The sequence below is a fragment of the Myxococcota bacterium genome (assembly GCA_039030075.1).
Lineage (GTDB): Bacteria > Myxococcota_A > UBA9160 > UBA9160 > SMWR01 > JAHEJV01.
In genome coordinates this window covers 1-51,030 of the sequence record JBCCEW010000011.1, presented here as the reverse complement: position 1 = coordinate 51,030, position 51,030 = coordinate 1, and the positions used below count along the sequence as shown (strand labels likewise).

77 protein-coding genes (1 of these 77 only partly in view) are annotated in these 51,030 nt (G+C 69.1%); 20 read left to right on the top strand and 57 right to left on the bottom strand.

Features of this window, described 5'->3' with window-relative positions; translation table 11 throughout:
• On the top strand, positions 1-588 hold the 3' portion of the coding sequence (locus tag AAF430_13435; GenBank protein MEM7411233.1) for a 3-oxoacyl-ACP reductase family protein. The gene continues 141 nt to the left of window position 1, outside the view; the window shows 588 of its 729 coding nt (coding positions 142-729); the start codon falls outside the window, past its left edge; the stop codon is at positions 586-588.
• Between the two features lie 15 nt (positions 589-603).
• On the opposite strand, the gene AAF430_13430 is transcribed toward AAF430_13435, so the two are convergent.
• Both AAF430_13430 and AAF430_13425 read right to left on the bottom strand, forming a co-directional pair.
• On the bottom strand, positions 604-1,272 hold the full coding sequence (locus AAF430_13430) for a glutathione S-transferase family protein (GenBank protein MEM7411232.1): 669 nt from the start codon (positions 1,270-1,272) through the stop codon (positions 604-606).
• Positions 1,269-2,450, bottom strand: coding sequence for a CoA transferase (locus tag AAF430_13425; protein MEM7411231.1), 1,182 nt, complete (start codon positions 2,448-2,450; stop codon positions 1,269-1,271). The genes AAF430_13430 and AAF430_13425 overlap by 4 nt, the downstream gene beginning before the upstream one ends.
• Positions 2,451-2,581: 131 nt before the next feature.
• On the opposite strand from AAF430_13425, the gene AAF430_13420 reads away from it, so the two are divergent.
• On the top strand, positions 2,582-3,007 hold the full coding sequence (locus AAF430_13420; protein ID MEM7411230.1) for a DUF6572 domain-containing protein: 426 nt from the start codon (positions 2,582-2,584) through the stop codon (positions 3,005-3,007).
• 18 nt (positions 3,008-3,025) lie between these two features.
• Here AAF430_13420 and AAF430_13415 read toward each other — a convergent pair whose 3' ends face one another.
• Positions 3,026-3,307 (bottom strand): DUF427 domain-containing protein, encoded by a 282-nt coding sequence (locus AAF430_13415; protein MEM7411229.1) that lies wholly within the window; start codon positions 3,305-3,307, stop codon positions 3,026-3,028.
• Positions 3,308-3,396: 89 nt separating this feature from the next.
• Positions 3,397-4,581 carry an aspartate aminotransferase family protein gene (locus AAF430_13410; GenBank protein ID MEM7411228.1) on the bottom strand — a complete coding sequence of 395 codons (1,185 nt, stop codon included), beginning with the start codon at positions 4,579-4,581 and terminating at the stop codon, positions 3,397-3,399.
• 122 nt (positions 4,582-4,703) lie between these two features.
• Here AAF430_13410 and folB point away from each other — a divergent pair, with 122 nt between their 5' ends.
• The 4 genes from folB (at position 4,704) to AAF430_13390 (ending at position 8,325) form a co-directional block, all read left to right on the top strand.
• Positions 4,704-5,069: a dihydroneopterin aldolase gene (gene folB, locus AAF430_13405; protein ID MEM7411227.1), complete on the top strand. Its 366-nt coding sequence runs from the start codon at positions 4,704-4,706 to the stop codon at positions 5,067-5,069.
• Between the two features lie 125 nt (positions 5,070-5,194).
• Positions 5,195-6,421, top strand: a complete 1,227-nt coding sequence (gene cofG, locus AAF430_13400; GenBank protein ID MEM7411226.1) for a 7,8-didemethyl-8-hydroxy-5-deazariboflavin synthase CofG — start codon at positions 5,195-5,197, stop codon at positions 6,419-6,421.
• Positions 6,418-7,659 (top strand): 5-amino-6-(D-ribitylamino)uracil--L-tyrosine 4-hydroxyphenyl transferase CofH, encoded by a 1,242-nt coding sequence (gene cofH / locus AAF430_13395; GenBank protein MEM7411225.1) that lies wholly within the window; start codon positions 6,418-6,420, stop codon positions 7,657-7,659. Before cofG ends, cofH begins: the two co-directional genes overlap by 4 nt.
• 3 nt (positions 7,660-7,662) lie before the next feature.
• Positions 7,663-8,325: a glutathione S-transferase family protein gene (locus AAF430_13390; GenBank protein ID MEM7411224.1), complete on the top strand. Its 663-nt coding sequence runs from the start codon at positions 7,663-7,665 to the stop codon at positions 8,323-8,325.
• An 8-nt stretch (positions 8,326-8,333) separates the two neighbouring features.
• Here AAF430_13390 and AAF430_13385 read toward each other — a convergent pair whose 3' ends face one another.
• Positions 8,334-9,248, bottom strand: a complete 915-nt coding sequence (locus AAF430_13385) for an alpha/beta fold hydrolase (protein MEM7411223.1) — start codon at positions 9,246-9,248, stop codon at positions 8,334-8,336.
• Positions 9,249-9,298: 50 nt separating this feature from the next.
• On the opposite strand from AAF430_13385, the gene AAF430_13380 reads away from it, so the two are divergent.
• Both AAF430_13380 and AAF430_13375 read left to right on the top strand, forming a co-directional pair.
• Positions 9,299-9,976 (top strand): crotonase/enoyl-CoA hydratase family protein, encoded by a 678-nt coding sequence (locus AAF430_13380; protein ID MEM7411222.1) that lies wholly within the window; start codon positions 9,299-9,301, stop codon positions 9,974-9,976.
• 107 nt (positions 9,977-10,083) lie between these two features.
• Positions 10,084-10,311, top strand: a complete 228-nt coding sequence (locus AAF430_13375) for a hypothetical protein (GenBank protein MEM7411221.1) — start codon at positions 10,084-10,086, stop codon at positions 10,309-10,311.
• A 139-nt stretch (positions 10,312-10,450) separates the two neighbouring features.
• Here the strand turns inward: AAF430_13375 and AAF430_13370 are convergent, their stop codons facing one another.
• The 16 genes from AAF430_13370 to AAF430_13295 form a co-directional block, all read right to left on the bottom strand.
• On the bottom strand, positions 10,451-10,744 hold the full coding sequence (locus AAF430_13370; protein ID MEM7411220.1) for an RNA-binding protein: 294 nt from the start codon (positions 10,742-10,744) through the stop codon (positions 10,451-10,453).
• A gap of 468 nt (positions 10,745-11,212) precedes the next feature.
• The gene (locus tag AAF430_13365) at positions 11,213-11,596 is read right to left on the bottom strand and encodes a DoxX family protein (protein MEM7411219.1); all 384 of its coding nucleotides are present in this window, start codon (positions 11,594-11,596) and stop codon (positions 11,213-11,215) included.
• 108 nt (positions 11,597-11,704) lie between these two features.
• Positions 11,705-12,082 (bottom strand): DUF5658 family protein, encoded by a 378-nt coding sequence (locus AAF430_13360; GenBank protein MEM7411218.1) that lies wholly within the window; start codon positions 12,080-12,082, stop codon positions 11,705-11,707.
• Positions 12,083-12,135: 53 nt separating this feature from the next.
• Positions 12,136-12,324, bottom strand: coding sequence for a hypothetical protein (locus AAF430_13355; GenBank protein ID MEM7411217.1), 189 nt, complete (start codon positions 12,322-12,324; stop codon positions 12,136-12,138).
• 2 nt (positions 12,325-12,326) lie between these two features.
• Complete coding sequence (locus AAF430_13350) at positions 12,327-13,109, bottom strand: alpha/beta hydrolase (protein ID MEM7411216.1); 783 nt, start codon at positions 13,107-13,109, stop codon at positions 12,327-12,329.
• A gap of 39 nt (positions 13,110-13,148) precedes the next feature.
• Entirely contained in the window at positions 13,149-13,868 is a 720-nt protein-coding gene (locus tag AAF430_13345) for a TSUP family transporter (GenBank protein MEM7411215.1), read from the bottom strand.
• A gap of 6 nt (positions 13,869-13,874) precedes the next feature.
• Positions 13,875-14,870, bottom strand: coding sequence for a glycerophosphodiester phosphodiesterase family protein (locus AAF430_13340; protein ID MEM7411214.1), 996 nt, complete (start codon positions 14,868-14,870; stop codon positions 13,875-13,877).
• Positions 14,867-15,421, bottom strand: a complete 555-nt coding sequence (locus AAF430_13335) for a GNAT family protein (protein ID MEM7411213.1) — start codon at positions 15,419-15,421, stop codon at positions 14,867-14,869. Before AAF430_13335 ends, AAF430_13340 begins: the two co-directional genes overlap by 4 nt.
• A 104-nt stretch (positions 15,422-15,525) precedes the next feature.
• Positions 15,526-15,921, bottom strand: coding sequence for a DUF5329 domain-containing protein (locus tag AAF430_13330; protein MEM7411212.1), 396 nt, complete (start codon positions 15,919-15,921; stop codon positions 15,526-15,528).
• On the bottom strand, positions 15,912-16,355 hold the full coding sequence (locus AAF430_13325) for a hypothetical protein (protein MEM7411211.1): 444 nt from the start codon (positions 16,353-16,355) through the stop codon (positions 15,912-15,914). The genes AAF430_13330 and AAF430_13325 overlap by 10 nt, the downstream gene beginning before the upstream one ends.
• Entirely contained in the window at positions 16,352-16,750 is a 399-nt protein-coding gene (locus AAF430_13320; GenBank protein MEM7411210.1) for a DUF1761 domain-containing protein, read from the bottom strand. The genes AAF430_13325 and AAF430_13320 overlap by 4 nt, the downstream gene beginning before the upstream one ends.
• 104 nt (positions 16,751-16,854) lie before the next feature.
• On the bottom strand, positions 16,855-17,043 hold the full coding sequence (locus AAF430_13315; protein MEM7411209.1) for a hypothetical protein: 189 nt from the start codon (positions 17,041-17,043) through the stop codon (positions 16,855-16,857).
• 122 nt (positions 17,044-17,165) lie between these two features.
• A complete protein-coding gene (locus AAF430_13310; protein MEM7411208.1) occupies positions 17,166-17,639 on the bottom strand; it encodes an SAM-dependent methyltransferase in 474 nt (157 codons plus the stop codon).
• Positions 17,636-18,175 (bottom strand): MOSC domain-containing protein, encoded by a 540-nt coding sequence (locus tag AAF430_13305; protein MEM7411207.1) that lies wholly within the window; start codon positions 18,173-18,175, stop codon positions 17,636-17,638. Before AAF430_13305 ends, AAF430_13310 begins: the two co-directional genes overlap by 4 nt.
• Positions 18,176-18,217: 42 nt before the next feature.
• Positions 18,218-19,099: a Dyp-type peroxidase gene (locus tag AAF430_13300; protein ID MEM7411206.1), complete on the bottom strand. Its 882-nt coding sequence runs from the start codon at positions 19,097-19,099 to the stop codon at positions 18,218-18,220.
• Between the two features lie 25 nt (positions 19,100-19,124).
• Positions 19,125-20,246: a PEP-CTERM sorting domain-containing protein gene (locus AAF430_13295; protein MEM7411205.1), complete on the bottom strand. Its 1,122-nt coding sequence runs from the start codon at positions 20,244-20,246 to the stop codon at positions 19,125-19,127.
• A 243-nt stretch (positions 20,247-20,489) separates the two neighbouring features.
• Here AAF430_13295 and AAF430_13290 point away from each other — a divergent pair, with 243 nt between their 5' ends.
• Both AAF430_13290 and AAF430_13285 read left to right on the top strand, forming a co-directional pair.
• On the top strand, positions 20,490-20,660 hold the full coding sequence (locus AAF430_13290; protein ID MEM7411204.1) for a hypothetical protein: 171 nt from the start codon (positions 20,490-20,492) through the stop codon (positions 20,658-20,660).
• A gap of 114 nt (positions 20,661-20,774) precedes the next feature.
• Positions 20,775-20,996: a hypothetical protein gene (locus AAF430_13285; GenBank protein MEM7411203.1), complete on the top strand. Its 222-nt coding sequence runs from the start codon at positions 20,775-20,777 to the stop codon at positions 20,994-20,996.
• A 17-nt stretch (positions 20,997-21,013) separates the two neighbouring features.
• Here the strand turns inward: AAF430_13285 and AAF430_13280 are convergent, their stop codons facing one another.
• From AAF430_13280 to AAF430_13220, 13 genes are all read right to left on the bottom strand, one after another.
• Positions 21,014-21,412: a hypothetical protein gene (locus AAF430_13280; GenBank protein ID MEM7411202.1), complete on the bottom strand. Its 399-nt coding sequence runs from the start codon at positions 21,410-21,412 to the stop codon at positions 21,014-21,016.
• Between the two features lie 48 nt (positions 21,413-21,460).
• Positions 21,461-21,721, bottom strand: a complete 261-nt coding sequence (locus AAF430_13275; protein ID MEM7411201.1) for a hypothetical protein — start codon at positions 21,719-21,721, stop codon at positions 21,461-21,463.
• A gap of 50 nt (positions 21,722-21,771) precedes the next feature.
• Positions 21,772-22,362 (bottom strand): monofunctional biosynthetic peptidoglycan transglycosylase, encoded by a 591-nt coding sequence (gene mtgA / locus AAF430_13270; protein MEM7411200.1) that lies wholly within the window; start codon positions 22,360-22,362, stop codon positions 21,772-21,774.
• A 155-nt stretch (positions 22,363-22,517) separates the two neighbouring features.
• Positions 22,518-22,937 carry a DUF4431 domain-containing protein gene (locus tag AAF430_13265; protein ID MEM7411199.1) on the bottom strand — a complete coding sequence of 140 codons (420 nt, stop codon included), beginning with the start codon at positions 22,935-22,937 and terminating at the stop codon, positions 22,518-22,520.
• 133 nt (positions 22,938-23,070) lie between these two features.
• Positions 23,071-23,424 carry a DUF488 family protein gene (locus tag AAF430_13260; GenBank protein MEM7411198.1) on the bottom strand — a complete coding sequence of 118 codons (354 nt, stop codon included), beginning with the start codon at positions 23,422-23,424 and terminating at the stop codon, positions 23,071-23,073.
• Positions 23,425-23,732: 308 nt separating this feature from the next.
• Complete coding sequence (locus AAF430_13255; GenBank protein ID MEM7411197.1) at positions 23,733-24,182, bottom strand: hypothetical protein; 450 nt, start codon at positions 24,180-24,182, stop codon at positions 23,733-23,735.
• 28 nt (positions 24,183-24,210) lie between these two features.
• Positions 24,211-25,080 (bottom strand): prolyl oligopeptidase family serine peptidase, encoded by an 870-nt coding sequence (locus tag AAF430_13250; protein ID MEM7411196.1) that lies wholly within the window; start codon positions 25,078-25,080, stop codon positions 24,211-24,213.
• A 26-nt stretch (positions 25,081-25,106) separates the two neighbouring features.
• Positions 25,107-25,475, bottom strand: coding sequence for a VOC family protein (locus AAF430_13245; protein ID MEM7411195.1), 369 nt, complete (start codon positions 25,473-25,475; stop codon positions 25,107-25,109).
• 31 nt (positions 25,476-25,506) lie between these two features.
• Complete coding sequence (locus AAF430_13240) at positions 25,507-25,953, bottom strand: hypothetical protein (protein MEM7411194.1); 447 nt, start codon at positions 25,951-25,953, stop codon at positions 25,507-25,509.
• Positions 25,950-26,345 (bottom strand): GFA family protein, encoded by a 396-nt coding sequence (locus AAF430_13235; GenBank protein ID MEM7411193.1) that lies wholly within the window; start codon positions 26,343-26,345, stop codon positions 25,950-25,952. The genes AAF430_13240 and AAF430_13235 overlap by 4 nt, the downstream gene beginning before the upstream one ends.
• A gap of 11 nt (positions 26,346-26,356) precedes the next feature.
• Positions 26,357-26,917, bottom strand: coding sequence for a CAP domain-containing protein (locus AAF430_13230; protein MEM7411192.1), 561 nt, complete (start codon positions 26,915-26,917; stop codon positions 26,357-26,359).
• A gap of 43 nt (positions 26,918-26,960) precedes the next feature.
• A complete protein-coding gene (locus AAF430_13225; GenBank protein MEM7411191.1) occupies positions 26,961-27,377 on the bottom strand; it encodes a group II truncated hemoglobin in 417 nt (138 codons plus the stop codon).
• Positions 27,378-27,421: 44 nt separating this feature from the next.
• Positions 27,422-27,814, bottom strand: a complete 393-nt coding sequence (locus AAF430_13220) for a hypothetical protein (protein MEM7411190.1) — start codon at positions 27,812-27,814, stop codon at positions 27,422-27,424.
• A gap of 60 nt (positions 27,815-27,874) precedes the next feature.
• Here AAF430_13220 and AAF430_13215 point away from each other — a divergent pair, with 60 nt between their 5' ends.
• Both AAF430_13215 and AAF430_13210 read left to right on the top strand, forming a co-directional pair.
• Entirely contained in the window at positions 27,875-28,258 is a 384-nt protein-coding gene (locus AAF430_13215; protein ID MEM7411189.1) for an MmcQ/YjbR family DNA-binding protein, read from the top strand.
• Entirely contained in the window at positions 28,255-28,791 is a 537-nt protein-coding gene (locus AAF430_13210; protein ID MEM7411188.1) for a carboxymuconolactone decarboxylase family protein, read from the top strand. Before AAF430_13215 ends, AAF430_13210 begins: the two co-directional genes overlap by 4 nt.
• On the opposite strand, the gene AAF430_13205 is transcribed toward AAF430_13210, so the two are convergent.
• Positions 28,788-29,336, bottom strand: coding sequence for a SelL-related redox protein (locus AAF430_13205; protein MEM7411187.1), 549 nt, complete (start codon positions 29,334-29,336; stop codon positions 28,788-28,790). The genes AAF430_13210 and AAF430_13205 overlap by 4 nt on opposite strands.
• 177 nt (positions 29,337-29,513) lie before the next feature.
• On the opposite strand from AAF430_13205, the gene AAF430_13200 reads away from it, so the two are divergent.
• Positions 29,514-29,696, top strand: coding sequence for a hypothetical protein (locus AAF430_13200; GenBank protein MEM7411186.1), 183 nt, complete (start codon positions 29,514-29,516; stop codon positions 29,694-29,696).
• A gap of 9 nt (positions 29,697-29,705) precedes the next feature.
• Here AAF430_13200 and AAF430_13195 read toward each other — a convergent pair whose 3' ends face one another.
• Positions 29,706-29,999 carry a hypothetical protein gene (locus AAF430_13195; GenBank protein ID MEM7411185.1) on the bottom strand — a complete coding sequence of 98 codons (294 nt, stop codon included), beginning with the start codon at positions 29,997-29,999 and terminating at the stop codon, positions 29,706-29,708.
• Positions 30,000-30,240: 241 nt separating this feature from the next.
• On the opposite strand from AAF430_13195, the gene AAF430_13190 reads away from it, so the two are divergent.
• Together AAF430_13190 and AAF430_13185 are read left to right on the top strand one after the other, a co-directional pair.
• Positions 30,241-30,606, top strand: coding sequence for a DUF1801 domain-containing protein (locus tag AAF430_13190; protein ID MEM7411184.1), 366 nt, complete (start codon positions 30,241-30,243; stop codon positions 30,604-30,606).
• Positions 30,607-30,618: 12 nt separating this feature from the next.
• A complete protein-coding gene (locus tag AAF430_13185) occupies positions 30,619-30,993 on the top strand; it encodes an acyl-CoA thioesterase (protein ID MEM7411183.1) in 375 nt (124 codons plus the stop codon).
• Between the two features lie 23 nt (positions 30,994-31,016).
• Here AAF430_13185 and AAF430_13180 read toward each other — a convergent pair whose 3' ends face one another.
• Entirely contained in the window at positions 31,017-31,313 is a 297-nt protein-coding gene (locus AAF430_13180) for a DUF1330 domain-containing protein (GenBank protein MEM7411182.1), read from the bottom strand.
• A gap of 82 nt (positions 31,314-31,395) precedes the next feature.
• A complete protein-coding gene (locus tag AAF430_13175) occupies positions 31,396-31,728 on the bottom strand; it encodes a DUF3307 domain-containing protein (protein MEM7411181.1) in 333 nt (110 codons plus the stop codon).
• 117 nt (positions 31,729-31,845) lie between these two features.
• On the opposite strand from AAF430_13175, the gene AAF430_13170 reads away from it, so the two are divergent.
• Positions 31,846-32,247, top strand: a complete 402-nt coding sequence (locus tag AAF430_13170; GenBank protein ID MEM7411180.1) for a DUF2087 domain-containing protein — start codon at positions 31,846-31,848, stop codon at positions 32,245-32,247.
• On the opposite strand, the gene AAF430_13165 is transcribed toward AAF430_13170, so the two are convergent.
• Positions 32,244-32,654 (bottom strand): hypothetical protein, encoded by a 411-nt coding sequence (locus AAF430_13165; GenBank protein ID MEM7411179.1) that lies wholly within the window; start codon positions 32,652-32,654, stop codon positions 32,244-32,246. The two genes, AAF430_13170 and AAF430_13165, sit on opposite strands and share 4 nt — an antisense overlap.
• Before the next feature lie 20 nt (positions 32,655-32,674).
• Complete coding sequence (locus AAF430_13160) at positions 32,675-33,268, bottom strand: hypothetical protein (protein ID MEM7411178.1); 594 nt, start codon at positions 33,266-33,268, stop codon at positions 32,675-32,677.
• 173 nt (positions 33,269-33,441) lie between these two features.
• Between AAF430_13160 and AAF430_13155 the strand changes: the two genes are divergently transcribed.
• Positions 33,442-33,885, top strand: a complete 444-nt coding sequence (locus tag AAF430_13155) for a hypothetical protein (protein MEM7411177.1) — start codon at positions 33,442-33,444, stop codon at positions 33,883-33,885.
• A 69-nt stretch (positions 33,886-33,954) separates the two neighbouring features.
• On the opposite strand, the gene AAF430_13150 is transcribed toward AAF430_13155, so the two are convergent.
• From AAF430_13150 to AAF430_13140, 3 genes are all read right to left on the bottom strand, one after another.
• On the bottom strand, positions 33,955-34,254 hold the full coding sequence (locus AAF430_13150) for a flagellar basal body rod protein (GenBank protein MEM7411176.1): 300 nt from the start codon (positions 34,252-34,254) through the stop codon (positions 33,955-33,957).
• Between the two features lie 181 nt (positions 34,255-34,435).
• A complete protein-coding gene (locus AAF430_13145) occupies positions 34,436-35,143 on the bottom strand; it encodes a hypothetical protein (protein ID MEM7411175.1) in 708 nt (235 codons plus the stop codon).
• Complete coding sequence (locus tag AAF430_13140) at positions 35,140-35,544, bottom strand: hypothetical protein (protein MEM7411174.1); 405 nt, start codon at positions 35,542-35,544, stop codon at positions 35,140-35,142. Before AAF430_13140 ends, AAF430_13145 begins: the two co-directional genes overlap by 4 nt.
• Positions 35,545-35,672: 128 nt before the next feature.
• Here AAF430_13140 and AAF430_13135 point away from each other — a divergent pair, with 128 nt between their 5' ends.
• Positions 35,673-36,098, top strand: a complete 426-nt coding sequence (locus tag AAF430_13135) for a GFA family protein (protein MEM7411173.1) — start codon at positions 35,673-35,675, stop codon at positions 36,096-36,098.
• Here AAF430_13135 and AAF430_13130 read toward each other — a convergent pair.
• The 13 genes from AAF430_13130 to AAF430_13070 form a co-directional block, all read right to left on the bottom strand.
• Positions 36,095-36,529, bottom strand: a complete 435-nt coding sequence (locus AAF430_13130; GenBank protein MEM7411172.1) for a hypothetical protein — start codon at positions 36,527-36,529, stop codon at positions 36,095-36,097. The two genes, AAF430_13135 and AAF430_13130, sit on opposite strands and share 4 nt — an antisense overlap.
• Positions 36,530-36,531: 2 nt before the next feature.
• Positions 36,532-37,176, bottom strand: a complete 645-nt coding sequence (locus AAF430_13125) for a DsbA family protein (GenBank protein ID MEM7411171.1) — start codon at positions 37,174-37,176, stop codon at positions 36,532-36,534.
• Positions 37,173-37,865, bottom strand: a complete 693-nt coding sequence (locus tag AAF430_13120; GenBank protein MEM7411170.1) for a DsbA family protein — start codon at positions 37,863-37,865, stop codon at positions 37,173-37,175. Before AAF430_13120 ends, AAF430_13125 begins: the two co-directional genes overlap by 4 nt.
• Before the next feature lie 34 nt (positions 37,866-37,899).
• A complete protein-coding gene (locus AAF430_13115) occupies positions 37,900-38,283 on the bottom strand; it encodes a hypothetical protein (protein ID MEM7411169.1) in 384 nt (127 codons plus the stop codon).
• Between the two features lie 52 nt (positions 38,284-38,335).
• Positions 38,336-38,818: a metallophosphoesterase family protein gene (locus AAF430_13110; protein ID MEM7411168.1), complete on the bottom strand. Its 483-nt coding sequence runs from the start codon at positions 38,816-38,818 to the stop codon at positions 38,336-38,338.
• Complete coding sequence (locus tag AAF430_13105; GenBank protein MEM7411167.1) at positions 38,815-39,120, bottom strand: antibiotic biosynthesis monooxygenase; 306 nt, start codon at positions 39,118-39,120, stop codon at positions 38,815-38,817. Before AAF430_13105 ends, AAF430_13110 begins: the two co-directional genes overlap by 4 nt.
• A 62-nt stretch (positions 39,121-39,182) precedes the next feature.
• Entirely contained in the window at positions 39,183-39,515 is a 333-nt protein-coding gene (locus tag AAF430_13100; protein ID MEM7411166.1) for a hypothetical protein, read from the bottom strand.
• 32 nt (positions 39,516-39,547) lie between these two features.
• A complete protein-coding gene (gene ychF / locus AAF430_13095; GenBank protein ID MEM7411165.1) occupies positions 39,548-40,579 on the bottom strand; it encodes a redox-regulated ATPase YchF in 1,032 nt (343 codons plus the stop codon).
• A 46-nt stretch (positions 40,580-40,625) separates the two neighbouring features.
• Positions 40,626-41,387 carry a histidine phosphatase family protein gene (locus AAF430_13090; GenBank protein MEM7411164.1) on the bottom strand — a complete coding sequence of 254 codons (762 nt, stop codon included), beginning with the start codon at positions 41,385-41,387 and terminating at the stop codon, positions 40,626-40,628.
• 27 nt (positions 41,388-41,414) lie between these two features.
• Entirely contained in the window at positions 41,415-42,782 is a 1,368-nt protein-coding gene (locus AAF430_13085) for an MATE family efflux transporter (protein MEM7411163.1), read from the bottom strand.
• A 5-nt stretch (positions 42,783-42,787) separates the two neighbouring features.
• Positions 42,788-45,412: an AAA family ATPase gene (locus AAF430_13080; protein MEM7411162.1), complete on the bottom strand. Its 2,625-nt coding sequence runs from the start codon at positions 45,410-45,412 to the stop codon at positions 42,788-42,790.
• Entirely contained in the window at positions 45,409-46,542 is a 1,134-nt protein-coding gene (locus tag AAF430_13075; GenBank protein MEM7411161.1) for a DNA repair exonuclease, read from the bottom strand. Before AAF430_13075 ends, AAF430_13080 begins: the two co-directional genes overlap by 4 nt.
• Positions 46,543-46,659: 117 nt before the next feature.
• Positions 46,660-46,902, bottom strand: coding sequence for a hypothetical protein (locus tag AAF430_13070; protein ID MEM7411160.1), 243 nt, complete (start codon positions 46,900-46,902; stop codon positions 46,660-46,662).
• Between the two features lie 323 nt (positions 46,903-47,225).
• Here AAF430_13070 and rpmB point away from each other — a divergent pair, with 323 nt between their 5' ends.
• Positions 47,226-47,531, top strand: a complete 306-nt coding sequence (rpmB, locus tag AAF430_13065; protein ID MEM7411159.1) for a 50S ribosomal protein L28 — start codon at positions 47,226-47,228, stop codon at positions 47,529-47,531.
• Positions 47,532-47,542: 11 nt separating this feature from the next.
• Here rpmB and AAF430_13060 read toward each other — a convergent pair whose 3' ends face one another.
• Entirely contained in the window at positions 47,543-48,970 is a 1,428-nt protein-coding gene (locus tag AAF430_13060; GenBank protein ID MEM7411158.1) for a sigma-54 dependent transcriptional regulator, read from the bottom strand.
• 472 nt (positions 48,971-49,442) lie between these two features.
• Between AAF430_13060 and AAF430_13055 the strand changes: the two genes are divergently transcribed.
• Positions 49,443-50,888, top strand: a complete 1,446-nt coding sequence (locus AAF430_13055; GenBank protein MEM7411157.1) for a hypothetical protein — start codon at positions 49,443-49,445, stop codon at positions 50,886-50,888.
• Positions 50,889-51,030: the final 142 nt, after the last annotated feature.

Here is a 51,030-nt window from a genome sequence, read left to right as displayed (position 1 = left end):
GAGCTCGACGGCGCCTTCACGATCCGCGCGGATCTCGCCGTTCCCGAGGAGACCGATGCCCTCGTCGCGGAGCTGAAGGACGTCGCGGGCCGTGTCGACGTGTTGGTGAACAACGCGGGCTTCAACGTCAACGCGCCGATGCTGTCGATGAAGCTCGACGACTACGACACGGTCGCGGGCATGAGCCGCGGGGCGTGGTACCTGACGAAGCTGGTGCTGCGGCGTTTCATGCTGCGTAAGAAGCAGGGGCGCATCGTCAACATCTCGAGCGTCGTCGGCCACACCGGCAACCCGGGCCAGATCCCGTACACGATGGTGAAGGCCGGCCTCGACGCGTTCACGAAGAGCCTGGCCCAGGAGCTGGCCGGGCGGGACATCCTCGTCAACTCGGTCGCGCCGGGCTTCATCGACACCGAGATGACCGACGAGCTCCCCGACGAGGTGAAGACGGCGATCCTGACGCGCATTCCCCAGCAGCGGATGGGAACGCCCGAGGAGGTGGCCGACGTCGTGGCCTTCCTCGCGACCCGCGGCCACTACGTGAACGGCAGCGTGATCCACGTGAACGGCGGCATGTTCGGCGGCTGAGCCGACCGACGCGCGTCAGCGGCTCGTCGACGCGGGCTGGACCGCTTCGAGGGCCCCGGGCGGGAAGTTGATCGCAAAGGCCTCCGCGAAGGCCGGTCGTGCGCGCAGGCCGGCGGCGTAGCGCTCCAGGGTCTCGCTCGACCCGATCCCCACGTGGTTCGCCCAGGCCAGACAGCTCGCCAGCAGGATGTCGGCGGCCGAGAAGGGTTCGCCCAGCAGGTGGGGACGGCCGTCGGCGAGGGTTTGCTCGAGGAAGCCGACCTGACGCTGGAAGTAGCCCCGCGCCGCTTCGCACGCCGTCGGGGCCGCCCCGTACTCGTCGGGAAGTCCTTCGTGTCGCCGCAGCACGTAGAGCGCGGTGGCGTCGAGCTCCATCAGGATGAAGCAGCAGAGATCGTCGAAGCGCGCGCGCGCCGCGGTTCCGCGTTCCGGAGCGAAGTCGCCGCGATCCCGGTAGGCGTCCGCGAGGTAGAAGAGGATCGCGCCGCTCTCGCCGAGCGTGATGTCGCCGTCCTGCAGGAAGGGGATCTTGCCGCGCTGGCTGAGGGCCAGGAGATCCGGGTCCTGCATCCCTTCGGTGCGCGGCAGGATGGCGCGCGTCTCGTAGGGCAGGCCGAGCTCGTGGAGCAGCCAGTGGGGTCGAATCGTGCGCGACGTGCCGATCCCGAACAGCCGTCGCGTCATGCGGTTCCCAGCGTGCCCGCGTCGCGCAGGGTCGCGATCTCGTTCGCTGCGAACCCCGCTTCGCCGAGGACTTCGTCGCTGTGCTGTCCGAGCATCGGTGCCGGGCGGGTGATGGCCGAGGGGGTGCCCTCGAGGCGCTCGGCGGGACGCGGTTGCCGGATCCGGCCGGCGACCGGGTGCTCTTCTTCGATCAGGATTCCGTTCTCGCGCACCTGCGCGTTCTCGTGCAGCTGATCGCGGGTCAGCACCGGAGCGCAGGGCACGTCCTCGGCGTCGAGGGCGGCGAGCCACGCGTCGGTGGTCCGGGTCTCGAGCACGGCGGCCATCATCTCCAGGCGCTCCTTCGCGTTCGCGACGAGACCCGCCGTGTCCTGGAAGCGCGGGTCTTCGAGCCATTCGGTCTTCCCCGCGGCACGGCAGAAGCCCTGGAACTCCCGGTGGGCCACGGTCGACGCGATGATGTGTCCATCCCGGGTGGCAAAAACCAGATCGCGCCGTGCAACGGGTTTCGGCGCCGGACCGTCGTGGGCGAGGAAAGTGTGGTAGGCCATCCCCTCGGGCCAGACGAAGGCGATCACGGCGTCGAGCATCGAGAGTTGGACGTGCTGTCCCTCCCCCGTGCGCTCCCGTGCGAGTAGCGCTGCCGTGATGTTCTGCGCCGCGGTCAGCGCGGTGACCTTGTCGGGCACGATCACCCGCACCAGGCCCGGCGGACCCGTGACGCCGCCCTGGATCTCGCAGAGTCCGGACATGCCCTGGATGAGCGGGTCGTAGACGCGCTTGTGGGCGAAGGGGCCCTTCTCGCCGAAGCCGCTGATCGAGACGTAGACGAGGCGCGGGTTGCGTTCTCGCAAGACCTTCGGGCCGATGCCCATGCGTTCGGCGATGCCGGGTCGGCTGTTCTGGATGAAGACGTCCGCGTCGTCGACGAGACGCAACAGCGCTTCGAGCCCGCCTTCCTTCTTGAGATCGAGGACGACCGAGCGCTTGCTGCGATTGATGGTCGCGAAGGTGGGAGACAGGCCGGCCCGCCCGCCCATGTGGCGCAGGATGTCGCCGCTCGGCGGCTCGACCTTCACCACATCGGCGCCCTGGTCCGCCAGGATCCGGGTCGCCATCGGCCCGGAGATGACCTGGGTGAAGTCGATGATCCGGAATCCCTCGAGTGCGCCCGCCATGTCCCCTCCTGTCCGACACCCGTCGCCGATCGCGCGGAGCGCGATTGTCGCCCAGATCCGACGGCCGGGACCAGCCCGTCGGCAGGCGGCGCCTCCGGGGCGGTTCGTCGCTACTCTGCCGCGACCGTCCCATGGAACAGAAATTCAAAGAGCTCGAAGTCATCCAGCCCGGTTCGGAGCCGTCCCAGGCCCCCGAAGCGAAGCCCGAAGCCCGGGGTGTCCAGAACCCGCGGGTGGTCGACCTGATCACCGAGGACGCGCAGAGCGGCGAAGTCCTGCTGGTCATGCTCGAGGCGCGGCCCTGGGGCAGCCTGCCCGAGCAGCTCCGTCAGCTCGAGGCGAAGTTCAACTCCTACCTCGAATACGTCCTCGGCGGACACATGGAGAAGCAGTACCCCCAGTACGCCGGGCGCTCGATCTGCTTCCGCCTCGAGTGCGTCGAGAACCCGCGTCCCGCGGACAGCGCGTTCTTCACCGCGGTCGCGAACTTCGCCGCGGGTGAGGAGATCCGCTGGGTGGTCGCGGTGAAGCCCGACCTGGAGATCGAGAGCCTCTAGAGGACCCTCTAGGCTCGGCTACTCGACGACGTCCACGCCGCGCCAGAAGGCGACGCGTCCGCGGATCTCCGAAGCCGCGTCCTTGGGGTCCGGGTAGTACCAGGCCGCGTTCGCGTTGGTCTCGCCTTCGACCGAGATGTCGTAGTACGACGCGGTGCCCTTCCAGGAGCAGATCGACGTGTGGTCGCTCGGCGCGAAGTGCTCGCGGGCCAGAGCGCTCTCGGGAAAGTAGTGGTTCCCCTCGACGACGACCGTGTCGTCGCTCTCCGCGACGGTTCGACCGTTCCAGATGGCTTTCATATCGTTCCCTCTCGGCTCGCTCGGGCGCTGGAGTCTTCGGCTCGTCCGTCTCTAACCCCGGTACCACAAGGTTGCAAGTGTCGTACGCCTCAGTCCGCGAGGCAGTCGAACACCTGCTCCACGGCGGTCCAGAGTTCGTCCTCGGGGATGTTCAAGGCCGGGAAGAAGCGGACGACGTTGCCGCCGGTGACATTGAGCAGGACGCCCGCGTCCAGCGCCTGACGCGGGAGCGCCGCCGCGCGGTCCGCGTCCTGAAGGACGAGGGCCTGCAAGAGGCCCCGCCCGCGCACGCCCGAGGCGATCGCCGGATGCTGCTCGGCGAAGGCGCGCAGCTTCTCCTGCAGGCGCGCTCCCAGCTCGGCCGCGCGGGCGACGAGTCCCTCTTCCTCGACCACGGTCAGCACCGCGTTGGCCGCCGCGCAGGCGAGGGGGTTGCCGCCGTAGGTGGTGCCGTGGTCTCCGAGCTGGACCGTCTTGGCGACGTCTTCCGTCGTCAGGAACGCCGCGACCGGGAAGCCGCCTCCGAGGCCCTTGCCTAGGGTGACGATGTCGGGCGTGACGCCCTCGTGTTCGCACGCGAGGAAGGTGCCGGTGCGTCCAATGCCGGTCTGCACTTCGTCGCAGATCAGGAGTGTCCCCGTGTCGTCGCAGAGCTGGCGCAGGCCGCGCAGGTAGCCGTCGCTGGGCACGTTCACGCCGCCCTCGCCCTGCACGGGCTCGACGATGAAGGCGGCGATGCTGTCATCGAGTGCCTGCTTCGCGGCATCCAGGTCGTCGAAGGGCACGCAGACCTGTTCGGGCATCAGCGCGGCATAGGGCAGCCGGTGCTTCTCGGTGCCGATCACCTGCAGCGCACCGAGGGTGCGTCCGTGGAACGCGCCTTCCGTCGACACGAACGCGCGCCGTCCCGTGGCCCGGTGCGCCAGCTTCAGCGCGCCCTCGACGGCCTCGGTGCCCGAACTGGTGAGGAAGCTGCGCGTGATGTCCGCCGGGGTCTCCTTGGCCAGACGATCGATCAGGTCGAGCTGGGGCAGCGTGTAGAAGATGTTCGTCGTCTGCATCAGCTGGCCGGCCTGATGCGAAATCGCCGCGACCAGCGCCGGGTGGCAGTGACCGATGCAGGTCACGCCCCACCCCGACATGAGGTCCGTGTACGTCTTCCCGTTGACGTCCTCGACGCGGGAGCCACGACCCGAAACCAGCGCCACCGGGTGGCGGTTCACGACCGGCAGGAAATGGGCCGCTTCGCGTGCCCGCAGCGCATCGAGATCCATGGCTGACCTCCAGAGGGGCCTCGAAGTCTATCGGTCGCGCCGCGCGGAGCCACGCGGGCCTCGCCGCTGGGCCGACGAAGCGGAATACTCCGCGCTCCCCCAGGCCGAAGGAGACCGGGCCCGTGCAAGACAAGATCCTCCTCGAGGGTATTCAGGTGCCCGCTGCGCTCGGCGTGACCGCCGTGGAGCGCCGCATGCGGCGCCCGGTCCTGCTCGACGTGGAGATCGAGCGCGACCTCCGCGAGGCCGGCCGCAGCGATTCGATCCGCCACACGATCCACTACAAGCGGGTCTTCGAGATCGTCGAGGATGTCGCCGGCAACCAGGAGCACAAGCTGGTCGAGGCGCTCGGCGACCGGATCGCCCGCGCTGTGCTGACCCAGTTCGATGCCCAGGCGATCACGGTGAAGGTGCGGAAGCCCACGCCGATCGCCGGGGTCCTGCGCTACGCCGGGGTCGTGGTCCGGCGCAGCCGTGAGGACCTCTAGGGCGCGCCAGGCGCCGCCGGGGGCCGAGAACGGCTTCCGTGGAAGCAAAGCGTCAACCAAATGGAAGCAAATATCCCCTCTCAGGGGATGATATGCTTCCTCGCGCGCCCCGCGGTTGACATTGCATGAATTCGCCCCACACGACGCCCCCGTCTGCTCCTGACGCTGCCCGCTGGCTGGCGGAAGCCGTAGACGACGGCCGCCTCGAGCGGGGCCGCGCCGAAGCCCTCGCGGCGGGCTTTACGGACCCGGTGCTGCACGGCGCGATCCTCGACGCCGCCCACGAGTCGAAGCGGCGCGGCAAGGGCGATGTCGTCAGCGTCTCGCGCAACATCTTCGTCCCGCTGACGAACCTGTGCCGCGATCGCTGTTCGTACTGCACCTTCGCGAAGCAGCCCGACGATCCCGACGCCAAGACCTACAGCCTCGACGAAGTCGCCGACGCCGTGGCGGGCGCCGTGCGGGCCGGCTGCACCGAGGCACTCTTCTGCCTCGGGGACAAGCCCGAGGTGGCGTACAAGAGCCACCGCGAGTGGCTGGCGGCACGGGGCCTCTCGACGACGACCGAGTACCTGATCCAGGCCTGCGAGGTCGGCTTCGCCGGCGGCATCCTGCCCCACACGAACTCGGGCATCCTCTCGGCCGAGGAGATGACCGAGCTCCGCAAGACGAACGCCTCGCTCGGTCTGATGCTCGAGAACACCAGTCCGCGCCTCCGTGAGAAGGGAGCGGCCCACTACTACTGCCCGGACAAGGATCCGGAGGTGCGGCTGCGCATGCACGCCGAGGCCGGCGAGCTGAAGATTCCGTTCACGAGCGGCCTGCTGCTCGGGATCGGCGAGAACGACGCCGAGCGCGTCGACACGCTGCTCGCGATTCGGGATCTCGCCGATCGCTACGGCCACATCCAGGAAGTGATCGTGCAGCCCTTCCACCCGAAGGACGACACGCCGATGCGCGGCGTCGAGCCCCTGTCCGACGATCTCGTCGCAGGCTGGGTGGCGATGGCGCGATTGATCCTGGGCCCCGACATGAACGTGCAGGCGCCGCCGAATCTCGCTCCCGAGGTGCTCGAGCAGTTGCTGCGTTCGGGACTCAACGACTGGGGGGGCGTCTCGCCCCTGACGGTCGATTTCATCAACCCCGAGGCCCCCTGGCCGGCCCTGCGTGAGCTCGAGAAGCGCACCGTGGCCGCCGGGCAGCGCCTGGTAGAACGGCTCCCTGTCTATCCCGAGCACCTGCTCACGCGGCCCGACTACTTCGAGCCGCGCGTTCGCGAGGCCGCCATGGCGCTCGTCGACGAGCAGGGTTGGGTACGACGAGACCCGCGCCCGGTCGGAGAAGCGGCATGACCGAACACGCCTTCCTTTCCCTCGCGACGCCGGGGACGGCGCGCATCCTCGATCGCGCGCTCAGTGGCGACGAACTTCGGCGCGACGACGTCGAGGCGCTGCTCGGCTTGCAGGGGCGCGACCTCTTCGCGCTGATGCAGACGGCCGATCTCGCCCGCGAGCTCGACAAGGGAGACGACGTCTCCTTCGTCATCTGCCGGAACATCAACTTCACGAACGTCTGCTACGTGGGCTGCACGTTCTGCGGCTTCTCGCGGCACCGCGAGGAAGACGACGCCTACGACCACCCGATGGAGAAGCTCGTCGCCAAGGCCCGCGACGCGGTCGAGCGCGGCGCCACGGAGGTCTGCATCCAGGGCGGCATCCACCCGTCGAAGGACCATCACCACTACCGTGAGATCCTCGTCTCGCTGAAGCGCGAGTTCCCGAAGCTGCACATCCACGCCTTCTCGCCCGAGGAGATGGACTTCGCCCACAAGAAGTCGGGAATGCCGCTGCCCGAGTTCTTGCAATGGCTGGTCGATGCCGGGCTCGGGACGATGCCGGGCACCGCGGCCGAGATCCTCGACGACGAGATCCGCCAGGTGATCAGTCCGAACAAGCTGGGACGCGATCGCTGGGTCGAGATCGTGACGGCCGCCCACGAGATCGGACTGCGCTCGACCGCCACGATCATGTACGGCCACATCGAGAAGCCCCACCACATCGCTGGGCATCTCGAGCTGATCCGCGACATCCAGAAGCAGACCGGCGGCTTCACCGAGTTCGTGCCCCTCGGCTTCATCCACGAGAAGAACGTGCTCTTCAACCATCTCGATGCCCGGCCCGGGGCGTCGATGCCCGAAGATCTGAAGCTGATCGCGATCGCCCGGCTCTTCCTGCGGCCCTGGATCAGCAACATCCAGATGTCGTGGGTGAAGATGGGGCCGAAGGTCGCGCAGATGGCGCTGATGTCGGGCGCGAACGACATGGGCGGCACGCTGATGGAAGAGTCGATCAGCCGCGAGTCCGGTGCCGACTTCGGCGAGAACCTGCCCGCCGAGGACATGCGTCGTCTGATTCGAGAGGTCGGCCGAGTACCCGTCCAGCGCTCGACCACCTACGACATCCTGGCCCGCTACGAGGATCCCGAGAAGGACCCGCCGTCCCTGGAGCCGCCCGTCGAGCGGGAGCTGTCGGGGCCGACCCGCTGGCGCCTCGACAAGGAACGCTTCGCCGCCAAGACCGCGAACGGCTGAGCCATGGCGTACACCGTCGTCGGCAGCGCCGTGTCGCCCTTCGTGCGCAAGACCCTCGTGTTCCTGCACGAGAAGGGCATCGATCACGAGGTCGAGAACCTCAATCCCTACGCGCCGCCCGAGGGGTTCCGGGAGATCAGCCCGCTCGGGAAGATCCCCGTGCTCAGGCACGACGACCGGGTGATCCACGACTCGTCGATCATCTGCCGCTACCTGGAACGGCTCCACCCGGACCCGGCCTTCTACCCCGAGGCTCCCGAGTCGGCGGCGCATGCGGAATGGCTCGAGGAGTACGTCGACGGCGGCCTCCAACCCGTCGCGTCACGGGTGTTCCAGCCGCTGGTGCTGTTGCCCTTGCTGAGTGGCGAGCCGGCCGACGAGGCAGAGCCGCTTCGGGTCGCCGACGAGGAGCTCCCGCCCTTCTGCGACTACCTCGATGCCCAGCTCGGAGATCGGGAGTGGTACGTCGAGGATCGGATGAGCATCGCCGACCTCAGCGTGGCCTCGATCTTCGTGAACCTGCGCCTCGCGGGTGTCGCGCCCGATGCGGTGCGCTGGCCACGGCTGCGCGGCTTCCTGCAGCGGATGCACGCACGCGACTCGTTCACGGCGGTGATCGACCCGGTGGTCGCCCTGATGGGCAAACGCTGGATCTCGATCGACTGAGGCGGCTTCTAGGGGCAGCGGTTCCCGAGCCAGTCCGTCACGAGATGAGCGAGGGCGACCCGCCGCCCCGAGAAGGCGTGGTCTGCGTCGAACACCCGGGTGGCGAGCTGGGTGGCGCCCACGGCTTCGAGGGAAGCCACCAGCGGATCGTGATGTTCCGCGGGTGGCGTCGTCTGGTCGCGGGTCCCGGCCACCAGCAGGAGGCGCTTCCCGGCCAGCGCCGGGGCCTGACGCACGAGGTCGAAGTGGTCCACGTCGCCGGCGATCTCCGCCACCAGGGCCTGTCCGGAAGTCCCGGCGAGCGGCGCGCGCCATTGGTCGAGTGCTGCGGCGATCGCCGCGGCGGCCTTCGGGTCGGCATTGGCGGCCCGGCCACGTCCGGCGAAGTTCGCGCCCGCCAACGATACGATGCAGTCCACCCGTTCGTGGTCGGCGCCGGCACGCAGGGCCGCGAAGCCGCCCATGCTGTGGCCGACCAGCGCGATGGTCTCGGGGTCGATCCGTAGCGCGCCCGCCTCGGCGCCCAGGGTCCAGTCGACGACGCTGGCGACGTCTTCGAGGACATGGCCGAAAGAGAAGTCGCCTGGGCTTCCCCAGGCCCCGCGGTAGTGGAAGAAGACCACGTTCCAACCACTGCGACGCATCGCATGGGCGAGGTCCAGGTTGCGCTCGTTGCCCGGGAATCCGTGCAGGAGGACTACCGTCGGGTGGGGGCCTGCCCCGGGCGCCTGGTAGACGATGGCGTTCATCGGCGCGCCGTGGCTGTCGATGGCGAGCTCGACGAGGGCGGCCGGATGGTCCGCGTCGGTTTCCGGCGGATCCATGCTCACCGGATCGAACGCCGCGCCCGGCGCATGGGCGCAGCCGAGGGCGAGGCCCGTGCAAGAGAGGAGGAAGCCGAGGAAGCGCTGGAGTCGTTGCATGACGCGGCAGGGTACCGCGCGCGGGCGCCTTCGCGGGTAGCATCGGCGCCATGAGCGCGCTCACCCAGGAGACCCGGGACGCCGTCTCGATCGTGCGGATCGACGACGGCAAGGCGAACGCATTGACGCCGGATCTCGTTTCGGGGCTGGCGAACGCGCTGCGCAGCGCCGAGTCCGAGAAGGGCGTTCATGCCCTCGCGCTGCTCGGTCGCCCGGGGCGCTTCTGTGTCGGACTCGACAACGCGACGCTCCAGGCGGGGGGTGCCGCCGCCAACCAGCTGCTGGGCGCAATGGGCGCCCTGCTGCGCGCGCTCTACGCGAGCCCGCTCGGCATCGTGTCGGGAGCGACCGGACACGCGGTGGCTGCGGGCGCGATGCTGTTGCTGGTGTCGGATTGGCGGGTGGGCGCGACCGGCGACTTCCGATTCGGCTTCAGCGAAATGGGCATCGGGATGCCGCTCCCCGAGCTGCCGATCCTATTGGCGCGCGACCGGCTGAGCCCGCGCTTCCTCTCTCGGGCGACAGCGGGTGGCGAACTGTTCGCCCCACAGTCGGCGCTCGAGGCAGGCTTCCTGGACGCGGTGGCCCTGGCGAACGAAGTCGAGACTCAGGCATGGGCGGCGGCGCAGCGGCTCGGGGCGCTGTCTCCGGACGCGACCGGTCCGACCCGGGCGGCCTTGCGCCGCGAGAGCCTCGCGCGCATGGACGCCTTGCTCGCCACACGCTGAGAAGGCGTCCGCGAGGGCGGAGTTTTCGCGAACGTGCGCCCTCCGTCACACAGTGCTCACGCGCGCGACCGAAGTTCCCATGGCAGAAAGCCAAAGAGGAACATCACATGAGCATGACCCACCGCGTTTCCGGGTCGGCAAGTCGACCGCAGGTCCGCCGCAGTGAAGGCGGCTATTGCATCGAAGGTCCCGGGTTCTACGTCTGGGACGAGAGTCGCCGGGAAGTTGAGCGCGTCGCCCGGGAGTTGTTCGAAGGGCGCATTCCTGCGCTTCCCACCGAACGCTTCCTGGTGGTCGAGCGCACGAGTCCGCGCCTGGCGGGCGAAGCCCGCTAGTCCGCAAGCCCGGTCAGCCGCTACGGCCGTGCAGCACGCGCCTGCCGCGCCCCCCGAATTCAGGCATCGGAGGGGTGCGGGGCGGGCGAAACGAAAACGGGGCCGCGGCGCCCACGCGCCGCGACCCCGGATAGGCTGCTTACCAGCGGCGTCCGCCGCCGCCGCCACCACCACCGCCGCCGCCACCGCGGCGCCGGTCCTGCGCTTCGTTGACGCGCAACGGCCGTCCGGCCATGTCGCGGCCGTTGAGTTCGTTGATCGCCTTATCGGCGTCCCCGTCTTCCATCTCGACGAAGCCGAAGCCGCGCGAGCGACCCGTCTCCCGATCGGTGATCACCGCCACCGAGTGCACTTCTCCGACGACGGAGAAGAAGTCCCGAACTTCCGCTTCCGAAGCGGACCAGGGGAGGTTGCCGACATAGATCTTCTTCACGTGATTCTCTCGCTCACTCGGCCGAGACCGTTCTCGGCAAGTGACATGGGGGCGCGACCAGACCTCGAAGCTTCGAGACTTTCCAGACTTGCTCTTTCCAGACGACTCAGACGAGCCAAGTGATCTCTTCGAGACATTCCGTCGGACGGTCCACCGGAAGCAGTTCTTCCGGATGAAGATTCTCCCCGTCGAGGGAGTTCTCGGGAACCGGACACGCAGGATGAAACCCCGGGTTTCGAACTTCGCAGATCCCGGGGGCCTCGAAACTCTGGACGACCCGCAAACGGAGGTCAAGCGATCTCGGTCGGCGGCTCGTCGTGTTCCTCGGCCCGGAAATCCTAGGGGACTCTCCGGGCGACGCGCCACTGCCCCGGGGGTATCCGCATGCGTCCCACCGTCGGAGAAACGCGATTCTCCGTCGGTGCAGCGCCGGAGTTGCGTTGCCGCTTCCTGGTGTCACGCGTGGTGTCACGAGGCGTTGCCGTCGACGCTCCAGATGCCCGCGCCGCGGGCGGCAATGAACAGGAAGGCGAAGCAGTAGAGCGCCGCCAGTTCGCCGCCGTTGTTGAGCGGGAAGACGTCCTGGAGTCCGTGCGCCATCCAGTACGCGGCGGCCATCAGCCCACTGCAGAGGAAGGCCGCCCAGCTCGTGAAGAAGCCGATCATCACCAGGATGCCCCCGACGAGCTCGATGGGGCCGGCGACGTACGTGATGAAGGCAGGTGTGCCTTCCCGCGCCGCGGCAGGGAAGCCGAAGAGCTTCTGGGTGCCGTGCCAGAGAAACAGAAATCCGACCACGATCCGAAACACCGCGTAGACCTGGGACTGGAACGGGCGCATGAAGCTCGCCATATCACCTCCGATGGGCGCGCCTCCCGAGGGGGCACGCGCGGATTCTAACCCGCCCGGGCGCCCATGGGGGTGGGGGGACTCGGTCCCGCCCAGCGGCGGGAACACGTTCTAGCCCCAGAGCTGGCGAACGACGTGTCCGGCGTACTGGAGGTGGTAGAGCACGACCCAGTAGTAGGCGAGGAAGGCGATGAAGATCGCGATCACCGCGGCCGGGTACTGGCGTTTCTCCCACAGCAGCCAGGAGCCCATCCCGACCAGGGCGGTCTTCACCAGTACGAACCCGATGGCGTGCTCGTTCACCAGCGACTCGACCAACAGGTTGGCTTCCCGCGCGACGCCCCACCGCACCCAGAGCAGGGTGAAGAGCGCATCGAGCAGGTTCAGAATCAGGACCGTCTTCACGATCCCGTGTAGCCAGCGGTACTGCTCGGCCGTGCCGACGACGAGGCCGCTGGTCGTGGGTTGCGTGGAATCCGCCGAGTCCATCCTCCCGGCATCGGTTCACCGGGGACGCCGATTGAGGGCGGGCCGGCCCGTCCCTATTGCGGCCCGGACCCGTCGTCCGCGTCGCGGGAGATGCGTCTCGCTTCCTCGCGGATCTCCTCGAGATCGGCGTGTGCATCGCCCGGTCGCCGGCCGCGCTTCAGTTTTCCGAGTGCTCGCAAGGCGAGCCAGCACAAGCCGGCACCGCATCCGCAGAAGAGCGCGAACTGGAGCGCCGGCGACACGCTCAGGGCTCCTCGTTCGCGAACTGCCCCTGGCGCAAGAAGTGGACGACGTGCTCCATCACCGCCGGGTTGCGCATGATGAAGGTGTGGGACGCGTCGACCTCGACGAAGTCCTTCATCCCGGCGAGCTGGGTGCTCTCGACCGAGACGGTGCCGTCGTTGCGTCCATCCAGCACGCGGTCCCCGAGAGGATTGATGCCGCCGATCCCCGCCACGACCCCGAGTTCGAAGTCCGCGTCGGGAAGTCGGTTCGGAAGGCTGTCGTCGCCCGTCCCCAGCTGCTTGGCGGTGGGGCCCAGCACCCATTCGAAGAGCTTGTAGTCGCCCAGCCAGTCGACGTAGGCGCTGCCGTGATTCGGGGGAGCCAGCATCACGACGCGGCCCAGGTTGGGGAGCGGGTGCCGGTTCAGGTAGGCGCGCGTCAGGATGCCGCCCAGCGAGTGGGTGACGAAGTGGAGTCTCGACGCCGCCTGGCAACAGTCCACGAGGCGCTCGTGGAGGAAGCGGACGAGTGCCTCCGGATCGCCCTCGGTCGAGGGGTAGTGGACGTTCTGCACGCGGTAGCCGGCGCGGTCGAGGTGAGACTCGAGCGGGCGCATCGAGCGATCGCTGCGGCCGAGTCCGTGGAGCAGGATGACGGTTTCTTCGGCCAAGGCTTCGCGAGAGTCCCCTTCGTTCGCATGCACCGCGGGGGCTTCGCTCTGACTGCGCGCGGCGGCGAGTCCTGCGACCAGAATGGCAACCACGACCACGGCGCGTGCGCCGCGCCCCCCAGGCCTTCGCATGGCGGGAAGTCTAGCTCGCAGCCACACCGGCGGGCGCGTTCAGCTGGCCGCGCGCAGCAGCACCGCCAACGCCGAGAGGGTCGAGAGTCCGAGCACCATCGGTCGGGTGGCTCCCTGATCCAGGTAGGGGAGCAGTGGGCCCGACACCAGCACGCCGACCAGGACTCCCGGAACCAGCAGCAAGCCACGCACCGCCTCGGCCTCGCCGAAGCGCCCGATCACGGCGAGGGTGGCGATCGATGCCACCGATCCCAGGGCGAACAGGGCTGCGAGGGTGGCGCGCAGCCGGGGACCGCTGGCGCTCTGGTAGGCGAGGGCCAGCGGCGGTCCACCGATCGAGGTGATGGTGCCCATGAACCCCGAGATCAACCCCGCTCCGAAGACCACGCCGCGCTTCGGTTTGAGGTTGCCGTGGAGCACGCTCATCGCCACGGCGGCGAGCACGAGCGACGCGAACATGCGGTCGAAGGCGGCCTGCGAGGCCCAGTGCAGCGCGAAGCCGGCCGGCACGATGCCGAGGAAGCGTCCGAGGGCGGCCCACCCCACGCCGCCCAGATCGATCTCGTTGCGCTCGCGCACCGTCATGATCGCGCCCAGGAAGAGCCCCGCGCAGAGGATCGGCCCGGGGACGTAGGCGCGGTCGACCAGCGCGAGGAGCGGCGCCGCGACCAGCGCGAGCCCGAAGCCGATCGAGGCCTGGAGCGCCGAGGCGAACGCGATGATGACCAACGCGATGAGGGCGCTCTCGATTCCGGGCATGGCCGCTCAGTCTTTCGCGCTGGGACGTTCGACCGAGTGGGCCGTTCCCCGGATCTCGTCCAGGACCCGATTGGGGTAGTCGGTGATGATCCCGTCGACCCCGATCCCGAGCATCGCGCGAATGTCTCCTGCGTCGTTCACCGTCCACGGAATCACGCGATAGCCAGCGGCCTGGAAGTTGCGCACGCCGAGCCCCAGGGAGTACGCGCCCGGCACCAGCTGGATCCAATAGGGTGAGAGCTCGTCGATATAGCCCGCCGCGGCGAGCACGCCGAGGAAGTCCGCGTAGTCGTCCCGGACGAGCCCGCCGAGCCACTCCGGGCCCAGGGTCTCGGGGGACACCAGGCCGGCGGTGCGCAGCCGGGGCTCGCGCTCCTTCGTGAGCTCGAGCGCGCGCCACAGGAAGGACTGCACGGTGGTGCGTTCGACCATGCCCGCGTCTCGGATCGTGGCGACTACGCGGTCGACGAAGTGGGGCAGGGGGGCCGTGTCGTTCTGCTCCGGCGTCGCCTTGATCTCGACGTTGAAGCGGACGCCGCTCTCGCGCTCCTTCACCCGGTCGAAGAGGGCCGCGAGGGTGGGAATCGTCTCGCCCGGCACGTTCGTGCGCGGCGGTTCGGGGAACCGCAGCGGATCCGGGTTGAGGCTGCCGCAGTCGAAGGCCTGGAGTTCGGCCAGCGTGAGATCGCGCACCCGAGGCCCGCGCTCTTCCTCGATCGGCGAACCGTCGGCATGTTGGCAGACCTTGGGGTTCACGTAGGGGTCGTGGGTGATCACCACGACGTCGTCCTGGGTCAGGCCGAGGTCGAGCTCGAGGGTCGTCACCTCGAGGTTGATCGCGTGATCGAAGCCGGCCAGGGTGTTCTCGGGAAGCAGGCCGCGCGCGCCGCGATGGCCCTGGAGGTCGACGGGCCCGGGTTCGCGTTTCGCGGGCACGTCGTTGCAGCTCGTCACGAGCAGGGCGCACGCCAGGATCCAGCCGAATCGAAGTCGGCGCGTCACGCGCGCACCGCGCCGTCGCTCGCCAACACGGCGTAGAGCGCGACGTCTTCGTAGCAGTCGAACTTGCGCACCCGCTCGCGCAGCAGCCCTTCCTGCTTCATGCCGATCTTCCCGAGAACCGCGGCGCCTGCGGGGTCGCGAGCGAGACACAGCGCATCGACGCGGTGCAGGCGGAGCTCGCCGAAGCCGAACCGGAGCAGCGCCATCGCCGCCTCGGTGGCGAATCCCTTCTTCCAGGATCCGGCCTCGACCCAGAAGCGCAGCTCCGCGCAGCCGTCCTCGGCATCGAGCCCCCGGAGCTCGATCCCGCCGATCAGACCGGGCGTCTTCTGGATCTCGAGTGCGAGATGGAGCGAGCGACCGGTCTGGTAGTTCGCCGCCTGGGCGGCGATCGTCGACCGGGCGTTCGCAGGTGAGAACGGATGCGGCCAATCGAGCATCGTGTCCGCCACCGAGCGGTCGCTGCCGAGCTTCGCGAGCTCTTCGGCGTCGTCCGCGACGAACGGGCGCAGACGCAGGCGTTCGGTGGCCATGCGCGGATGAATCTTCATCGCCGACTGTCGCCCATCGACGACCCCCCCAAGGACTGTCTCGCGGCCCGCCCCGCCGCGCGGCCGCAAGGGTACCGAGGTTGGGCGTCTCCGCCCGGTCGCGCTCAGTCCGGAGACGGATGCGCGGCGCGCCAGCGCTTCAGCTCGGCTCCCAGCCAATCCGCGCTCGCTACGGGCTCCCGCTCGGGACAGCGCACCGAGTACGGTCGCCCGGTGATCGAGCTGCCAGTGGCGGCGAGCCGGATGAAGTCCTCGGCCGACTCGATCATCCCGCGCCGGTCGAGCACCTTGCGCTTGCGCTCGAGGTGGGCGCGTCCCTCGGCGGGCGCGTGGACCGTTCCGTTGCGCACGAACCGACAGGGCGACGCCTCGACGAAGCCGAGCAGGTGCCCGATCTCTCGATCTGCCTCCGACTCCGCCTCGGACTGGGCGCCGGCGGCGGACGCGAGCCCGAAGCCCAGCAGACAACCCCACAGAGCCGCTGTGTTGATCACTCGCATACCACGTCCTCGATGATCTCCCCGGTCGTCGTGTTGAGCAGATCGACCATCAGGGTCACCTGGAAGAAGATGTCCGACTCGCGGTGCTCCGAGAACTTCTTGTCGAAGCGACTCTGCACCGTATAGGTGTGGCCCGCCTGCATGTCGAGGTAGGCGAGGCAGTTGGTCGACGCCTGTTCGTTCCGGAACTGGCGGCGCACGCGGAACATCACCCAGTGCTTCCCCGGCTCCAGCGCGAACCAGTTCTCGAGGTGCGGCACCTCGCGGCCATCGATCTTCAGCACCTTGCACGGCTCGGCCGCGTCGAAGAACGCGAGTTCGGAATCGGGTCGGGTCGGTCCGTCGTAGACTGGATAGGGCCGGGCACAGCCGAAAGCGCCAACCACCCAGCCGATCGCGAGTCCGACCCGCCACCACTCCGGGATGGCGCTCACCGCCAGGCGCCGGAAAGGGCCCCCATCAGCACCAGGTAGAGGGCGCGGTAGCCCAGTTGGATGGCGTAGAGCTTGCGGCTCCAACCCGAGAAGAGCGCGTCGGAGAGCATCGTCATCGCGACGATGCCCAGTCCCACGAGCGCCCCGACCCCCAGGCCTTCGATCCAACCCGACGCACCCGTGGACCCGACCAGGAAGTCGATCGCCGTGGCCGCTACGAAGCACGACACGATGCTGCCGACCATCGCGACCGCATCGGGGGCGAGGTCCTCTTCGTTCAGTCCGAGCTCGCGGATCCACGCGGGTCCAAAGAGGGCCGGTGAGTACCAGGCGGCTCCCAGCGCGGAACTCACGACGGCGCCGATCACGATCGCCACCGGCTCGAGGCCGCTCACGGTTGACCTCGCCGCATGGGTGCCCTCCGGTCAGGGACGGTGCCTCGAGGCATCCGCCCGGCGCGGGCGCGCCAGATCAGGCTAGAGCCACGGCTCGCGCGGCGTCAAGCGGGCGGCAGGCGCAGGATCAGGGTCGCCCCCGCCGTCGACGCCTCGAGGTTCGACCACTGGTCGAGGAGCCGGACGCGCGTCACCTGGGCGCTCCCCGGAGATCCCATCTGGATCCGCATCTCGCCACGGCCGCTCTGGTTGAGCCGTTCGATCACCTTCGTCCAGTCTCGAGACTTCGCCACGCCGCCACTTCCCTCCCTGATGCTGCCGTCTCTGCTCGCGCTGCCGATCGACGTGAAGACACTACGCGTCTCCATCGCTCCGCGGCCGCGTGGTAGCACAGGGACCGGGGAGGCGCCGAGCCTCAGCGCGTTTCGCGCCGCCAGTAGCGATCCATCAAGGCGCGGGACCAGTCGGGCTGGGAGACCGCTTCGCGCGGCAGGAACTCCTGCATCACCGGCTTCAGGTCGATGACCGGGGTCCCGACGACGGCGTCGAGCTCACCCACGCGAAGCACCCGGCCCTCGCGGCCCAGCACCCGCGCGATCGTGCTGCCGAGTCGGTTCGGCCGGTTCTTGCCGCGCTGCGCGAAGATCCCGACGGCGGGCCAGTCGCGGTTGTTCCGGGGGTGACGCGCGCCGGTGACGATCCGCTCGGGGTCGACGCGATCGAAGAAGAACAGCACCTCGACGTGGGAGAAGGTCTCCAGGCCGTCGAGTGCCGAGGCGTCGAGCCCGGACGCGAGTTCGATGCTCGACTCGGTTCCCCCCCAGTCGTCGTCGCGGACGTCGTCTCGGCCGCTGCGCACCCAGCCGATCGGTTCGATCTCGATGGTCACGCGCTCCTCGCGAGGACCCGGATCGGATCGTTCACCCGGACGAGGCCCGCCTCGACCACACGCCAGTAGATTCCACGCCGGTTCTCGGCGCGGGTGGCCTTGTCCTGCACGAAGTGCAGCGCGTCGAGGCCGAAGCGCTCCTTGAACTTCGAGCAGCCGTTGTGAGGCTTCGGCGTGACCTCGACGGTGGCCGCGCCCACCGAGAGGCGCGTTCCGACGGGCAGGTTCTGGTCCGAGATGTCGAGCTCGACGTACAGGTTGTCGCCCAGTCGTTCGACCGGTTGGCCGGCGGCGATCAACGTCGCGACGTCGTGACGGATGACCGCGAGCTGGGCCGCGGGGTCGTGCGGTGGGCGCCGGTTCCAGTCGTCGCCGGGGACGCCCTCTTCGACGGAGAGCGAGACGCTCTCGGGAAGGTCGCGCTGATTCTCGCCGGGCCGCGAGACGATCAGTCGGATGCGCCCTTCATCGCGCGGGGCCGGGGGGAGCGCGGCCAACGCCGCGTCGAGAGATTCGCGAGACGCGTGCTTGCCCATCGCGCGAAGGTAGAGAGCGCACCCGCGTGCGTCGAGTCGACGTCAGTCGGAAGCGAGTGCCGAGAGGTCGAGTCGGTCGTTCGAGAGCGGCGGGCACCACAGATAGGCGCTGCTCTCGGGCCGCGTGAATCGGAACAACGCATCCACGATGCCGTCGTCGAGCCCGACCATGCGTCGCAGCTGGGCTTCGAAGGGGTCGAAGGAGGTGGCGAAGGCCACGAAGATCAGTCCCTCGGCGCTCGGATCCGACCACGGCATCGAGCGGCGCACCAGGAAGGCCTCGGGGTCGAAGTCCTCTTGAGCGGTGCGCTTCACGTGGGCGGAAGCCGGGGCACCGTCGATCTCCACGTCGTCGGCCAGGCGACGTCCGATGACGTGGTCGCGCTCGTCGGGAGCCATGCGCCCCAAGGCCTCGAGATCATGGCGCCAGCGTTGGACGCTGACGAAGCTCGAGCCTTGCGTCGCGCCCTCCGCCTCGATGATGGCGGTCGCTCTCGCCTTCTCGCCCGTCGGATTCTCGGTTCCGTCGACGTACCCAGACAGGTCGCGCCCTTCGCGATGGCGGAACGCCTCGGCCAGGTCGAAGAGTTCGAAGGCCGGGGCGAGCGCGGCTTCGAAGCTCCGCGACGCGTGCAGCACGTCTCCGGGGTCTTCGCCGCGCAGCCACAGCCAGAGTGCCGTCGGGGTCGAGGGAGTCGAGACGCCGACGCCCTGCAGCGTTTCGGGCTCGCGGAGCCCGTCGACCTGCCCTCGACAGTGAGAGACGAAGGCCGGGCCGAGCCCGACCACGTGATCGCCGAACGCGAGACCCTCGAGGAGGGCGCGGGCCGCGCGGGCGTTGGCGCTGGGGCGCAGGTCGAACCAGAGGTAACGCGCGAACGGCGGAACGTCGGCGAGGATTCCGGGCTGAGGATGGGTCGACATGGGCGCACGCTATCACGCGCCCGGGCTAGAACGGTTCGCGAAACTCCGCGCGCCAGGCTTCGCGTTGGCCGTCCGGGTTCACGCCCGTCCCCACCACGACGCGACCGTCGTCCGACACGGCGCGCGCGGTCTCGAGAGTCCAGCCGGCGAGTTGCTCGGCGACCTTCGCGTCCTGGGAGAGGAGCGCCTGCAGCGAACGCATGCCCTGTCTGGCATTCCACACGAAGGCCTGACTCGATGCGTCGCTCGTGGCGGTCCCGACCACGCGGTCGCCCTCGGCCGAGGCGTCCCACGCGATCGAACGCGTACTGGCGGGGAGCGTCCCGAGTGACACCAGTCCGCGGTTCCGCGTCCAGCGAAAGGCGCGTTCTCCCGAGCTACCGGTGGCGCTGCCGACGACGACATTGCCATCGGCCGACACGGCGAGGGCGCGGCTGCGATGGTCGCCACCGCCGAGGTCGCCGAGGCCGACGAGTCCTTGCTCCTCCGTCCAGCGAAACGCCTCGAACCCCGCCCGGGAAGAGCCCTGGCCGACGACCACGCGTCCGTCCCGCGAGACGTCGAAAGCCGCGCTCGTGGGGAGTCCGCCCGGGAGATCGCCCAGGTCCACCATTCCGCCGCTGCGCGTCCAGCGCCACGCGCGCGACCACGCGCGCGCCCCGAGGATGGCCTGCCCCTCACCCACGACGACGCTGCCGTCGGCGGACAGGCCGTGCGCGGTGCTCGAGAAGATGCCGGACGGGAGGTCGCCGAGGCCGAAGATCCCGTCCTCTCGGCGCCACAGGAACGCCTCGCTCCCCGAGGCGGAGGCGCTGGCACCCACCACCGAGCGGCCGTCGGCGGAAACGTCTCCGACTCGACTCCGTGGAGCACCGCCGGGCAGATCGCCGAGTGACCACAACCCGGACTCGGGGGTCCAACAGAAAGCCTCGGTGCGGTCGTGCACGTCGGTGATCGACGAGCCGCAAACGACGCGGCCATCGGCGGACACGGAGACGGCTTCGCTCTCGAAGCGTCCGCCCGGGAGATCGCCAAGGCCGGTGAACTCGGCCGCGGTCTCGCCCTGGGCCGCAACGCCGAACACGAGGAAGGTCAGTGTCGCGAGGGCGCGGCGCGGGCGCGTTTCATGACAGCGTCGCGCTCGCATGCGGTGGGACCTAGCACAAAGCCCCGGTCCGAGCGGAAACCCCGAGCCCGCGCGCCGTCTCACGCGCCGGTTGCCCATTGCGGGTCGTCGGAAGACGAAATTGGAGCGAAGCTCTCGTGAATGACGCGTCGTGTTCGCGCTTCCGAAAACCCATGCGTTTTCGGACAGGTGGATCAAGACATCGATGCGATCGACCGATTCTGTCATAGAGTCGACACGAAAATTGTCATACATTCGCCACATATGAAGATCGTACGCACCGACCGTGGAGCCCTGGTGGATCGCTATTCCCTGATGGGAATCCTGGCGGGTTTCGGCATGCTGGTGCCGGCCTTCCTGGGCCCGGACATCCACGTGCTGGCGCTGCCCGCCTGCGCGGTCCTGCTGCCCAGCATGCTCTACGGGCTTCGCTAGTCCGCTTCCCGCCTCCGAGATCCACGCGCGCGAGCGCGCACGCCGGGCTGTACGTTCCCCTGGCTCCAGCGGATGGCTCCGCCCGACGATGAGTTCCTCACGGAGGTCGTCCCAATGGGCAAAGCGATTGCGATCTTGTTCCTGGTGGTCGGGGTCTGGTTCTCACTCGAGGTGCAGACGAAGGGCCTCGAGGGAGCCTTTGGCGGCGTGTTCGCGAGCTCGTCCGGCTCCGAGGAGCCGGTCGACAGGGCTTCCGCGGCCCAGCGTGCGGGTGCGGCCGTAGACGCTGCGCACCGCGAGAACGAGGAGCGCTACGAGCGGATGCTCGAGGAGTAGGTCCGCCTCGCCGGGCGCTAGAGCAGGGCGGCGGTCCAGACGACGAAGGGCGCGATCGCGAACCCCAGCACCGTGCAATTGGCGTAGCCGCGAAACAGGCGCGCCGGCCAGCTTCGTCGGGTTCCGGGCGAGAGCTCCGCGAGCACGCCGCGCGCCGGTTCGAAGAAGCTGGCGAAGAGCGCGAGACCGAGGCCCCAGAAGGGCGCGGGTACCCACGCGGCGAACCACAGGGCGTGCCAGGGAGCCGGTGCGGTCCAGCCGTGCACGACCCCCACGAGGGGAGCCACAGCCACGAGGAACGACGCGAGGCCCGCCGTCGCCAGTGGAATCCGACGCGGGTGCAGCGACGTCGCCGCCCGCGCTCCCACGGACGCCACGCTCGAACCCGCGGCCGACCACACCGCCTCCGCCCCCATACGGGGACCATCGACGGCTCGCGTGTCGAGCTTGAAGCGGTGGCCGGCTCATGGCGCGGCGGGTGCTGGGCCCGTGGATCCCGGGCCGGGTGCGAACACGTTGCGCGGCAGGTCGCCCGCGTTCGCGGTGTCCGTGGTGAGGCAATAGGTGCCGAGGCTCACCGCCGTCGTGACCACGACGACGGTCACGAAGATGCCCAGCAGGACTCCCGCGCCGATCCGAACGCGTCGAGGGTACGCGCGGGGAGTCCGCCGGTAGCCCTTCGGCACGACCGGAAGTCCGATCGGGTCGCTGTGGGGGAGCTGCATGTTCCTTCGATGCTCGGCGGACGCGCCGGGTTCGTGGACCGAGTCGCGCTCTAGAGGCGCCGCAAGACGCCCGATCCCAAACGCTCCATCGCCGCCTGGATCGTGCGTGCGCGTTCCCGCAGGGCCGGGGTCGGCGCGCCGACGTTGCGCCGCTTCGGGTTCGGGAGCGCCGCCGCCAGCAGGGCTGCTTCGGGAGCGGCGAGGCGGACGGCGGGCTTGCCGAAGTAGCGCCAGCTCGCGGCTTCGGCGCCGTAGATGCCTCGGCCGAACTCGGCGACGTTGACGTACACCTCGAGGATTCGGCGCTTCGGCCACAGCGCTTCGATCCAACCCGTGAAGACCGCCTCGATGCCCTTCCGGATCCAACTCCGGCCGGGCCACAGGAACAGGTTCTTCGCCAGCTGCTGACTGATGGTGCTGGCTCCGCGGCGCCCGCCCTCGTCGAGAGCGGCGCGGCGGATCGCGCGAAAGTCGAAGCCGTGGTGGTCGGGAAAGCGCTGATCCTCGGCGGCCAGCACCGCCAGCGGCAGCGCGGGGGCGATCTCGTCGAGCGGTCTCCAATCGAAGCGGATGGGCACCGAGTCCTGGAGCATGAAGGCCGTCGTCGGCGGTGGGATCCAGCGCCAGGGCAGGACCAGCAAAGCGGGCGCGAGAACGAGACCCAGGAGGACGAGCCCGACGCGCGAGGCCCACGCCGTTCGCTTGCGTTTCGAAGCGGTGGTTCTGCGGCGATCCTTCGGGCGCGTCTTGCGGCGCCGAGCCTTGCGACGCCCAGCCTCGCGACGCCGAGAGGGGCTCAATCGACGCGCAGCTCCTGCACGCGGAGCACGACCGGCGTGCGGTCGTGGTCGGTCTGGGCGGTGGAGAGCGTCCCGGAAACGCGCACGCGTTTTCCGACCAGCGTCTTGGCGCGCGACGCCTGATTCGACAGCTGGATCTGCTCGACGCCCGCGTGGCTCTTGGCGTTGCGCCGGCTCCCGGGGCTGCCCGACACGCAGACCGCTTCGTCGAGATCCAGGAAGTAGACGATCTCGGGGCGATCCCCGCGTCCGACGCTGGTGTAGTTCGGCGGACCGGGCAAGGTTCGTTTCGTCACCGTGCCGACCAGCTGCACCGTGGACGGATCTTGCGAAAGACACCGCGCATGGGCCGCGTCCGCGACGAGAAACGACGCGAGCAGAAGCGGCAGGGCGGTGCGAAGAACGCGAGCGGACATGTTTCGAGGCTCCGATCCGGTCCAGCGGCAAGGTGCTCCGCCTGCCGGACTCTACCCCAAGTCGATTTCTCCGACTCCGCGCCACGCCGCGCGCCCGCGGTCACGGGTTCGGGCGCCCTGGCAAGCGGAGCGGTTACTCGCTGACACCCAGGAGGTAGTCGCGGAGCGCCGTCGCATTGTTGCGTTCCGATTCGCGAGACCCGAAGAGCAACGTATTCGTCCCCTTCGCGAGAGAGTCGCGCAGGGCCTCCACGGCCTCCGCATTCGCGTCGAGCTCGGCGAAGTAGCGCCGGCGAAACTCGGGCCAGCGCTCGGGTCGGTGGTCGTACCAGCGGCGGAGGGCGTCGGAAACGGCGATGTCGCGCGCCCAGTCGTCGATCTGGGCACGTTCCCGGGAGAGGCCCCGCGGCCAGAGTCGGTCGATCAGAATCCGGCGCCCGTCGGACTTGCGCGCCGGTTCGTAGATGCGTCGGGTTCGAAGTCGCATGCGGGTCTCGCCTTCGCCCCTCGGATGCCGCGCAGCGCCCGCAGTGACAGGGCGCACCGGCCCGACTTTTTCGTGGGGTTGTGAACTGGGCCACACGGCGTGAGATCGCGCTGTCCGATGCTCGGCATGGGGATCAGGGAGGGAACCGACATGCGATGGATGCGCTGGCCGCTCTTCGCGGTGTGTCTGCTCGCCTCGCCGGCTTCGGCCGGGGACGGGCGCTACGTGGTGCTCAACGGCGCGCGTCTCGGCCAGGACGCGATCTTCCAGCTGGAGCGGGCGCTCTGCGGCGAGATCGCCGACGGCCGCTACTGGCTCGATTGGCGCACCGGGGACTGGGGCCTCGAGGGCTTCGACGCGTCGTCGGGACGGGTCGGTGCGGCGTGCGGGCGCTCGGAGCCGACGACGGCGCGTCCCGCCGTGTCGACCGTGCAGCGGCCCAGGATCTCGGCCTCGAAGCGCTCGGGAGTGGTCTCCGGCGCGGCGTAGACGCGATCGACGATCGCGACGAGACCCCGGTAGGCCTGACTGGGCTGGGTCACGAAGGGACTCTGCACGCTCTTCTGCAGGGTCTCGAGCTGCTTCTCCTTCGGCACCCGACGATCGCGCTGCTCCGCGATCATGTAGAACGCGTAGGCCAGGTTCCCGCACGGGTCGTCCTGATTGCCGCGCAGGCTGTCCCACGGGCGTTCGGTGCGGCAGCTGACCAGCAAGAGCAGTGCCAGCAGCCACGGCGATGTCGAACGGCGTGCGCGCACGGTCTCTCCGATTCGCGGACCCCAGACTCTACCGCGCGGGCGCCGAGACCTCGGTCGGGCCTTCGAGCGCCTCCAGGAATGCGACGGCCTCCTCCTGGGCGGCTCGGGTCGACGCGGCGTCGTGACCGACGCCGACGCCTGGTGGATGGCGTTCATCGAAGGCGTGGTGCGCGCCGTCCAGGACGGTGACCCGAGCGGGTTGCCCTGCGCGCTCCCACAGACGAGCGCGGACTTCGCACGCCTCCGGCGGTGTGATCTGGTCGGCGCCCGCCAGCACGAAGAGCGAAGGCGTGGTGCGGGGCGGGACGACATCGCGCATGCCACAAAAGGGATAGACGAACAGGAGCCCGGCGATCCCTGCGAGCCCGCCGGGTGGTGCTCCGCTCAGGTTGTGGGGCAGGCGGTCCGGCGTGTTCCGGTCGAGGAGCTCGAAGATCGCCCAGGCGCCGTGGGACCAGCCCGCGAGCACGATGCGCTCCGCGTCGAGCTGGGGCTGCGCGCGAGCGTGTTCCAGTGCGACCCAGACATCGCCCGCGCGTTCCATGCCCGACAGGGAAAGACCGCTGCAGACCCAGCTGGGAGTCAGGCTACGCGGTCCATTGCTGTCGACGATCAAGCTGGCCCAGCCGGCCTCGACGAAGCGCGCGGCCCAGGAGCGTTGGTTCGCGCGGAGCCCGCCGCAGCCGTGAAACTGCACGACCGTCGGGTGGGGCCCCGCACCACTCGGGACCCGCAGTTCGAAGGTGGGCTCCAGGAAGGCGAGCAGGGCGTCGGGCGTCTGCCGTTCGACGTGCCAACCACGCCACCACACGGTGAGCAACACGAACACGCTCGCCGCGAGGCCGACCAGCGCCGCGAGGGTCCAACCGAGCCAGCGCCACCCGCTCCGCCGTCCCACCGTTTCGTTCTCCACGCGCCGGAGATTCAAGCGCCGTGAACGGCGCTCACCTCGTCGAGGTAGAAGACGTTGCCGTCGGGGTCCTGCAGCAGCGCGATGAATCCGCCCCAGGGTTGGCGCTCGGGAGGCGACGCGAAGGTGACCCCCGCGGCGACCAGCCGCGCGTGGTCCGCGACGAGATCCTTCGTGACGAAGCCCAGCCCGGTATGCCGTCCGATCCACTGGCCGTCGCCCGCGTCCGCGACCGCCAAGCCCAGTCGGAAGGCGCCCGCGCGAAACGACGCGTAACCGTGGGCGCCATCCCCGAACTCGAGGGGGAGCCCGAGCACGTCGCGATAGAAGCCGACGGCCCGTTCGAGGTCCGAAACGAAGACGTTCGCGTAGCCGATCTCCATGCTTCTCCTCCTGCGGTGCGCGCCGGCGGACCTAGCGTTCGTGCGGTCTCTCCTCGAAGGAGAACACGCGGATGCCCCCGGGCACCGGGTCGAAGCCCCGCCCGGCGAGGATCTCCTCGCGACGCTCGGGGTCGGTGACCTCGAGGGCGCGCAGCGAGAACACCTGCCCTTCGACCTCGACGCGTACGCTCGGCGCACGGCGGGCCTTCTGGACCCAGCTCTCTCCGAACAGCCTCCAGCCGTCGGCGAAACGCGTGGAGTGGATGTGCAGGACGCCGTCGATCGCATAGCAGCCGACGCGAATCGAACTCGGCTCGGGCGCGCGTGTTTCGATCCAACACGGCTGTTCCGGGTCCGAGAACTCCCAGCGCTGCGGGGCCGAGGCCGGCGTTCCATCGAGTTCGCCGCGGGGTACGGCGGCGCAGGACACCGCGACCGCCACGCACACCAGTGCCGCTCCCCGAGCTGCTGCGTTCATGCCTCGCCCCCACCAATGCGCGCGACGTTCTCCTCCCAATGCTGGCCATCGAAGGGAGTGATCTCGAAACCCTCGAACCCGTCGTCGAGGCAGCGCAGGTTCACGTCGAAGTGTCCCGGGTGGGATCGCGGACGGCTGAACGGGTGAATGCCGCAATGGCGACAGAAGCGGTGCTGGGCCTGCTTCGTCTGGAACCGGTAGGTCGCGAGCTCGGGTTCGCCCGCCAGGAGATCGAAGTCCTCGGCGGGAACGATCCAGCCGAGGAAGCCCTTCTTCGCGCAGATCGAGCAGTTGCACTGGAGCGCGCGGCGCGCTCCCCGCGCCCGGAAGCGCACGGCGCCGCAGTGACACCCGCCCTCGAGCCAGGTCTCCGGTGCGGTCGGCGACGGCATCGCCCCTCCGCTCAGGTCTCGCGCGGCAAGTAGAAGAGTTGGGCGATGTAGATCCAGCCCGATCTTCCCTGGGTCACGCCGATCCCGGTCACCCGGAAGTCGCCCTCGATGTTCTCGCGATGGTCGGAGCTTGCGAGCCAAGCTTCGAAGGCCTGCTTCGCGGCTGCATCGACGTCCCCACAGACCTCGGCGACGTTCTCGGCGAAGTTGCCGGCCGCATGCGGCCACCCGAAGACGGCGGACACGGCCTTGAAACGCTCTTGCGAACCGTCGTGGGTCATCGCGGCCCGGCCGGCCATCAAGAAGCTGTGCTGCTGTGCGATGGCGTCGACGCGCTCGTGGGAGTCGAGGGCGCCCAGGCCCTGCGCTTTCCGATGGGCGGCGGTGCGCTCGTGCAGGGCGGAGCGCAGCGCATCGGCGGTGATCGTCGGTGCCGGGCAGCTGCGCGCCGCTTCGGGCGCGGGGAGCTTCGTGCTGCGCGTACTCGGCCCCGTCGTGCAGGCCAAGAGACCCGCTGCCGGAAGAAGGGCGAGTAGCAGCCAGAGGCCCACTCGAGTGGTTCGTCGCGACATGAACGTCCTCCGCTGCGGGAGCGACGACGCTACCACACGGACCTCATAGCGGATCGCGGCTCGCTTCGACGACCCGCTCGGCGGGCACGGCGATCTGCTGCAGGAAGTAGGCGGCGAAGGACGGGGCGTAGTCCTGTTCCGCCACGGCGAGCGCCATGCAGCGGAGCCACGCGTCGCGCTCGACCGGTCCAATGCGGAGGTGTGCGTGCGCGGGAGGGATGCGGATCTCGCCGTACTTCTCCGCGTAGCGACGCGGACCCCCGAGCCAACCGCAGAGGAAGCGCGCCAGCTTGTCACGTGACTCGGTGAGGTCCCGCGGATGCATGCGGAGGATCCCCCGCGCTTCCGGGAGCGTCTCCATCCGATCGTAGAAGGCGTCGACGAGCCGGCGGATTCCCGCTTCGCCGCCGGCCGCGCGGAAGGACGCATCCGCTTCGCCATACGCTTCGGGGTCCGTCACGTCCGAAGCGTAGCGCCCGGTCGGGTGCCCTCCTGGCTCTGACGCTACCGAGGCGGCGCGCCGACGCCCGACGGACACCGCACGACCACTTCGGTGTCGGGACTCTCGCAGGTGAAGATCGCGCCGGCGGCGTGATGGATCCAGAGCTCGCCCTCGCTGCGCCAGTCGACCGACACGCTGTGGATGCCTTCGACCTGGAAGGCGTTGCCGGGTCCGCTCGGCGCAGGGTCGGCTTCGGGCAGGACCGAGACGTGCACCGAGTCGCGCGGCTCGGTTTCGCAGGACCGAACGAAGATCCACGCGTTCAGGGCTCCGTCGGCGGAAGCGACGGGAACTGCGCTGCCGTTCGAGCACGCGCGCGGGGGCTCGGCGCAGCCGAGGGTCGCCATCGCGACCAACCCAGCGAACATACTCGCGAGTCCCGTGCGTCGATCCACCCCGTGCTCCTCCGCTTCCGATTCTAGGCTCTCCGTCGATGACTCGGGTACCCTGTTCCCATGGCAGCCACGAACCCCGGATTGGCGCGCTTGCGCAAGATCGTGGGGCGCTGGCCCGAAGTGACCGAGAAGATCTCCCACGGCGCGCCTACCTTCTGGGGCGGGCGCAAGACCTTCGTGGCGTACCGGAACAACCACCACGGTGACGGCCGTCGCGCACTCTGGATCAAGTCGACCCTCGAAGCGCAGGAAAGTCTGGTCGCTCTGGATCCCGAGACCTTCTTCGTTCCGCCCTACGTGGGCCCGTCGGGATGGGTCGGGATGCGCATCGATCGCAAGCCCGATTGGGGTCGGGCGGAAGAACTGCTCGAAGAGGCGTACCGATCCGTTGCGCCCGCTCGTGCACTCGCGGCGCTCGACGCGAGCCCGGCGTCCGGCGCATGACCGCCCGCCCGCGTCTCGAGCCGCGTCCCGCGGAGCACGCCCAGGGCAGCGGTCCGGCTCACATGCTCGGGACGCTCGCGCACCAGCCCGCGCTCGTCGAACCGTTCCTGGGCTTCGCGGCCGCACTCGCCCTGAAGGGCGTTCTTCCGCGTCGCGACAGCGAGCTGCTCGCCCTGCGTACCGCCTGGAACTGCGGTTCCGAGTACGAGTGGGGGCATCACGAACTCTACGCGCGCGACGCGGGCCTCGATGCTCCCGCGATCGTTGCACTCACGCAGGCCCCCGCCGCCTATCCTTGGAGCACGCGTGACCGAGCGCTCGTCGAGGCTGCAGACGCACTCCATGCGCACCAGGAGATCCCCGCTCGGCTCTGGGAGACCCTGCAACGCGAGCTGACCGCGGGCGAGTGTGTGGAGCTCTCCCTGGTCGTCGGCCAGTACACGATGCTCTCGATGCTGGCGAACGCCGTCGCCATGACGCTCGAAGCAGGCGTCCCGGGTTGGCCGGAGGGGCGACGCCCGACGACGGGCTAGCCGCGTTCCTCTGCGACGAGCTCCGGGATCGCGGCGAAATCCGGGTGGTCGGCGGCGTGTTCGGGCTCGTAGCTCCACAGGATCGAGGTCTCTTCGGCCCACATCACGCCGGGCATGCGCCAGATGTCTCCCGAGCGCGGGCCGCCTTCGTGTCCCTTTGCGCGGGCGCGGGAGGAGGCGCGCAGCACGGACGGGCCGAGGGCCTGGAGGAAGCTCGCTCGCCCGACGCCGAAGGCTTCGTAGAGCTGGAGTTCGGGGTCGGCGATGGCGCGCGCCGCCGGCCAGTAGCGGCGCAGGAAGGCGCGGATCTCGGTGGGGCGCGCCTGGGCGAAGAACAGGACCGAGGGGTACTCGGCATTCTCTTCCGAGGCCGCCCGGAGGTCGGCGATCGCCTCGCGACAGAAGATGCATCCGAAGTGGCGCAAGAAGACCAGCAACGTGGGTGACGCGGAGAGCTGGTCGCGGAGCGACCCGGGGACCAGATTCACGCCAGCGACGGTCTGATCCAGCACCGCAGCGTCGATTGCCTTCGGGTTCAGAGCCATGGAGCGGGGTCTCGCAGGGGAGGGAGGTTCGGAGCGTCGAAGGGAGTCGGCGGCCGCGCGGTCGGTCGTGACCACGCGGGATGGATCGCGGCGGGTGCGCAACCCTCCCACCAGCGCAGGCCCCTCGCGTCGAACGTACCACGAGTGGAGCCGGCCGAAGGAGGAGGATCGCAGGCCATGGAAGACCCGGGTTTCTGGTGGGAGTTCATCGGGAAGGTCGGCGCCCCGATCTTCGCGGCGACGCTCGTGGCGTGCCTCTTGTCGGGGGAGTTCATGCCGTTGCACGCAGGGCTGATGGTCGCAGGGCTCGGAATGATGGGGCTGTGCCACTGGCGCACGCACCATCGCTCGAGTGACTAGCCGCCGCCCTCAGTGGAGCCACTCGCCGTCCTGGGCCAGCGACTGCGCGAGCTGCTGGGCGCGGTCGAGGGTCTGGTCGAGCAGCAGGGTTGCGGCCGCGTCGAACTGGAACCCGAGGAAGGCACTCGTCGACAGCTCCATGAAGGGGCCCGCGAGATCGGCGCCTTCGCGCGCGTTCTCGATACCATCGAGGATGCGCTGGAAGAAGTCGCGTGGAGCCGGTTGGTCTTCGAGCACGGCGATCAGCGCACGCACCAGAGGGGCCAACTCCTGGTGGGCCGTCACGATCGGGTCGAATTGCATCTGGGAGCCTCGATCTCCGAGCCTCGATCTGGGAGCCTCGGTCAGTGGCGCGGCTAGACAGCTTTCAACCCTAGCCGCCCCGCCCGGTCGTGCTGCCCGGGCTCAGCGCGCCCGCGGATCCAGCCGGAAGATCCAGATCATTCGTTCCGGCTCGACGCTCGGGTTCGATTCACGTTGGGCTTCCTCGGCGGGCCGTCTTATCGTACCCGCCTGTCGATCCCGAGGGCTCGAGAACTCCGAGATGAAACGAGACGCGCGAACGCCGGAGACCTACCGGGCCGACATCGATGAGCCGCAGCGGACGCTCTTCGAAGCCGTACGCACTGCGATTCGCGAGGTCGCGCCGGACATCGACGAAGGCATCGCCCACGGCATGCTCGACTATCCGGGTCTCGCGAATCTCGCCGCCCAGAAACACACCGTCTGCCTCTATCTGGCGCCGACGGTGCTGGCGCGCCACCGCGACCGGTTCCCGGAAGTCGACGCCGGAAAGAGCTGCCTGCGCTTCCGACGGATCGATCAGGTCGATCCGTCTGCCTTGCGAAGACTGCTTCAGGACACCCTGGAGCATCGACGTTCGACGGCCGATGCGGATCCGGCGACGTGAGAAGGAGAGACGATGAGTGAGGTCGGTCGCGAGCGCCTCGTGGAGATCGTGTACCCCGAAGACACGAACAGTCAGGGGACGCTCTTCGGCGGTCACGCGTTGAGCCTGATGGACCGCCTCGCGTTCATCGTGGCATCCCGCTACACGCGGCTTCCGGTGGTCACCGCCTGTTCGGAGAAGGTCGAGTTCCGCGCCCCGGTGAAACAGGGTGAGCTGATCGAACTCGAGGGAACCGTGGTCCACACCGGAAGGACCTCGCTCCGGGTTCGGATCGACATGTTCCGCGAGGATCTGCTGACGGCGGACCGCAGCCTCTGCACGACCGGTGAGTTCGTGATGGTCGCCGTCGGAGAAGATGGTCGGCCGACGGCGATCGAGTCCGAGTGAGGCTCGGCGCTCGGGCGCGCTGACTAGCCGGGGACGCCGTCGACGAGGACCGCGAAGTGATTCGAGGTGGCCTCGAGTCGCTTCCCGATGATGGCCTGGTAGTCGCCGGACTCGTAGAGCTCACGCGCCTGCTCCTTCGAGTCGAAGCGCAGCACGATCGTCTGATGGCCGGGCTCGCCTTCGAGGGCGTCGGTCTTCGGATCGAGGGCCAGCAGCTGGCAGGCGTCTCCGATCTTCATCACCGGACCGGCGGCGGCGGCGTACTCGCCGTAGAGCTCTGGCTTCTCGAGCTTGTAGTTCACGATCAGGTAGGCGGGCATGGGTTCTCCTCGGGCTGTCTCGCGCTGTGCCCAGCACGGACGCGGGTGCGGGCCGCGTAGCCTATCACGCTGTGCGCGGGTTTCAGACGAGGAACACGTAGAGCAGCTTGCAACCGACGTGGAGCGCCTGGTCCTGGTCGAAGCTGAGTTTGCGCTCGCACTTCAGATGGTCGATCGCGGTGTGGAGGACCGTTTCGAGTACGCCCAGGAACAGCGAGCCCGTCAGCAGCGCCACAGCGCCGCCGTGGATCAGCCCGTGCGCCGCCAGCCAGTAGTACCAGGGCGGGAAATCGTCGTCCGGCCGCGGCGGCTGCTCCAGCGCCTTGCGGCGACTCTTGCCGCGCCCCATGACCTCGCCTTGAAGGGCGAAATCGCAGAGGGCGTGGGCGGCCAACAGGAGGAAGAAGAGCGACAAGGGGGTCTCCACAGGTCCCCGGAGACTACGACGCGAAACGCTTACGACTGTGTGAACTAGTTCACTCTCCAGCGGCGCAAAACACGCTAGCCCAGCCAATCGGTAGGATGAGGCCCCATGATCAGCGTCGAGGAGTTCATCGAGCGGTTGTGCCTGGTGGGGGCGGATCGGGGCCCGCGGGGCTTCCCACGCAAGCGCCGCGATCGCCACATCCTGATGAAGAGCTTTCTGCTGACGCTCGACAGCGCCCTCGAGTACTCGGAAGGCGAGATCAACGAGCACATCCAGCGCTGGAACCGCGATGTGGCTCCCGCGGTCGAAACGGACCATGTGACGGTTCGGCGCTGGCTGGTCGACTACGGGCTGCTCGAGCGCACGGCGGACGGCCGCTGGTACCGGGTGGGGTTCCCGCCCGGCGCGGTCGCATTCGACCTCGAAGTCGAGGACATCGACGTACGTGCGACCGTGGCCGCCTATCTCGATTCCGTGCGGCGGAAGCCGTCGCGGCGACCGCGCTAGGAGCGAACCGTCTCGTCTGGGCGCAGCCGGAGGAGGGCTGCGGCGGGTAGGGAGAAGAGGATCAGCTGTGCAACTCCATCGCTCCAGCCGCCGCCGTTCCGGCTCGTGAGGTTCCAGACCAGGTGGCTGACCGCGATTCCGAACGCGTAGAGCGGTGCCCAGGTCCAGATCCAGGTGCGCGCCCGCCAGAACGCCCAGCCGCCGAAGGCGAACAGGCCCCAGTGGAGGGGGGCGGTCAGCCAGGCAGCCCACCCCCGCAGCTCGAATCCGAACCACACCTCGGTATCGCGCACCTCGGGGAGCGTCAGGTCGCGCAGCACCAGGAAGCCGACCGTTCCGAAACAGAACAGCGCCAACCCGGTTTCCGCGCGGCTGCGCGGGCGAGGAGTCATCGCCGGGGCCGACATCGCGTCGCTCGCTCCACGCATCAGCGCGGACCCCAGCCGGGCTCCAGCTCGGTGCAGGGGACGCCCGCGTCGACCGCGCAGATCCGGCACGAGTGCTCGAACCCGAACCGCTGCGCGCGTTGGCGACACTCGGCCAGTGCCGCATCGGTGGCCTCTCGCAGCGTGCCTCGACCGAACTGCATGCCGAAATCGTGGGCGTCGGGCCGTCCGGCTAGCCACAGGGCCTTGTGACCCGGATAGCTCTCGAACTCATCGAGTGCGTCGGCCAGCGTCCAGATCACCGCATCGTCGACCGCGCGCAGCGAGCAGGGCGCTCGGACCGCGTACTGGGCGCGATAGCGCTCGCACGCGCGCAGGGCCTCCTCGCGCGCGATGGCATGACTGGCCGCCGAATGATGGAGCCCGTAGGCGTTGCGCACGCCGTCGAAGGCGGCGGCAAGGGCCTTCGGACCCTCCAGCGCCCGATAGGCCCGCCAGATGTCGGGCGGTGGCTCCGGCGCCGGCTCCACGGCCGGCGGACCCGCGCTCTGGCATCCCCAGAGCGCCATCACACACGACAGGCTGCGAAGCGCGCGCTGGGGGCGGCGCGGGCTTCTTCGCGTTCGCCGGTTCATCGTCTCGAGCCTATCAGGCGCTCGGCTTGCCGCCGAGCTGCTGGTGCGTTGCGTGCTGCTTGTGCGTGAACCTGCACTTCCATCGCTGCACGGACCGCAGATTCCTCTGCAGCTCAAGCCAATGGAGCCGACCACCGATCCAGTAATGCGTCACCCCAATCCAGGAGTCGGTCGTGCAGAAGATCCTCATCGTGGTCGTGCTTTCCCTCTGCTTCGCGGTCGCCAAGCGCGTCTGGTGGGCGGTCGAGGACGAGATGTTCCCGGTCGACGAGACCGCCTGGGCCGAAGAGGCCGACGCCTGGGTCGCCGAGGATCTGGCCGGCGGTACCGTGGCCGACGCCCGGCACTGGCTCCAGCAGGAAGGGAACGCGATCTGGGGAGGAGACTCCCAGGACGTGCAAGCGCTGGTCGACGACGTCTACGCCTCGGGCGCCCCGAACGTGTGGTTCACGGGCCTCGAGGAGTACGAGGGGAAGACGCTGACGGCCTCCATCGCGATCGAGCTGCCCGCGAGCGGCATCGCCCGGGAGCAGATTTTCCAGCGCGAAGCGGTCTTCTGGGGGAGCGATCCCACTCCCGACGTCGGGCAGAAGTACCTCGCGATCTATCTCGACTGAGCGCGCGACCGATCGCGCCGCGAACCGGCAGCGGATGCACGCCTCGTTCGCAGCGCCATGGCTGCGTCGCTAGGCGAGGATGTCGATCAGACAGCCGCGCGTCGAATCGACGACGTGGACCACGCCCAGCATGGCCTGGGCCTGCATGCGCGCCCGCGTCTGTTCCAGCGCTTCGTGACTCAGCTGGACCGGCTCGGGCTCGTCGGTCTGGCGCAGGATCGCCGTGGAGCCTCCGCCCGCCTGGCTGCTCTGGAGCGTGCGCAGGGGACGAAAGCCCGGCGTCGTGAGGTTCGCGACGTTGTGCGCAGAACCAGCGAGCCGGCGCTGCGCGCTCTGAATTCCTGAAGTGGCGATGGAGAGGGCATCCATGAGGTTCGAATCGACCCGCGCTCGAGTTCGTTTGAGCCCACCGGAGCGCCGACGCGCACGCGTTGCCGCCTCCGTGCGAGGTCGTCGCCACTGGGTTTCCGAGGCGCTGCAGGCCTCGGTATTTTTCCGGTGGTGGGACTACGCCTTCGGTGACACGCAGTGTTGTCACACCTGCGCGGGCCTAGGCGCTGAGCTCGATCCAAGTGGCCAGGCTGCGCGCGCGTAGCTCGCCACTCTGGCCGTAGAGGCCGGTAGCGGTTCGATGCTTGCGCCCGCGGTGCTCGACCTCATGCGCAACCAGAACGCAGGTTTCGCCGCCCGCGACCGGGGCGTCCACCTGGACCGCGAGCTCCCCCAACAGCACCGGCGTGGGCGGTTGGGGAAAGGAGAACGCGCCGGGACAGTCGAGGGCCGCCCAGAGGAACTCGGTCCGCACGCGACCGCTCCCGTCGCAGAGCGACGCGTCCGGGGTCCAGGGAGCCGCGACGATGCGTGCTTGCGGATCGTGGGGGCCGGCGAAGATGCGCAGTCCGTCTCCTTCGGCGCGATCGGGCCCGCACACGAAGCAGGTGGGGAAGACGTGCTCTTCGAACACCCGGGAGCGCGCGGCGGCGCGCTCGGCGGCCTCGGCCGAAAGAGCCGGTGGCACCTCGATCGGATCCAGGTCTGCGACACCGCTGGCGAGCAGCTGGTCGTCGTCGAGAAGCTTCGCTTCACGGTCGTCGCACTCGATTCGGAGCTCGCGTTCGAGGGGCGGCGGTGCGTGGAGGCGCACCTTCGCGTTGCCTCCCAGGGCGGCCGCGAGGGTGCCTGCGACGTAGCCGCCGTTTCCCGAGTCGGGAGGGCCACAGAAGCGGCGGGCGATCGAGAAGGTCGAAACGGAGGTCACGATGGCTCTCTCTCTGGGCTGCTGTTCGGGGGACGCGGGAGGACCCATGCCTGATGGGCCGCCCCGGCGAGCTCGGTCGCGACGAAGAGGGCCAAGGCGTTCGGGCCTCCTTCGAATCGCCAGAAATACACGAGGAGCAGAGCGACCCAGCAGCGCCCGAAGACGTCCGCCCAGCCGAGACGCGCCATCGGGAAACGGATCCGCGCCCACGCCCACAGCACGCCCAGGGTGCCGGCGAGGGAGACGAAGAACCGTTGGGTCGCGTCATACGGGAGCGGTTCAGCACTCCCGCCCAGCGCGCGATCCACGGCGAAGAGCAGTGCGATGAAGCCCATCGCCACCGGCGGGACCGCGAACGCCGCCGTCACGACGAGGTCGAGCCAGGCCCATCCCCGCATCACGGGGGCGAAACTTCGATCAGCGGCTGCTTCCGACAAGTCCTCACGGTAGCCCAGGGACTCGCCGTCCCGGACGCCCGCTACCTTCCTCGCGAACCACGCCGCGCGCGGCGTCAGCGCAGGAGGCGGACATGACGACGGGCAGTTGTCTGTGTGGTGGCGTGGCGTTTCGCTTCGAAGGTGGCGCGACGCCGATCCAGTTCTGCCACGCGCGTCGCTGTCAGAAACTCACGGGTTCGGTCCTGGCGCCCGAGTTCGCCGTGGATCGCGAAGCGTTCTCCTGGGTGCGTGGCGAGGATCTGCTGACCCACTACGAGGCGCCGCTGTTGCGGGAGCCGCCCGCGATGCTGCGGTCCTTCTGCCGGGTGTGCGGATCTCCCATGCCCGTCCGTCTGGGCGACACGAAGTGGATGATGGTATTGGCCGGCGTGCTGGACGACGAGCCCGAGGTGCGTCCGTTCCGCAGGATCTTCACCGACGACGTTCCCGACTGGCTCGCGGAGTCGGACACCATGCAGGCCTTTCCGGGCAGGCCCCCGGCGAACCAGCGGCTCTAGCTCGGGGGCGCGTCCGCGCCCGGGAGGGGCTCCAGGCGCACGGCGATCGAACGCTCCGTGTCGAAGACGAACGCTACCCACGCGTCGCGGATCCCATACTTCTCGCGTAGCCAGGCGCGGATGCGTCGGTGCCCTTCCGGGTTGGGTTGGGGAAGCGCGCGGTAGCGGCCGGCGACCTTGTCGCCCCTCAGCGTGAGCGACGGTTCGCGCAGCACGTCGACGAACCACGGGTTCTCGGGAGTTCCCGCCTCGATCCAGAGACCGTCGTCGCGCTCGACGAACCAGACCCGCGTCTCGCGGGTGGCGCCCTCGCCGTCGCGGGTCTCGACCACCACCACGGCCCCGCTCTCGAGAGCCCACAGCGTGAACCCCGCGAACCCGAGCAGCGCCACGACGAGTCCGAGTGCACCGCGCACGAGGGTGCGACGCATGGCTAGATCGGGCCGGGGCCGCGACGCCCTTCGAGGATCCAACGGATCATCGGAAGATGCTGTCGTCCCCAGAACACCTCGTCTTCCACCACGAACATCGGCACCTGCTGCAACCCGTGCCCGCGGAGCTCTTCGCCGAGCTGCCGCAGTGCATCCGCGCCTTCGCCTGCCACCCAGTCGAGGAAGGCGGCCGAGGGGAGGCCGAGCTCGTCGAGAACGGGGGCGAGCTGGGACGGCGACGCGATCTCGAGTTCCTGTTTCCAGTAGCCGCGAAACACGGCCTGGAGAAACTCCACGAGTCGCTCCGGGTAGTGGTGACGCACCCAGAGCCAAGCGAGATGCGCGCCCTCGGGTGCGCCGTCGCGGTAGTAGCCCCGGATTTCGAGCTCCTGGGCCTCGGCATAGGTCTCGATCTCGCGCGCGATCGCCTCGGCCCGATACCGCCGGTGCCGCGCGCCGCGATCGTCGGTGGGCGCCGCGTTCCCCGGCGCGCGCAGGGTCTGCGCGGCGATCGGGAGCCAGTTCGGTGTGAGGTGGGTCGCGGCGGCGAGCTCGAGGGTGGGACCCAGGGCGAGATAGGCCTGGGGGTGGCGCACGTCGAGCAGGACGGTGAGCGGCGCGCTCTCGAGAGCGGCGGAAAGGGTCATGCTTCGAACCGGAGGTTGGCGACGACGGGAGCCGGGCCTTCACGCCCGCTCAGCAGCCAGGCGACGCGTGGCAGGTGCTCGCGTCCGAACCACGCTTCGTCCTCGACGAGGTACGTCGGCACCCCGAAGACGCCGGCGTCGAAGGCGCGCTCGTTGATCGCGTCGTGCTCGGCGCGGCCGGGACCCTTGGCGAACTCCTCGAAGCCCGCAGCGTCGAGATCGGCGCGTCGGAGCGTCTCGGCGAGAACCGACACGTCCTCGATGTCGAGCTCGCGGTTCCAGAACGGTGGGTAGGCGGTGTTCAGGAAGCGGTCGAAGCTCTCGGGCCCTTGTCGCTTCGCGAAGAGCATCGCGATGCCGGCCAGGCTCGAGTCCCAGATCTTGACCGTGCCGCGTACCGTCAGCCCGGTCAGGCTCGCGTAGCGACGGGCGTCCTTGTAGGCGTACTTCACGCCGCTCCACTGTTCGGCGCTGCGGTTGCTCTTCTCGACCTTGCCCTTGCGGTCGAGCTTCGCCGAGCCGAGATAGCTGGGAATATCGAGGGTGAACGGGCGCCAGTCGATGGCGACACCGACGCGAGCGGCCATGGCTCGGGTGGGCGCGATCGCGAGGTAGGCGTAGGGGCTCTTGAGGTCGATGTAGACCGCGAGGGGCGCAGATCCGCGAAGCTCCGAGAAGGCGTTGGGCATGCGGACGGCGGTGCGCAGTGCGCTCCGTGGGCTCCTATTGCTTGACGGCTTCGCGCAGCGTTTCGAGCGAGGGGCGTTTCGCGGTGGGCGTGACCGGCTTGCAACGGTAGTCGGGGCGGCGTCCCTGCTTCCACACGACGGTCGCGGACCGGTCCGGCACCCATTCCTGGATGATCGCGTTGGCGAGTTCGCAATCGCGGGCGAGCTTCTCGAGAGAAGCGTCGTGTTGCTTCCCCACGACGGCGACGGAGCGGCTGCCTACGGCGAAGACCGTCACGCCGGCGAATTCGCCCTCGAGCTCGTCTTCGAGGTTCGAGACGTCGTCGGCGCTCGCGGGGATCGCCAGGCCGAAGAGCAGCGCGGCGACGAGCCAGCGGAGCTCGGTCGCGACCGAGGCGGCGTGGATGGAAGGCTTCATGGCAGGCTCCGAGGGGCTCGGTCGGGGGCGGCACCCGCCCGCTCGAGAGAGGCTATCCAACCGGCTCGGGCGGGCCCACCAGCTCGACCCACTCGGGGTGGATCCGGGCGTTCGAGATCTCGAGACGCGCCAGGGTGATCGGCAGGCGAAAGCGGCGCGGCCCCGCGCTGCCGGGGTTCAGGTACAAGACCCCATTCTTCTCTTCCGAACCAGGCTTGTGTGAGTGGCCCGTGATGACGGCATGGAACTCGGCCGCGACCGGGTCCAGGTCGAGGTGCTCGCGCTCGTGCAGCAGATAGAGCAGGCAGGCTTCCACTTCGACGACCTCGGTGAGCGGCAGTGCATCGGCCCACGCGCCGCGGTCGTTGTTCCCGCGCACCGCGACGACCGGCGCGACGCTCTCGAGCTGGGAGAGCACGTCCGGTCCGCCGATGTCGCCGGCATGCAGGATGCGCTCGACACCCGCGAGCGCGTCGAGCGCCTCGGGTCGAACCAGTCCGTGGGTGTCCGAGATGACACCGATCCGGGTGGTCATGGTCGGTCGCCCGTGAAGACCGGCACGTAGTGTTCGACTTCCGGGAACGGATCGTAGAAGTCGTGGAGCAGCGCCTTCCAGCGCTGGTATTCGGGAGATCCGCGAAACCCGACCGTGTGGCTCTCGAGATCGTCCCACCAGACCAGCAGCAGGTAGCGGTCCGCGGTTTCGAGGCAGCGTCGGAGCTCGTGGCGTTGGTAGCCCGGCATCGACGCGATGATGGTCTGGGCCTCTTCGAAGGCCCGTTGGAACGCGTCCCCGCGGCCTGCGATGACTTGAAGGATGGCGACTTCCAGGACCACGCGGCAAGCGTAGCGTTCCGGTTGCGCGAGACCGGAGCCGTGTGGGAGACAGAGAGCCGAGCCTACGGGATCGGAACCGCCTGCTCTGCGCCGCCGAAGCCGTGTACCGAATCGTGCGCGCGCACCCGAACCTCCGTGAGCCCGGTCGGGATCTCGACGTCGCGCAAGGAGCGGGTGAAGGGCTGCTCTTCCACGTGCGGGTGGTGCAGGATGCGGGTCGCGAGAACCGTGCCATCGGGGGCGAGCACCTGCCAGCGATCCGCGTAGTGGTCCCAGCCTGCGTCGGCGTGTCGGACGCCTACCCGGAAGGTGCAGACGCGTTGAGCGTTGCACTCGGCCTCGGCTGCCACGACGTCCGCCGGGCCGCCAAGCGCGGGGGGCGCGATCGCGCCCACGGCAAGGAGAGCGAGGGTCGTCCTTGCGCGTTTCACACGTTGAACCGGAAGTTCACGACGTCACCGTCCTGGATGATGTAGTCCTTCCCCTCGACGCGCAGCACGCCGGCTTCCTTGCACTTCGCTTCGCTGCCATGTTCGAGGAGCGCTTCGTGGGGGATGACCTCGGCGCGGATGAAGCCGCGTTCGATGTCGCTGTGGATCTTGCCCGCGGCACGCGGAGCGGCCGTGCCGCGCGGGATCGGCCAGGCGCGGCACTCGTCCGGGCCCGCGGTGAGCATGCTGATCAGATCGATCAACTCGAAGGCCGAGCGGATGAAGCGGTTCACCGCGGGCTCTTCGAGTCCGAGGCTCTCGAGGAAATCGCGCTGTTCGTCGGCCTCGAGCTGGGCGATCTCGGCTTCGACCTGGGCCGACAGGACGACCAGGCCCAGCCCGCGAGTCGACGCCGCGTCGCGCAGCTCGTCGGGCGCGGCTTCCGCCACCGCCTCCTCGGCCACGTTCAGCACGAGGAGCAGGGGCTTCGCGGTGAGGAATGCGTAGCCCGAGAGCGACTTCAGCGCCTCCTCGTCGAGGCCGAGGGCGCGTACGGGCTGTTCGTTTTCCAGCGCTTCCTGGATCTGTTCGAGCAGCGCGAGCTCCCGCGGGTTGCTGCGGTCCTTACGCAGCCTCGCCACGCGTTGCTCGACGATCTCGAGGTCGGCGAGCAGCGTCTCGGTCTCGAGGCCGGTCAGCTCCTCGAGCGGGTTCCCCGCCTCGCCGGTGGGGTCCGGGAACGCCCGGATCACCTGACAGAGCGCGTCCACGTTCCGCATGGCATTCAGGGCGGCGCGGTCGAGGCCTTCGGCGTGGCCGCCGCCGAGATCGTTGAAGGTGATCTCGGCATAGGTGGTCTTCTTCGGCGAATAGATCCCGGCCAACGCGTCGACCCGCGCATCGGGCACCTTGACGACACCGAGGTTCGCCTTCCCCGACCCGTAGCCGGTCTCGACCTCCATCCCGGTGAGGGCGCCGAATACGGTGCTCTTGCCACTGCCGGGATATCCGACCAGCCCAATCTTCATCGAATCGATCTCCGTGCATCGGGCGAATCGGGCCCGCTGCGGCGGTTCAGGCCTCGCGCAGGCCGGCTTCGACGAGGTGACCCACCTCGCCGAAATCTTGCAGCGACCAAACGTAGCCCCTCGGCCCGAGCGGGCGCGCCTGGACCCGCGAGAACGCCGCCAGTTCACTCTCGAAGCGCAGCCACTCCCAGGGCACTGGGCGGACGTCGAGCAGGTGGGTCAGGGCCACCGAGTTCGTCCCGCCGTGAGCGACGACCACGATGTGTCGCGGCTCTCCGTCGAGATCCCATTGGGTGAAGTCGTGTTGGTCGTCGCGTCGCGGTGTCCAACCCTGTTCGGCCAGCAGGGCGTCGACTGCTCCCGTGACCCGTTCGTGGAAGTCTCGAAACGACTCCGCATCCGGCCAGCCTTCCCAGTGCTCCTGCAGCGGCCGCTGGGACGCTTCGACGAAGTAGCGGTCGACGTCCTCCTGAGTCAGTCCGTCGACGTTGACGCCGACCTCGCGGAGGTCCGGCAGGGTGTGGGGCTCTACGCCGACAGCGCTCGCGAGCGGCGCGGCCGTCTGCTGCGAGCGTTGGTAGGGACTCACGTAGATGGCATCGACACCGTAGGGGGCGAGCCAACGGGCGGCGGCCTCGGCCTGGGCATGGCCGTAGGCGGTCAGCCCCGGGTCGGGGACCGAGGTGCCGTTCGGCGTCCAGTCGGGTTCGCCGTGACGCAGCAGCGTCACCTCCGCGCGCGCTTCGGTGCGCACGCGGGCCTCTCGGTTGGCCGTGCTGCCCGGCTTCGACTGTGCGTGTTGGCTCACCGCGCCACCCCCCAGAGCGCGGCGAGACTAGCGGCTTGCGCGCGTCGACGCCGAGGCCGTCGCGAGCGGCGCGCTGCGCCAGCCCGGGTGCAAACGAGCGATGCCGATCGCCGCGCGCACGGTCATCCAGGCGGTGGTCGCCCACCAGATATCGGAGAGCTCCGCATCGCCGCGTGCGACCGCGGCGCCCCAGACGGCGACGCCGGCGACGAACGCGAGCGCCATTCCGTTGCGGAGGTAGCGGTAGTCGCGGGTCCCCCAGTGAACCCCGTCCGTGGCAAAGGAAAGCGCGTTCAGCGGTTGGGCGATCGCGGCCACCCACCACGCCCCGGCGAATGCCGCGACCGCCGCGTCCGGCACCCAGCCCGCGCGAACGAGGTCCGTCGTCGCGAGCATCGCCAGCGCGAGGGCGACACCGAACACGAGGGAAGCGCCGACGGCGAAGCGCGCGGCGTGGAGCGCCAGGTCGTTGCGCCCGGCGCCGCGGCTGGTCCCCACGAGACTCTGGGCGACCGCGGCGAAGGCATCGAGGAAGAGCGCCGTGGTCATCCATACCTGGCGAATCACTTGATGCGCGGCGCCGGCCTCGTCGCCGAGGCGGGTGGCTTCTCGCGTCGCGACGAGCAGGAACGCCACCAGCAAGGCCGTGCGCAGGAAGAGATCCCGGCCGACCACGAGCAACTCGCCCGCGCGCCGCAGATCGATGTACGCGGGCCAGCCGACCCGCCGCGCGAGAAGCGCGATCGACACTGCGGCACCCGCCCATTGGCTCGCCACCGAGGCCCACGCGGCACCGGCGACACCCAGCGCCGGAATCGGTCCCCAACCGAAGATCAAGACCAGATCGAGCAGCAGGTTCAGCGCGTTGCTTCCGACCGCAATGGCGAGGACGGTGCGCATCGCATGCAGCCCCCGCAGCGCTCCGGCGCTGGCCATCATCACGAGGATGGCGGGTGCCCCGATCAAGCGGATGCCGAGGTAGAGCTCGGCCGTCACGGCGACGTCTCCGCTCGCGCCGAGCACCGCCACGATCCACGGCAGTCCCACGCCTCCGATCCCCGCGAACGCGAGACCGATCAACGCACCGAGCACGATCGCGACGAAGCCGATCTCACTGGCCTGGTCTGCGCGGTCCTCGCCCAGGGCGATCGCCACTTCGGTCTGGGTTCCGGTGCCGAGGAAGTTGAAGGCCCACAGGACGCTGGAGAGCGCGATCGTGCCGACGCCGAGCGCGGTCAGCGGCACGGTACCGAGGCGCGCGACGAAGGCCGTGTCCACCAGTCCGGTGACGGGCTCGGCGACCAGTGACGCCATCACCGGGAGTCCAAGCGCCACGAACGTGCGCGTGGGGTGCGCTTCGAAACGCGCGGCTTCCTCGGGAAGCGCTCGCTCCAACGGTCTCAGTCGAGAGCCACGATGCGCGCCCCGGTCACGCTTCGGAACCGCTCCGGGTCGCAGGTCAGCACCAGCACCTGATGGGCTTTGCCGGCCGCGGCGATCAGTGGGCCCAGGGCAGCCAGACGCTGCGGGTCGGTGTGCCCAAGGGCGTCGTCGAGCCAAAGGGGGACATCGCCCGCCAGCTTCGCGGCAGCGAGACGGGTGAGGAGCGAGAGCTGCTCCTGGGCGCCCGTGGAGAGTTGACGCGGCGCGAGCGCCGTGCCCCCTGCGATGCGACGCGCAACGGCGAGTTCCTCGTCGAGCTCGACCCCGAAGTCGGTCCCGTAGAGCGGACGCCCCATCGCCGCGATGGTGTCGGCCAGGGGGGCTGCGTAGTGCCTTCGCTGGGCTTCGCGTGCATCCCGCAACGCGGTGAAGAGACGCGCCGCCGCGCTTGCCCGGCGCCGGTAGCGGTCGAGCGCGCGCTCGGCGCTCGCCCGGTTTCGCTCTGCCTCCTGCAAGCGTTCGAAGCGGCCCTCGTTGCCCGCGATCTCGAGTCGCTCACCGACACGGACCCACCCGTCCTGCAGCTCGCGCAGTTCCCGAGCCAGGGCGTCCCGGGCATCGCGTCGCTCGTGTGCCCGGCTCTCGATGGCATCCGGCTCGCGTTCCGTCAGGGCCCGGCGCGCCTCCTGAACGCGTGCGTCGAGCTCGCGGACCCGCTCCGACGCCGCGTCTCGATTCGTTTCGAGGACCTCGTCGCCTTCCTGGCTACGGGCTTCCTCGAGGCGCAGCGTGAGGTCCGAGCGGTTGCGCTCGGCGAGCTCGAGGCGCGTGCGGGTTTCACTGCGGTGTTGCTCGTAGTGGGCGAAGCGCCGCGATGCGTCGGCATGGCGCCGATCGAGTTCTTCCGTCGACGCGCGTGCCCGCTCTGCCTCGCGCGCAGTCGCTTCCGTCGCGCGTTCCGCGCTCTCGAGATCGGCGGGGAGAGGAGTGGTGGCGTCGCGCACTTCGCGGTACCGATCGCAATCGCGCGCCAGCTTGGCGACGCGCTCTTCGAGCGCGGCTGCATCGGTCTTGCCGAGGGCCTCGGCAAGGCGCGCTTCGCTGCGAGAGAGCTCCTCGCGGGCGGCCTTGCGTGCGGTGACCGCTGCGACGGCCCCGGCGTGATCGTCGACGTCGGCTTCCATGCACAACCCGCGCAGGCGCGTCTCGGCCTCCTCGAGACTCTTGCGGCGTTCGGCGACCGCGGCGCCCGCGACGACCCAGAGGTCGCCGACGCCGGGGACGTGGAGGGTCAGTGCCTCGGAAACGCGCGCTTCGAGCGGCTCCCCCGGGCCGATGCGCCGACGCTCCCCATCGACGGACACCTCCAGCGCGGCTTCGGGTTGGAGTGTCACCATGGGCCCCTCGGCCGCGAGTCGTGCCCGCGCGGCATCGACGACCACCTGCGCCTCCTGGATCGCTTGCAGCTGCGCGGGTGTGATCTCGGGGCCCGCGAGGAGCGCGCGTGCGCGCTCCACTTCACGCTCCTCTCGGGCCACGCGTTCGGTGCGCGCTTGCAGTTCACGGAGCGTGCGTTCGCCGCGCCGGAAGCGAGCGTCGCGCTGCGCCCACTCGGCCACCGAGTGGGCCTGGTCCCGGGCTTCGCGCGCCGCTGCGAGGTTCTCCTCGACGTGGCGCAGTTCGGCGCCCGCTGCGATATGGGCCGGCTCCTCGCTCTCGAGTGCCTCGGCGAGGCTCTCGACTTCCGCCGCGGCGCCAGTCTGGGCCGACACGAGCTGTCCACGCTGACGCGCGGCTTGGATGGATTCACGCTCGACCGCGAGGGCCGTGTCGAGCTCCCCCTGTCGTTGCGCGAGCGAGTTGCGCAGCTCCCCGATTGTCTCGAGTTCTGCCTCTAGTGCCGCGAGTGCATTCTTCGATTCTGCGAGTCCGGTTTCCACCGTCGCGACGGCGTCACGCAAACGCGCTTCCTCGGCGACGTCCGCCTCCAGCGCTTCGAGGGCTTGCCGGGCCGCTTCGGATTCCCGACGCGCGTCTTCCCAGCCGCTCTCGAGCGTGCGCGCCGCCTTGCGGTCGCGACCCGTTGGCGTGAAGTACTCGCCGTAGTGCGCCTCGGCTGCGTCGAAGAGGGTCCCCTCGCGCTCGCCTTCCCCGGAACCGCCGGCGACGCGATCGAGCGCTTGGGTCAGGCTCGGTGCATCGGCCAGGTTCGGCGGCGCCAGCGGCGTCTGCTGCAGGATCCGGAGCGCCCGCCAGAGTGAAAGGTCGACGTGTTCCCCGAGCAGCGCGAGCGCTTTCTCGTGGGCCTCACGCCCAGTCCACGTTCCGACGCGCGGTGCGTGGAGGCGCAGCTCGGTCGCCGGTTTACGGTGGAAGCGCTTCTGGTAGGTCAGGTGCGCGCTACCGACGCGGAGCTCGGCTTCGATCTCCGTCGCGGCATCCCGGTCGACGGGCTTCACGTCCCGCACCCGCTGCTTCGTCGTGTTGTCGAGTTCGTCGAAGAGGAGGTCCAGGGCTTCGAAGAGGCTGGACTTCCCGATCTCGTTCGGTCCGACGATGAGCGTGACACCGTCGGGCGCGAGCGCGATCTCGCGCGCCTCGGTGCCCCGGTAGTGGCGGAGTCGGAGCCGGAGCAGCTTCACGCGCCCGCTCCTTCGGACGCGAGCCGCAGGCACAGCGCGAGGGCGTCTCTCGCGGCGCGTCCGGCCTCGCCGGGAAGCGCGGACTCTTCGCGAAGCGCTTCGACCGCCTCGGCGGCGAAACCACCGAGCGCCACCTGGTCGAAGTCCTCGTTCGTTCCTACGCGCTCCAGCTCGGCGTCGCGCACGTCGAGGCCGGCGAAGAGATCGCGCGCCGCTTCGAGTCGCCCGTCGAGCTCGGCGGCTGCACGCAGATCGATGCGGCCCCGCAGCTCGAGTCGCAGAACGCTGCGCTCCTTCGCTTCAGTGTCGGCGAGGCGCCGACTCAGCTCGGTGACGTCTTCGGCTTCCTCCAGGAGGAACGGATCCCACTGGACGAACTGCCACGTCCCGACCCGCTGCGGCGTGACCTGGATGTGCTCGTGATCGAGTTCGACGACCAGCGCCCGGCCCGGGTCTCGCTCGTTGAAATCCGTGGGCTCGGGCGTGCCGGCGTAGAAGATCCGACCGCTCTTACCGACGCAGGTCGTGGAATGGCGGTCGCCGAGGGCGACGTAGCGAATGCGTCGGTCTTCGAGGGCGGACTCGAGCGGGGCCACGGGAAGCATCGAGGCGTCGCGGCGGTCCGGGGTGAGGAGGTCGGCCCCACCGTGCGCGACGAGGATGCGGATCGGTCCGGGCGGCCCGAGACCCTCCACGGCAGCGAGGGCCGGGTTGGCTTCGGGACGCCTGCTGCGCCAGGGAGCGCCGACCAGTTCGACCCCCGGTGCGACCGGGCGCGGCTCGGTGTCGTCGAGGACGTGCACGTGGGGCGGAGCCGCGTCGCGAAAGCGATCGCTCTGGAACAGGGATGCCGCGTCGAGGGGGTCGTGGTTGCCCGGGAGCAGGTAGACCGGGACCGGGACACCGTGCAGGGCGTCGAGCGCGCGGGCGACGGTCTTGCGATCGACCCGGTTCGACTCGAAGACGTCCCCGGCCACGACCACGAACTCGCAGCGCGCATCTTCGGCAAGGGCGCCGAGGCGACGGATGGACGAGAAACGCGCTTCGACGTACCGCGCATGCGCTTCGTCGTCGAGCACGCTCCGCGTCATCCCGAGCTGCCAATCGCCCGAGTGCAGGAAGCGAATCACCCTCTCTGTCCCCCGAGCTCCGTTCGGAGCTCGCCCCGATTCTAGACGACCCGCGCGAACGCGGAGGGGACAATCAGAGGGGGGGCCGCGTCAGCAGTCGTCGGCGAGGGGGCGGGATCAGTAACCGCGCCATTCTTTGGCGCCCCGATACGCCGACCAGATGCAGACGGCGTGGGCCAGGAATCCGGGGAGCAGCACGGCCCAGTAGCAGAACAGGGTTCCGAGGAACCAGGCGCCGCCAGCGGTCAGGCGTCCGGTGTAGACCTGCCCGAGGCCCGGTAGCAGCACGGACAGGACCGCAGCGATCCCGGGGTTCGGGGGACGCACGGCGGGGGAATCGAAGTCGTCGTAGACGGTCATGTTCCAGCCTCCTTTCCAGGGTTGGGACAGGGTTCTCGGGGGGCGCGCCTCCTGGGAGAGCAAGCGGCGTGCCGGCTCTGGGCGCGGGAGCGGGGCCCACGGGCCTTCCGACCGCAGTTGGACGGCTGCACCGCAGCGGAATTCATGCAGTATTTCGGGTAGATACCCGGGCGGCGCCTGCCGCGATGACGGAGTGGCCCCGAGGGGGCGGACGGCTTGACCGGCCTCGGCGCCCTCGCTACCTACCCGGTTCGCCTCGGGCCCACGCCCGGGCTCCATCTCGACCCCGCGCGGTCCATCCCCGCGCGCACAGGAAGACCGCCATGGCGCGTCGCTGCGATCTGCTCGGCACCAAACCCCAGTTCGGCCACAACGTCTCGCACTCGAATCGCAAGACGAACCGCCGCTTCGATCCGAACCTCCAGAACGTCACGTTCTACTCGGATGCGCTGAAGCGCCCGGTGCCGCTGCGCGTGACGACGCGCGCGCTCCGCACCGTGCAGAAGTACGGCGGCATCGACCCCTTCCTGGTGAAGACCGACATTGCGAAGCTCGCGCCCGAAGGCCAGCGGCTGAAGCGCCGTGTTCACAAGGCGCTCGGCGGTCTGCCCCAGAGCCTCCGCGCCTAGTACGGTCCGGGCTACGCCCGCGCGCTCCAGAGCGTTCCGAGTCCGTGTCGGTGCATCAGTTCGTACAGCTGGGTGCGACTGACCCCGAGGCTTCGCGCGGCTCCCGACTTGTTGCCTTCGTGGTGTTCGAGTGCGCGCTGGATGCACTCGGCTTCGGCCTGTTGCCGCGCTTCGCGTAGAGGTTGGGGGCGCGCGGGAAGTTCGGGCACCCACTCGCTCAGCCCGAGTTCCTCGGCCCCGATCGTCGGCCCATCCACCACCACGATCGCGCGGCGCACGCGGTTGATCAGCTCGCGGACATTGCCAGGCCACGGCGCGTTGCGCAGCGCCTCTTCCGCGTCCGGCGTGAGGCGCAGGGCCTGGCTCGGGCGACCGTCTCCGTAGCGTTCGAGGAACATACGGGCGAGCGGGATGGTATCGCCCGGGCGCTCGCGGAGGGCCGGCATGGAAAGCTGAAAGACCGCGAGCCGGTAGTAGAGGTCCTGACGGAAGGCGCCTTCGGTGACCTCCTGCGCCAGATCGCGGTTCGTCGCGGCCACGATCCGGACGTCGATCGGGATACCCCGGCGGCCGCCGACACGCACGACCGTGTGATCTTCGAGGAAGCGCAACAGCTTTGCCTGGAGCGAGGGAGCGAGCTCCCCGATCTCGTCCAGGAAGAGGGTTCCCCCGTCGGCCGCCTCGACGTGCCCCGGGCGCGATTGGCCCGCGCCCGTGAACGCGCCGCGTTCGTGCCCGAAGAGTTCGGCCTCGAGGAGCGGCTCCGGAATGGCGGCGCAGTTGATCGGCACGAACGGCCCCGAGGCGCGATCGCCACTCTCATGAATGGCGCGCGCTGCGAGCTCCTTCCCGGTGCCGCTCTCGCCGGTGATCAGCACCGGGACCTCACTCGACGCGACCCGGCGGACCAGGGAGAAGCATTGTCGCATCTCCGCGCTCGAGCCGATCATCTGCCCGAGGGTCTCGAGTCGCTCGGTTCTGGGTAAGGGGCCCTCGCGGAGTTCCAGGAGTCGACGCATCCGCGCGGCGCTCTGGAGCGCCGCGGAGATCTCGGTGGGATCGGAGCCCGGTGCGAGGACGTCGCGGACGCCCGCGCGCACGGAAGCCAGGAGGGCGTCCGGGTCGTCGCCGGGCACGAGCGCGACGAGCTGGGTGCGGGGGTCCGCGCGGTAGATCTCGCCGAGGACTTCGTTCACCCGCCGTTCGCGTTCACGGCGCGGGAACACGGTGGCGTCGAGAAGGATGGCGTCGTGATGCGGGGTGTCAGCCGGCTCGCGCCCGTTCGCGCGAGGACTGCCCGCCGCCGCATGGGTTTCGACCCGGGCCCCCGCCGGCAGGAGTCCGCGGAGCTCTCGCGCAAGAGAGGGCTCGACTCCGATCCAGAGAAAGGAGCCCTCTTCGTATTCACCGTCCAGCCCAGCTAACACCGCTTCAGCCAACCTTCGTGGCCTCCCGTTCAGAACATCCGCTTTCGCGTCTCAGCAGCCCGGTGTTTCGCGTTCTCTCCTGTCGTTCGGCGTGTGGATACACACCTTCGTGAACTGGTGAGTTTCCCCCGGTTGCGCGGCGGTCACGGGAAATCGGCGTCTCGGCCGAGCGCACGGGTCAGATCCAAAAGCGTTCTACATTGCAGCCACTTGGGCTCCCTACTTGCCGGTTGGTCCGAGCTCCCCCAGGTGTAAGGGTTCCCGTACACCCCAACCGCACCAAACCCGCCCAGCTGTACGGCTTCCCGTACACGTTGCGGTGCTGGGCTTCCCCGAGGTGTTCGTGAGTTTCGAGATTCCTCTTCAGTTTCAGTGCCTTCGGAATCTTCCGTCGGGTCTGGCACGCACCGTGCAGTCCAGAGCGCCAGGACGGGAGTCTGCGTAGTGCGGATTCCATTTTCTGAACCATGCGGAGGAAAAGCACATGCAGCTCGAGAGGATCTGGCTCGCGTTGTTGACCGCCCCCCTGGCGGCCCTCGTTGCGACGGGCGCCGCGGCGGAAGAGCGCGATGCAGCCGGCAAGGTCGAGGCCGAAAAGGGCTCGGTCGCAGCCGGCAACGATGCCACGAACACTGAGACGTACACGAAGACCGACAACTCGACGTACTCGGACGACGACACCAAGACGGTGACGCTGACCAAGGACGACAACTCGGTCTACGAAGACAACGACACGAAGACCAACACGGTGACGGCCACGAAGACCGATAACTCGGTCTACGAGGACAACGACACCAAGACTTACGAAGACAACGACACGAAGACCAACACGGTGACGGCCACGAAGACCGACAACTCGGTCTACGAGGACAACGACACCAAGACGTACGAAGACAACTCGGTCTACGAAGACAACGATACGAAGACCAATACCGTCACGATCACCAAGGAAGACAACGACACCAAGACTTACGAGGACAACGACACGAAGTCCTACGAAGACAACTCGGTGTACGAAGACAACGACACGAAGACCAAGACGGTCACGAAGACGGACAACTCGGTCTACGAAGACAACGACACGAAGACCAACACCGTCACGAAGACAGACAACTCGGTCTACGAGGACAACGACACCAAGACGGCCACCGCCACCGCGGCCGCCGCCAAGGACGAGTCCGTCGCTGCGGGTAATGGTGATGCGACCGACAACTCCATGGAGCAGGAAGTCGACGCGGACGGCGACTACTCGATCGCTTCGGGTACCGGCGACGCCACCGACAACTCGCAGTACCAGGAAGTCGACGCCGACGGCGATGACTCCGTGGCTTCGGGCACGGGCGACGCCACCGACAACTCGGCCGAGGCCGACGCCGAGAAGGGCGCGATTGCGGCCGCCAACGGCGATGCCACCGACAACTCCGCCCAGGCTGACGCCAGCAAGGGCAGCATTGCGGCGGCCAACGGCGACGCGACCGACAACTCCATGGAGCAGGAAGTCGACGCCGATGGCGATGACTCCGTGGCTTCGGGCACGGGCGACGCCACCGACAACTCGATGGAAGTCGACGCCGACGGTCACGAGAACATCGCGGCCGGCCACGATGCCACCGACAACTCGGTGGAGATCAAGGCCAGCGGCGACGACTCGATCGCCGGTCAGACGGTGAGCGCCGTGATCGCTGACGATCACGGCATCGCGGCTGGCGCCGACGCGATCGTGTCGATGACCGACCTGCACAACGAAGTGTCCAACAACAAGGTGCTGAATGCGTCCCTTGGCAAGGGCACCGTGGACAACTCGGCTCGCGTGACGGGCGGAGCGCTGTCGAACAACACCGGTATCACCCAGGCTACGGTGAACTCCGGTGCGAACGCGGGTACCCAGCAGTCCGTGAACATCACGGCCTCGGTGGACAACTCGTTCTAAAGACCCTTGGTCGTGGGGGGGGGGGGGGGGGCGCCCGCCGCCCGCCCAGGGGTGGTGGAGGGTGGGGGCCCCGCGCGAAGCAGAGCGATGGAGACGCACCGGCCGGGGGCGGGGCGGGGCGGGGCCGGGGGGGGGGGGGGGG

What these genes read in the sequence shown, in the direction of transcription:
- AAF430_13430 (MEM7411232.1), bottom strand. Translation starts at nt 1,272, where the DNA reads ATGACGCGACGGCTGTTCGGGATCGGCACGTCGCGCACGATTCGACCC.
- AAF430_13425 (MEM7411231.1), bottom strand. Translation starts at nt 2,450, where the DNA reads ATGGCGGGCGCACTCGAGGGATTCCGGATCATCGACTTCACCCAGGTC.
- AAF430_13420 (MEM7411230.1), top strand. Translation starts at nt 2,582, where the DNA reads ATGGAACAGAAATTCAAAGAGCTCGAAGTCATCCAGCCCGGTTCGGAG.
- AAF430_13415 (MEM7411229.1), bottom strand. Translation starts at nt 3,307, where the DNA reads ATGAAAGCCATCTGGAACGGTCGAACCGTCGCGGAGAGCGACGACACG.
- AAF430_13410 (MEM7411228.1), bottom strand. Translation starts at nt 4,581, where the DNA reads ATGGATCTCGATGCGCTGCGGGCACGCGAAGCGGCCCATTTCCTGCCG.
- cofG (MEM7411226.1), top strand. Translation starts at nt 5,195, where the DNA reads ATGAATTCGCCCCACACGACGCCCCCGTCTGCTCCTGACGCTGCCCGC.
- cofH (MEM7411225.1), top strand. Translation starts at nt 6,418, where the DNA reads ATGACCGAACACGCCTTCCTTTCCCTCGCGACGCCGGGGACGGCGCGC.
- AAF430_13390 (MEM7411224.1), top strand. Translation starts at nt 7,663, where the DNA reads ATGGCGTACACCGTCGTCGGCAGCGCCGTGTCGCCCTTCGTGCGCAAG.
- AAF430_13385 (MEM7411223.1), bottom strand. Translation starts at nt 9,248, where the DNA reads ATGCAACGACTCCAGCGCTTCCTCGGCTTCCTCCTCTCTTGCACGGGC.
- AAF430_13380 (MEM7411222.1), top strand. Translation starts at nt 9,299, where the DNA reads ATGAGCGCGCTCACCCAGGAGACCCGGGACGCCGTCTCGATCGTGCGG.
- AAF430_13375 (MEM7411221.1), top strand. Translation starts at nt 10,084, where the DNA reads ATGAGCATGACCCACCGCGTTTCCGGGTCGGCAAGTCGACCGCAGGTC.
- AAF430_13365 (MEM7411219.1), bottom strand. Translation starts at nt 11,596, where the DNA reads ATGGCGAGCTTCATGCGCCCGTTCCAGTCCCAGGTCTACGCGGTGTTT.
- AAF430_13360 (MEM7411218.1), bottom strand. Translation starts at nt 12,082, where the DNA reads ATGGACTCGGCGGATTCCACGCAACCCACGACCAGCGGCCTCGTCGTC.
- AAF430_13350 (MEM7411216.1), bottom strand. Translation starts at nt 13,109, where the DNA reads ATGCGAAGGCCTGGGGGGCGCGGCGCACGCGCCGTGGTCGTGGTTGCC.
- AAF430_13345 (MEM7411215.1), bottom strand. Translation starts at nt 13,868, where the DNA reads ATGCCCGGAATCGAGAGCGCCCTCATCGCGTTGGTCATCATCGCGTTC.
- AAF430_13335 (MEM7411213.1), bottom strand. Translation starts at nt 15,421, where the DNA reads ATGAAGATTCATCCGCGCATGGCCACCGAACGCCTGCGTCTGCGCCCG.
- AAF430_13330 (MEM7411212.1), bottom strand. Translation starts at nt 15,921, where the DNA reads ATGCGAGTGATCAACACAGCGGCTCTGTGGGGTTGTCTGCTGGGCTTC.
- AAF430_13305 (MEM7411207.1), bottom strand. Translation starts at nt 18,175, where the DNA reads ATGGGCAAGCACGCGTCTCGCGAATCTCTCGACGCGGCGTTGGCCGCG.
- AAF430_13300 (MEM7411206.1), bottom strand. Translation starts at nt 19,099, where the DNA reads ATGTCGACCCATCCTCAGCCCGGAATCCTCGCCGACGTTCCGCCGTTC.
- AAF430_13295 (MEM7411205.1), bottom strand. Translation starts at nt 20,246, where the DNA reads ATGCGAGCGCGACGCTGTCATGAAACGCGCCCGCGCCGCGCCCTCGCG.
- AAF430_13290 (MEM7411204.1), top strand. Translation starts at nt 20,490, where the DNA reads ATGAAGATCGTACGCACCGACCGTGGAGCCCTGGTGGATCGCTATTCC.
- AAF430_13285 (MEM7411203.1), top strand. Translation starts at nt 20,775, where the DNA reads ATGGGCAAAGCGATTGCGATCTTGTTCCTGGTGGTCGGGGTCTGGTTC.
- AAF430_13280 (MEM7411202.1), bottom strand. Translation starts at nt 21,412, where the DNA reads ATGGGGGCGGAGGCGGTGTGGTCGGCCGCGGGTTCGAGCGTGGCGTCC.
- AAF430_13275 (MEM7411201.1), bottom strand. Translation starts at nt 21,721, where the DNA reads ATGCAGCTCCCCCACAGCGACCCGATCGGACTTCCGGTCGTGCCGAAG.
- AAF430_13265 (MEM7411199.1), bottom strand. Translation starts at nt 22,937, where the DNA reads ATGTCCGCTCGCGTTCTTCGCACCGCCCTGCCGCTTCTGCTCGCGTCG.
- AAF430_13260 (MEM7411198.1), bottom strand. Translation starts at nt 23,424, where the DNA reads ATGCGACTTCGAACCCGACGCATCTACGAACCGGCGCGCAAGTCCGAC.
- AAF430_13245 (MEM7411195.1), bottom strand. Translation starts at nt 25,475, where the DNA reads ATGGAGATCGGCTACGCGAACGTCTTCGTTTCGGACCTCGAACGGGCC.
- AAF430_13240 (MEM7411194.1), bottom strand. Translation starts at nt 25,953, where the DNA reads ATGAACGCAGCAGCTCGGGGAGCGGCACTGGTGTGCGTGGCGGTCGCG.
- AAF430_13235 (MEM7411193.1), bottom strand. Translation starts at nt 26,345, where the DNA reads ATGCCGTCGCCGACCGCACCGGAGACCTGGCTCGAGGGCGGGTGTCAC.
- AAF430_13230 (MEM7411192.1), bottom strand. Translation starts at nt 26,917, where the DNA reads ATGTCGCGACGAACCACTCGAGTGGGCCTCTGGCTGCTACTCGCCCTT.
- AAF430_13215 (MEM7411189.1), top strand. Translation starts at nt 27,875, where the DNA reads ATGGCAGCCACGAACCCCGGATTGGCGCGCTTGCGCAAGATCGTGGGG.
- AAF430_13210 (MEM7411188.1), top strand. Translation starts at nt 28,255, where the DNA reads ATGACCGCCCGCCCGCGTCTCGAGCCGCGTCCCGCGGAGCACGCCCAG.
- AAF430_13205 (MEM7411187.1), bottom strand. Translation starts at nt 29,336, where the DNA reads ATGGCTCTGAACCCGAAGGCAATCGACGCTGCGGTGCTGGATCAGACC.
- AAF430_13200 (MEM7411186.1), top strand. Translation starts at nt 29,514, where the DNA reads ATGGAAGACCCGGGTTTCTGGTGGGAGTTCATCGGGAAGGTCGGCGCC.
- AAF430_13195 (MEM7411185.1), bottom strand. Translation starts at nt 29,999, where the DNA reads ATGCAATTCGACCCGATCGTGACGGCCCACCAGGAGTTGGCCCCTCTG.
- AAF430_13190 (MEM7411184.1), top strand. Translation starts at nt 30,241, where the DNA reads ATGAAACGAGACGCGCGAACGCCGGAGACCTACCGGGCCGACATCGAT.
- AAF430_13185 (MEM7411183.1), top strand. Translation starts at nt 30,619, where the DNA reads ATGAGTGAGGTCGGTCGCGAGCGCCTCGTGGAGATCGTGTACCCCGAA.
- AAF430_13180 (MEM7411182.1), bottom strand. Translation starts at nt 31,313, where the DNA reads ATGCCCGCCTACCTGATCGTGAACTACAAGCTCGAGAAGCCAGAGCTC.
- AAF430_13170 (MEM7411180.1), top strand. Translation starts at nt 31,846, where the DNA reads ATGATCAGCGTCGAGGAGTTCATCGAGCGGTTGTGCCTGGTGGGGGCG.
- AAF430_13165 (MEM7411179.1), bottom strand. Translation starts at nt 32,654, where the DNA reads ATGTCGGCCCCGGCGATGACTCCTCGCCCGCGCAGCCGCGCGGAAACC.
- AAF430_13160 (MEM7411178.1), bottom strand. Translation starts at nt 33,268, where the DNA reads ATGAACCGGCGAACGCGAAGAAGCCCGCGCCGCCCCCAGCGCGCGCTT.
- AAF430_13150 (MEM7411176.1), bottom strand. Translation starts at nt 34,254, where the DNA reads ATGGATGCCCTCTCCATCGCCACTTCAGGAATTCAGAGCGCGCAGCGC.
- AAF430_13135 (MEM7411173.1), top strand. Translation starts at nt 35,673, where the DNA reads ATGACGACGGGCAGTTGTCTGTGTGGTGGCGTGGCGTTTCGCTTCGAA.
- AAF430_13130 (MEM7411172.1), bottom strand. Translation starts at nt 36,529, where the DNA reads ATGCGTCGCACCCTCGTGCGCGGTGCACTCGGACTCGTCGTGGCGCTG.
- AAF430_13125 (MEM7411171.1), bottom strand. Translation starts at nt 37,176, where the DNA reads ATGACCCTTTCCGCCGCTCTCGAGAGCGCGCCGCTCACCGTCCTGCTC.
- AAF430_13120 (MEM7411170.1), bottom strand. Translation starts at nt 37,865, where the DNA reads ATGCCCAACGCCTTCTCGGAGCTTCGCGGATCTGCGCCCCTCGCGGTC.
- AAF430_13115 (MEM7411169.1), bottom strand. Translation starts at nt 38,283, where the DNA reads ATGAAGCCTTCCATCCACGCCGCCTCGGTCGCGACCGAGCTCCGCTGG.
- AAF430_13110 (MEM7411168.1), bottom strand. Translation starts at nt 38,818, where the DNA reads ATGACCACCCGGATCGGTGTCATCTCGGACACCCACGGACTGGTTCGA.
- ychF (MEM7411165.1), bottom strand. Translation starts at nt 40,579, where the DNA reads ATGAAGATTGGGCTGGTCGGATATCCCGGCAGTGGCAAGAGCACCGTA.
- AAF430_13070 (MEM7411160.1), bottom strand. Translation starts at nt 46,902, where the DNA reads ATGACCGTCTACGACGACTTCGATTCCCCCGCCGTGCGTCCCCCGAAC.
- rpmB (MEM7411159.1), top strand. Translation starts at nt 47,226, where the DNA reads ATGGCGCGTCGCTGCGATCTGCTCGGCACCAAACCCCAGTTCGGCCAC.
- AAF430_13055 (MEM7411157.1), top strand. Translation starts at nt 49,443, where the DNA reads ATGCAGCTCGAGAGGATCTGGCTCGCGTTGTTGACCGCCCCCCTGGCG.